Source organism: Microbacterium sp. NPDC058345 (assembly GCF_042723855.1).
In the GTDB taxonomy this organism is placed as follows: Bacteria; Actinomycetota; Actinomycetes; order Actinomycetales; family Microbacteriaceae; genus Microbacterium.
Genome location: NZ_JBHXIG010000001.1, coordinates 277,607 through 332,026, shown reverse-complemented (window position 1 = coordinate 332,026; position 54,420 = coordinate 277,607). Strand labels below are relative to the sequence as shown.

The following is a 54,420-nucleotide window of genomic DNA, read 5'->3' as shown; positions in this document are numbered from 1 at the left end:
TCGATCGCCAGGAACGCGTCGAGGGTCCTCTCCGCCCACTCACCGCCGAACATCGTGAACGGGTAGGTCGACGGCCCTGCCATCGGGTGGTTGCCGCCCGGCATCAGGAACACGGCACCGGGGGCGATCGCGGTGAACCGGCCGATCACCAGCCGCTGAGGCCCGTAGAGGTACTTGACATTGGCCTGCTCGAAGGGCGCTCGAACGCCCTCATCGTCGTAATAGGTGAAGTCGCCCACCTCGATGAGCGGCGAGCGGATCTCGTTCTTGAGGAAGGTGACGTTCGTGAGGTCGGCTCGGGTCGTCGGATGCTTCTCGTTCGGGTCGGGGATGCGGTGCATCGGTTCTCCTTCGTGGATGCGATGAGTTGCGCCGCGGGCACGGCCGCGGAGCGCGGGCGGCGCTCCGGACTCGTGCCCGCGAGCATCACTCGTGTGTCTGTCCGAGGGGCGTCACCCACTGCACGAGTTGGTAGACGACACCGTTGGGATCGCCCATCTGAAAGTAGCGCTCTCCCCACGGCTCCGTCTCGATCGGCGTGATGATCTGCACCCCCTGCTGCTGCAGACGGGCATACTCCGCGTCGATATTCCCGACGGTGAACACGACGAGCAGCCCGCTGGCGTGACCTGCCATCGTCTCAGGCTTGAACGTCGGCAGGCCGACGCGCAAGTAGATGAGGGTGACCCCGGCATCCGGGTGGGACAGCGAGCAGAATCCATCGGCTTCCATCGCGACCTGGAAACCGAGATGGGACTGGACCCACCTGGCCGAAGCCTCGACGTCGGCGACGTTGAGTGAGATGGCTGATCCGGTGATGTGCATGCAGATCCTTCCGCTGTTTCTACTACGTACGACGTATAATGTAACGCGTACAGCGAAAGAGTGCAAGGATGGAGACATGACCGCCAATCGCACCGGATCGGGGGAGCCCAGCGTCACCCTTCGTCTGTTGTGGGGTACTCCCGCTGAGACCGCTCCTCGCAAGGGTCCCGCTCGGTCGGTCGCGGTGCCGCAGATCGTGGACGCCGCACTCGCGCTCGCCGACGAGGACGGGCTGGCCGCCCTGACGATGCGCGCCGTGGCGCAGCGCGTCGGCATCTCGCCCATGTCGGTGTACACCTACGTGCCGGGCAAGCCCGAACTGCTCGACCTCATGGTCGATGCGCTCTACGCGCGGTCGGAACGCCGCGAATGGCGCGCGGAGTCGTGGCGCGAGCGGCTGACGGCGGTCGCGGAGGCGAATCGGACGCTGCTGACCGAGCATCCGTGGATGACCGAGGTCGCCGCGCTCAGCCGTCCGCCGCTCGGGCCCGGTCTGATGGCGAAGTACGAACACGAACTGGCAGCCTTCGACGACACGGGGCTTGCGGATGTCGACATCGATGCCTCGTTGACGTTCCTGCTGGGATTCGTCCAGTCACACTGTCGGGCCGCGCACGATGCTCATCGGGCGACCACGGACTCGGCGATGAGCGACGCCGACTGGTGGGCGGCGAATCAGCCGATTCTCGAGCATGCGCTCGACGCCGCGGCGTATCCGAGGGCGGTGCGAATCGGAGCGTCCGCGGGAGAGGCGCAGAACGCAGCCTGGAGCGAGACGCGGTCCTGGGAGTTCGGACTCGCGCGCGTCCTCGACGCGCTGGCGTTGCTCATCGAACCGCGCGCGCCCTTCGGGGTCGCGGAGCGCTGATCACGTGAACGCGCTCATGCCCGTGATGTCACGGCCCAGCAGCAGGGCCTGCACGCTCTCGGTGCCCTCGTAGGTGTGGATCGCCTCGATGTCGGCCATGTGCTGCATCACGCCGTTCTCGAGCAGGATCCCGTTGCCGCCAAGCAGATCGCGCGCCGTCGCGGCGACGCGCCGGGCCGCACGGGTGTTGTGGAACTTCGCCAGCGACGCCTGGGTCGGCCGCAGCTGACCCGACTGCTCGAGGTCGGCCAGCCGCCGGCAGTACAGCTGCATCGCCGTCAGGTCTTCGAGCATGTGCGTGAGACGCTCCTGCACCATCTGGAACTTCGCCAGCGGCTTGCCGAACTGCACGCGCTGCAGCGAGTACGACAGCGCCGCCTCGTAGCAGGCGGTCGCGTGCCCGAGTGCCGACCAGGCGACGCCCGACCGCGTCGAGTACAGCACGACCGACGCGTCCTTGAAGCTCTTCGCGCCCGGCAGCACGGCGTCGGCGGGCACGCGCACGTCGTCGAGGCGGATGTGCGCCTGATGGATGCCGCGCAGCGACGCCTTCCCCTCGATGACGGTGCCCTGATATCCGGGCTGCTCCTGCTCGACGAGGAAGCACCTCACCGCGCCATGGTCTTCGGCGCCCTCATCGTCGACCCGCGCCCAGACGAACGTGATGCCACCGGATGCGCCGTTGCCGATCCACTTCTTGGCTCCGCGCAGCACCCATCCGTCGGCATCCCGTCTGGCGCTCGTCTCGAGCGAGACCGAGTCCGAGCCGTGATCGGGTTCCGTGAGGGCGAAGGAGGCCAGCACCGAGACCTCGGCGACGGGCTTCAGCCAGCGTCGCTGCTGTTCCGGGCTGCCGAACAGAGCGAGCGTGCGCAGCGCGAGGCCGCCCTGCACGGCGAGGATCGTGCCGAGCGAGCCGTCCCCGCGCGAGATCTCCATGTTCACCAGGCCGGCGGCCAGCGGTGAGATGCGCGTCAGCTCGGGGTGGTCGATGCCGTCGACGACGAGGTCGTACTCGCCCAGCCTGCGGGCGGCCTCCAGCGGGTACTCGGCCCGGTCCCAGGCCGAGATCATCCGCGGGGCGACCTCGTCGACGTACTCCTTCGCACGGGTCCACACGGCACGGTCGGCATCCGGGATGTCTGCGAACACCCCGTAGTAGTCGCTGTCCAGCCGCGAGGTGACCCCGTAGCGCTCGACGCTCTCGCCGGGGAAGGATGCGCTGCTCATGGCGGCACTCTACTCCGAATGCGAACCGAGTCCCATATCGCCTGGGACTCGGTTTCACGTCTCGGTCAGCTCGGCCTGCACTCTCCTCGAGATCTCGGCGATCGGCATGCTCCGGGGGAAGACGGCGACGACCACGTCGTCGGACGCGGCCGGCGACGATTCGGGCAGCACGCCGTAGCGCCGGCGCACATCGTCGAGCGCGGTGCGCAGCGTGGACAGCGGCACGCGCTTGCCGCGCAGCAGCTGGCGCAGCACGTGATTGTGCACCGCCGTCACGAGTGCCGAGAACCCGACCGCGTCGACCGGTGCGATGCCGGGAAGCGCCTCGCGCAGGTACTCGTCGAAGAGACGCTCGTAGCGGAACACCGTCACGATCTCACGCTCACGCAGCACCGGCACGTCGCGCACGATCTGATACCGATGCCGTGCCATCTCGGGATCGCGGGCGAAGTACCCGAAGACTCGCTCCGACGCTTCGCACACCGCCGCCCACGGATCGTCGTGCGGCTCGTCGAGGAACGAGCGCAGCTCGTCGAGCAGCGTCTCGTGATCGGTGAACACCACGTCCTCCTTGCCGCCGAACTGGCGGAAGAAGGTCGACCGCGACACACCGGCCGCCTTGGCGATCTGCTCCACGGAGGTCTGCTCGAACCCATGCCGGGAGAACAGATCGAGGGCGGCCGCGACGACGGCGGTGCGGGCGCGGGACACGTCGGCGTGCTCGGTCATAGCAGAGAAGCCTAGCTGTCCGCCGTCCGGCGGCGGGCGGCTGTGACGGACAGGGGGAGGGGCCGTCAGCCCGCGGTGGTCAGCGGTAGTAGGCTGGTGAATCGGGTCGAATCTTATCGACACCCGACAGAACTGTCGCGTCCCAACCGCCGCAACCAGCGAAGGACAGCACGTGGATCTCTACGAGTACCAGGCACGAGACCTTTTCGAAAGCTACGGAGTGCCGGTTCTCGCCGGTATCGTCGCCGACACCCCTGAGGAGGTGAAGGCAGCGGCCGAGAAGATCGGTGGCGTGGTCGTCGTCAAGGCGCAGGTCAAGACCGGCGGACGCGGCAAGGCCGGCGGCGTCAAGGTCGCCAAGACCCCGGATGAGGCGTACGAGGCCGCGAAGGCGATCCTCGGTCTCGACATCAAGGGGCACGTCGTCAAGCGCGTGATGGTCGCCCAGGGCGCCCGCATCGCCGAGGAGTTCTACTTCTCGGTGCTGCTCGACCGCGCCAACCGTTCGTACCTGAGCCTGTGCTCGGTCGAGGGCGGCATGGAGATCGAGCAGCTCGCCGTCGAGAAGCCCGAGGCGCTCGCCCGCGTCGAGGTGAACCCGCTGACCGGCATCGACAAGGCCAAGGCGGTCGAGATCGCCCGCGAGGCGAACTTCCCCGAAGACCTCATCGAGAAGGTGTCGGACGTGTTCGTCAAGCTCTTCGAGGTGTACAAGGGCGAGGACGCCACCCTCGTCGAGGTGAACCCGCTCGTGCGCACCGAGGAGGGCGACATCATCGCCCTCGACGGCAAGGTGTCGCTCGACGACAACGGCAGCGAGGTGCGCCACCCCGAGCACGAAGAGCTCGAGGACAAGGCGGCCGCCGACCCGCTCGAGGCGAAGGCCAAGGCATCCGGCCTCAACTACGTCAAGCTCGACGGAGAGGTCGGCATCATCGGCAACGGCGCGGGTCTGGTCATGTCGACCCTCGACGTCGTCGCCTACGCCGGAGAGAACCACGGCGGCGTGAAGCCGGCGAACTTCCTCGACATCGGCGGCGGCGCGAACGCGCAGGTCATGGCCGGCGGCCTCGACGTCATCCTCGGCGACGAGCAGGTCAAGAGCGTGTTCGTGAACGTCTTCGGCGGCATCACGTCGTGCGTCGCGGTCGCCGAGGGCATCGTGAAGGCGCTCGAGATCCTCGGCGACTCGGCCACCAAGCCGCTCGTCGTGCGTCTCGACGGCAACCAGGTCGAAGAGGGCCGCGCGATCCTCGCCGAGGCGAACCACCCGCTGGTCACCCTCGCGGCAGGCATGGACGAGGGCGCCGACAAGGCCGCCGAGCTGGCGAACGCCTGAGCCCCGACTGAGACTGAAGGAACGAGAGAAATGTCGATCTACCTCAACAAGGACTCCAAGGTCATCGTCCAGGGCATCACCGGCGGCGAGGGCACCAAGCACACCGCGCTGATGCTGAAGGCGGGCACGAACATCGTCGGCGGCGTCAACGCCCGCAAGGCCGGCACCACCGTCACGCACGAGAAGCCGCACGAGGGCGAGGTCGAGCTGCCGGTCTTCGGGTCGGTCGCCGAGGCGATGGAGAAGACCGGCGCCGACGTGTCGGTCGCCTTCGTGCCGCCGAAGTTCGCCAAGGACGCGATGATCGAGGCCATCGACGCCGAGATCCCGCTGCTCGTGGTGATCACCGAGGGCATCCCCGTGGGCGACAGCGCCGAGGCCTGGGCCTACGCGAAGTCCAAGGGCAACAAGACCCGCATCATCGGGCCGAACTGCCCCGGCATCATCACCCCGGGCGAGGCGCTCGCCGGGATCACGCCGGCGAACATCACCGGCAAGGGACCGATCGGCCTCGTGTCGAAGTCGGGCACCCTGACCTACCAGATGATGTTCGAGCTGCGCGACCTGGGCTTCTCGACCGCGATCGGCATCGGCGGCGACCCGGTGATCGGCACGACGCACATCGACGCGCTCGCCGCGTTCGAGGCCGACCCCGACACCAAGGCCATCGTCATGATCGGTGAGATCGGCGGCGACGCCGAGGAGCGCGCGGCCGACTACATCAAGGAGAACGTCACGAAGCCCGTCGTCGGGTACGTCGCGGGCTTCACCGCCCCCGAGGGCAAGACCATGGGCCACGCCGGCGCCATCGTCTCGGGCTCGGCCGGCACCGCACAGGCCAAGAAGGAGGCCCTCGAGGCCGCCGGCGTCAAGGTCGGCAAGACCCCGAGCGAGACCGCCGCGCTGATGCGCGACCTCATCGCCGGGCTCTGATCCGCTAAGCTGTTCACGAAGGCCCCGGGCTCCACCCCGGGGCCTTCGTCATGTCCGGGAGCCGCCGGACCCTGAGGACAGAGGAGGGGCGGATGCTGTGCAGCATCCGCCCCTCCTGCGTGCAGGTCAGAGACCGGCGCCGAACAGCATCTCGATCGGCCCGCGCGCGAAGAAGATCAGGAAGCCGACGCCGACGACCCACAGCAGGGGGCTGATCCTGCGGGCCTGGCCGGAGAGCGCGTGGATGATCACCCAGCTCACGAAGCCCGCGCCGATGCCGTTCGCGATGGAGTAGGTCAGCGGCATCACCGTGACGGTGAGGAACACGGGAAGCAGCACCCGGAAGTCGCCGAAGTCGATGTGACGAATCTGCGCCATCATCATCGCGCCCACGATGATCAGGGCGGCGGCCGCGATCTCGGTCGGCACGATCGAGGTGAGCGGAGTGAGGAACATCGCGATCAGGAACACGATGCCGGTGACGACGTTCGCCAGGCCCGTGCGCGCGCCCTCGCCGATTCCGGAACCCGACTCGATGAACACGGTGCTCGACGACGACGAGGTGGCACCACCGGCGATCGCGCCGACGCCCTCGACGATCAGCGCCGACTTGATGCGCGGGAAGTCGCCGTTCTCATCGGCGAGGTCGGCCTCCTTGGCGAGCCCGGTCATGGTGCCCATCGCGTCGAAGAAGTTCGTGAAGAGCAGCGTGAAGACGATCATCACCAGGGCCACGGCGCCGACCTTGCTCAGGTCGAACGTGAAGTCGACCTGACCGACGAGGCCGAGGTCGGGCAGGCTCACGGGCGAGCCGTTCAGCGCCGGGACGGTCAGGCCCCAGCCACCGGGGTTCACCACGTTGCCCTCGGCGTCGAAGCCGCGAGCGCCGATGTGCCAGATGGCTTCGACGATGACCGCGAGCACGGTGCCGGTGATGAGGCCGATGAGCATCCCGCCCTTGACCCGCAGCGCGACGAGGATGCCGGTGAGCACGAGCGTGACGACGAACAGCAGGGTGGGCACCGTGGCGACGGAGCCGTTCACGCCCAGGCCGACCGGGGGAGAGGATGCGCCGGTCGCCGTGACGAAGCCGGAGTTGATGAAGCCGATGAAGGCGATGAACAGACCGATGCCGACCGTGATCGCGATCTTCAGCTGGAACGGCACAGCGTCGAAGATGGCCTTGCGCAGCCCGGTGGCGGCCAGCAGCACGATGATCGCACCGTTGATCATCACCAGCGCCATCGCCTCGGGCCAGGTGACCTGCCCGACCACGCTGAACGCCACGAAGGCGTTGATGCCCAGTCCCGCGGCGAAGGCGAACGGCAGGCGGGTGACCAGTCCGAACAGGATGGTCATCACGCCGGCGGTGAGTGCGGTCGCAGCCCCCACCTGACCGAAGTCGAGGACGTCGCCGGCGACGTCGGGCGTGCCGGACAGGATGATCGGGTTCAGGATCACGATGTAGGCCATCGTGACGAACGTCACCAGGCCTCCGCGGATCTCGGCGCCGAAGCTGGAGCCGCGCTTGGTGATCTCGAAGAAACGGTCGACCGCGTTCCGCGGCTCGGTGTCGGGTCGCGCTTCGCGCGCAGGGGCAGCAGGGCCAGTTGTCATCGGGGGAACCTCCGCAGAAAACCTATCGTGTCGTCCGGCGCCCGTGCGCGCCGATGCGCGTGGGCGCACGGGCGCGACCGGGTCGCCGTCGTAGGCTCGAAGCGTCATGCAACGCCTTCTCGTCGCGCTTCTCGCCGCCCTCGACGCCGCCATCGCCGCGGCGGTCGGTCTGGCGGCGCTGCTCGCGCCGCTGACGCTGCTGTGGGTGCTCGCCTTCGGACTGTCCGCCGACTGGGGTGCGCTCTGGCCGGTGAGCGGCACGCTCTGGCAGTTCGCCCACGGCGTGCCGCTCGAGGTGGTGCTGCCGCCGCAGCTGCTGTCGAACCTCGCGATCCCGGCGGATGCCGCCCGCTTCGGCCTTTCGGTGCCCCCGCTCGCCATCCTGCTGTTCACCCTGCTGTTCGCCGCGCGCTCCGGCAGACGTGCGGCGTCGTCAGGAGCCTGGACGGTCGGCGTCGCGGGCGGCACGGTGGCCTTCACCGCGATCTCGGTGCTGGTCGCCCTCACCGCCCGCTCCGACCTGCTGCGCGATGCGCTCTGGGCGGCGATCGTCGTTCCCGCGGCCGTCTACGCCGCCGGGCTGCTGGCCGGCGCCGTCCGGCACGCCTGGTCGGAGGGCGACGGCGGCATCGTCGACCGGGTGCACGACATCGTCGACGGATGGGGCGAGTGGGCGCCCGTGCCTGCGGAGTCCGTGCGCGGTGCGGCGGTGGTCGTCACGGCCCTCGCCGGATGCGGAGCGGTCGGCGTGGCCGTCATGACGCTGCTGCGTGGCGGAGAGGTCATCGCCCTCTTCGAGGCCGCGCGCGTCGACGCGCTCGGCGCCACCATGCTCACCCTCGGGCATCTCGCCTACCTGCCGACCTTCGTCGTGTGGTCGGTCAGCTGGCTCGCCGGCCCCGGCTTCGCGCTGGGTGCCGGCACCGCGGTGTCGCCGGCGGGCACGCAGCTGGGTGTCGTGCCCGGCATCCCTGTGCTCGGGCTCGTTCCCGAGAACGCCACCATCTGGATGCTGGTCTCGGTGCTGGTGCCGGTCGCCGCCGGTGCGCTGGCCGGCTGGATGATCCGCTCCAAGCTGGTGTGGGAGGGGCAGGGTGACGCCCTCTGGCCGCGCGCGGTCATCGTCGGCGGTGTCGCCGCGTTGTCGGCCGGCGTGGCAGCGATGGCCGCTGTCCTCGTCTCGGGATCCATCGGGCCGGGTCGCCTCGCCGAGGCGGGGCCGGCGCCGGGGCCGCTCGCCCTCGCGATCGGGATCGAGGTGCTGATCGGCTGCGGCATCCTGATGCTCGCCCCGCGCCATCGCGACGAGCTCGCCGAGGAGCGCACCGACCGCTGGCGCGCCGAGATGGCCGCGCTCGACGACTGACCGGCCCCACGCCGGTGCGTCTCGGACGGCGCACGCGCGCCGGTAGACTGGCTCGGTGCTGACGCTCGCCGTTCTCATCTCCGGTACCGGCTCCAACCTGCGAGCCCTGCTCGAGGCCGCCAGCCACAGCGATTTCCCCGCGCGCGTCGTCGTCGTGGGAGCCGACCGCGACGCCCCGGGGCTCGCCCACGCCGAGGAGTTCGGCATCCCGACCTTCACCGTGCCGTTCCACATGCACGAGAGCCGGGAGCACTGGGGCGAGGAGGTGGCACGTCAGCTCGACGTGTGGAGCCCGGACCTCATCGTGCTCAGCGGCCTGATGCGTCTGCTGCCGGCATCCGTCGTCACCCGCTACTCACCCCGCATCGTGAACACCCACCCCGCCTACCTGCCGGAGTTCCCCGGAGCGCACGGCGTCCGCGACGCGCTCGCCGCGGGCGTCACCGAGACCGGTGCCAGCGTGATCGTCGTCGACGACGGCGTCGACAGCGGACCCATCCTCGCTCAGGAGCGCATCCCGGTGCTTCCCGGCGACACCGAGCACAGCCTGCACGAGCGCATCAAGCCGGTCGAGCGCCGCCTGCTCATCGACGTCGTGCGCCGCATCGCCACCGGCGATCTCGTGCTCGCCCCCTGACCCCTCCCCACGAACGCCCGAACGAAGGAGCATCCCCATGGCCGGCCCTCGCCTGGACCCCTCGCTGTACCGCGACCGCGATCTCGTTCCGATCCGCCGCGCACTCGTCTCGGTGAGCGACAAGACCGGCCTGCTCGAGCTCGCGGCCGCCCTCGCCGACGCCGGCGTGGAGATCGTCTCCACCGGCTCCACCGCGGCCACGATCCGCGAGTCGGGCCACGAGGTCACCGACGTGGCCGCCGTCACCGGCGTGGCCGAGATGCTCGACGGGCGGGTCAAGACCCTGCACCCGAAGATCCACGGCGGCCTGCTCGCCGATCTGCGGCTCGAAGACCACGAGCGTCAGCTCGGCGAGCTCGACATCGAGCCGTTCGAACTCGTCGTGGTCAACCTCTACCCGTTCGTCGAGACCGTCGCCTCCGGCGCCGAGCCCGATGCGGTCGTCGAGCAGATCGACATCGGCGGCCCCGCGATGGTGCGCGCCGCCGCGAAGAACCATGCCAACGTCGCGATCGTCGTCTCACCGGAGTCGTATCCCGCGGTCATCGAGGCGGTCGCCGAAGGCGGCACGACCCTCACGCAGCGCCGCGAGCTCGCGGCACGGGCGTTCTCGCACACCGCGACGTACGACTCCGCGGTCGCGCAGTGGTTCGCCGAGGGCACGCTCGCCGACAGCGGCCATCTTCCGGCGCACCTGACCATCAAGGCCGAGCGCCTGGCCACGCTGCGCTACGGCGAGAACTCGCACCAGCGCGGCGCGATCTACACCCGCGCGGGCGGGCACGGCATCGCACAGGCCACGCAGCTGCAGGGCAAGGAGATGTCGTACAACAACTACGTCGACGCGGATGCCGCGCTGCGCGCCGCGTACGACATGGTGCTGCCGGCGGTGGCGATCATCAAGCACGCCAACCCGTGCGGCATCGCGACCACCGCCCCGAACGCCCTCGACCCGATCGCCAGCGCGCACCTGCGCGCGCACGAGTGCGACCCGGTGTCGGCATACGGCGGAGTGATCGCGGCGAACGGCACCGTCACGCTGAAGATGGCCGAGAACCTGAAGGACATCTTCACCGAGGTGATCGTCGCGCCCGACTTCGAGCCCGCGGCCCTCGCCGTCTTCAAGGCGAAGAAGAACCTGCGCCTGCTGAAGCTGCCCGTCGACTGGCAGCAGGAGCGCATGGACGTGCGCCTGGTCTCGGGCGGCCTGCTGCTGCAGGACGCCGACCGGTTCCCCGACGACATCGTCTCGGTGGCCAAGAACTGGGAACTCGTCTCGGGTGAGCGTCCCGACGACGCCGAGATGGAGAACCTCATCTTCGCGTGGAAGGCGTGCCGCGCGGTGAAGTCCAACGCCATCGTGCTCGCCAAGGGCAACGCGACCGTCGGTGTCGGCATGGGACAGGTGAACCGGGTCGACTCGTGCCGCCTCGCCGTGGAGCGGGCGGGCGATCGGGCAGCGGGCTCGGTCGCCGCATCCGACGCGTTCTTCCCGTTCGCCGACGGACCGCAGGTGCTCATCGACGCCGGCATCACGGCGATCGTGCAGCCCGGCGGGTCGGTGCGCGATGAGGAGGTCGTGGATGCGGCGCGCAAGGCCGGCGTGACGATGTTCTTCACCGGCGAGCGTCACTTCTTCCACTGATCCCCACGCGCCCCTCGGCACAGCGCTTCGCGCGCTCGACCCCGCACCTGTCACACTTTTCAGCGAATGGCACGTTGATCGGTGTGACAGTTGCTGAAAAGTGTGACGGTCGTGGGGGTGGGGGGCGCATGGCTGCCTGGGGAGGGCGATCGGGCAGCGGGGCACTGCGATGTCCGATTTCCGCCAGCTGGTGGGTTTCGGACGTGACAGAGTGGAGGCATGAACGCACCGACGATGACCTTCGATGAGCGGTACCGCGCCATCAGCGCGCGCGACACCCGCTTCGACGGCCAGTTCGTGACCGCGGTGCGCTCGACGGGGATCTACTGCCGGCCCAGCTGTCCGGCACGCACCCCCAAGCCGGTGAACGTCACGTTCTATCCGACCAGCGCCGCCGCGCACGAGGCCGGATACCGGGCATGCAAGCGCTGCCTGCCCGAGGCGGCGCCCGGGTCGCCGGACTGGGATGTGCGCGGCGACCTCGCCGCCCGCGCGATGCGCCTCATCGCCGACGGCGTCGTGGAGCGCGAGGGTGTCACCGGGCTCGCACAGCGACTCGGCTACTCGTCACGCCACCTCACCCGGCTGCTGGTCACCGAGCTCGGCGCGGGACCGCTCGCCCTGTCGCGCGCGCATCGTGCGCACACGGCCCGGATGCTGCTCGTCGGCACCGACCTGCCCATCGCCGATGTGGCGTTCTCGGCCGGCTTCGCCAGCATCCGCCAGTTCAACGACACCATCCGCGAGGTCTTCGATCTGGCACCGGGCGCGCTGCGCGCGCGCCGGCACTCCGCACGGGGTGACGTCGCGCAGGCGCCTGGGGCGATCGACCTGGTGCTGCCGCACCGAGATCCGATCGACACCGACGGGCTGTTCGCCTGGATGGCCGCGCGGGCGATCGCCGGCACGGAGCAGGCGGGGGAGCGCACCTTCGCCCGGCATCTTCGTCTCGATGGCGGGCCGGCGTGGTTCGAGCTGCGGCGCAGCGACGACGGCCGCATCCGGCTGCGGGCCCGCCTGACCAGGCTGGGCGACCTCTCACCGCTGGTCGCGCGCACCCGCCGGCTCTTCGACCTCGACGCCGATCCGCTCGCCGTCGACGAGGCGCTCGCCGCCCACCCCGAACTCGCCCCCCTGGTGGCGCGGGTGCCGGGCATCCGCGTGCCGGGCGCAGTCGACCCGCACGAGATGCTGATCCGCGCCATGATCGGCCAGCAGATCACCGTCGTCGCCGCCCGCACCGCGCTCACCGCCCTCACCGAGGCCCTCGGCGAGCGTGTCGGCGAGGGCCTCACCTCCGGCACGCTCTTCCCCACGATGACGGCCATCGCGGAGCGCGGGTCCGAGGTGCTGCGTGGTCCGGCAGCACGCATCCGTGCCGTCACCGGAGCCGCCGCAGCGCTCGCCGACGGCTCTCTGCGGCTGGGTGTCGGCGACGATGCGGCGACGCAGCGCGCCGCGCTGCTCGCCATGCCCGGTATCGGGCCCTGGACGGCCGATTACGTGCGGATGCGGGTCATCGGCGATCCCGATGTGCTGCTGCCGGGAGACGTCGCCATGCGCGCCGGAGCGGCGGCGGCCGGCATCCCGAGTGACCCCGCGGGCATCACCCGATGGGCCGCCCGCACCGCCCCCTGGCGCAGCTACCTCACCGCGCACCTGTGGCGCGCGGCACCGGTGCGCCCCGCCCGGCGCGCGGTGGCCACGACCGTAACCGAGAAGGAATCCACATGAACGCTCTCATCCAGACCATCGACACCCCCGACGGCGCCCTCACCATCCTCGCCGACAGTGACCAGCGGGTGCTGGCTTCAGGCTGGACCGCCGACCATGACACGATCCTCGCCCGCGTGCATCCGTCGCTGCGGCCGTCGGCCGTGCATGACGGAGACACGGATGCCGCCGCGGCCGCATCCGCGTACTACGCCGGCGATCTGTCGGCGATCGACGCCGTCACGGTGCACCAGGTCGGCACCGGGCTACAGCACGCCGGCTGGGAGGCGCTGCGCCGGATCGCGCCGGGACGGCCGCTGACGTACAGCGAGTTCGCCATCGCGCTCGGCAGCCCGCGGGCGGTGCGCGCGGCGGCTTCCATCTGCGCGCGCAACGCGCCGGCGCTGTTCGTGCCCTGCCATCGTGTGCTGCGGTCCGACGGCACTCTCGGCGGCTTCGCCTGGGGACTCGACGTGAAGCAGAGCCTGCTGGCACGGGAGGCGGCCGCCTTCGCGCCGGCCGCCTGATCCCGCCCGACGGCACCCGCCGACACCCCCACCCGCCGCCGTGCGGGTGGGGGTGCCGCCCGTCGGCTCGACTGCCGACAGCAGAAAGCCGGAATTCCTCTTGCCCTCAGCGGGTTCATAGCAATAGGCTCAAAGGCTGTCGCGCCGACCGGCCGACCAAGCCGAGCCCGAGGAGGACACCATGATCTCGACAGTCCCGACGTTCATCGCCCTCGGCTCGCGCGCGCCTCTCCTGCGCGATTAGACAGCGCGGAGCGCGCATCGTTCGCGCCCGCCGCCCGATCTCGGAGGCCCACGGCCTCCGACTCCTTCTTCGTCGTCCGCTCATCACGCCTGAGAGTCATGTCTGCCACGCAATCCTCGTCGTCCCTGTCCACCTTCGCCGCGCTGTGGCGACTGAAGCCCTTCGTCCGCCCCGTCGTCGGACGTCTCGTCGGCGGTGCGCTCAGCGCGCTCGGCGCGGCCGTCATCGCCCTGATGATCCCGATCGTGCTCGAACAGCTCGTGGCCGGCCCGCTGAAGTCGGGTGTGGTGGGGCTGATCGTCGCCGGCGCGCTCGCCGTGTTCGCGCTGGCGCTCGGCGAGGCCGCCATGGTGTGGCTGCGCCGCTGGTTCGTGCTGACTCCGGCGACCGAGGTCGAGTTCCAGATGCGCTCGCAGCTCTACTCGCGGCTGCAGTCGCTGCCGGTGGCTTTCCACGACCGCTGGCAGTCCGGTCAGCTGCTCAGCCGCATGATGCAGGACATCGGCCTCATCCGGCGCTGGCTGGCGTTCGGCCTGATCCTGCTCGTGGTGAACATCCTGACGATCATCATCGGCGCGGTGCTGCTGTTCCAGTGGCACTGGCTGCTGGGCGTGATCTTCCTCGTCACCGGCATCCCGATGTGGATCCAGGGGTACCTGTTCGAGAAGCGCTACGGCACGCTCGCCCGGCGCAGCCAGGATCAGGCGGGCGACCTCGCCACGAGTGTCGAGGAGAGCGTGCACGGCATCCGCGTGCTCAAGGCGTTCGGCCGGGGCAAGCACGCCCTCGGCCGATTCAGCCGTCAGGCCGAGACGCTGCGCGAGACCGAGCTCAGCAAGGCACGCGCCATCGCCGAGATCTGGTTCTGGCTCGACCTGATGCCTCAGATCGCGTTCGGGCTCAGCCTGATCTCGGGCATCTGGCTGATCTGGCAGGGTGCCATCGAACTGCCCCAGCTGTTCGCCTTCTTCGCGATGGCGACCGTGCTGCGCTGGCCGATCGAGTCGATCGGGTTCCTGTTCTCGTTCATGCTGGACGCCCGCACCGCCACCGACCGCGTGTTCGAGATCTTCGAGGCGACGAACACCATCACTGATCCCGAGACCCCGGTGCGGATCGACGAGCCGCGCGGTGAGCTCGCCTTCGAGGGCGCGCACTTCCGCTATCAGGATGCCGGTGCGTCGGAGCGTGACCTGCTCGACGGCATCGACCTGGTGCTGCGTCCGGGCGAGACGATGGCGCTGGTCGGGCTGACCGGATCGGGCAAGACCACCCTCACGACCCTGCCCGCGCGCCTGTACGACGTCACCGGCGGCCGCGTCACGCTCGACGGCGTCGACGTGCGCGACCTGGAGCTCTCCGAACTGCGCCGGCACGTCGCGATGGCCTTCGAGGACGCCACGCTCTTCTCGGCATCCGTGCGCGAGAACGTGCTGCTCGGCCGGGCCGACCTCGACATCCACAGTGACGAGGCCGAGCGCGTGCTGCGCGAGGCGCTCGACGTGGCGCAGGCCGGCTTCACCGAATCGCTGCCGGAGGGTGTCGAGACGATCATCGGCGAGGAGGGGCTGAGCCTCTCGGGCGGCCAGCGGCAGCGCCTCGCGCTCGCCCGCGCCGTCGCCGCGAACCCTCGGGTGCTCGTGCTCGACGATCCGCTGTCGGCGCTCGACGTCGACACCGAGGCGCTCGTCGAGGAAGCCCTGCGCCACGTGCTGGCCGACACCACGGCCCTGATCGTGGCGCATCGTCCGTCGACGGTCGCGCTGGCCGACCGGGTCGCGCTGCTGGAGAGAGGCCGCGTCACCGCCGTCGGCACGCACAGCGAGCTGCTGCGCAGCAGCAGGCACTACCGACACGTGATCTCCAGCCTCGAGGCCGAGGAGGCCGCGCGCACCGGCGCGATCCCGGTCATCACCGACGCGGTCGCCGAAGCGCATGCCGCGGCAGAGGCGGAGGCCGCCTTCACCGAAGCAGGAGCCGACGAGGAAGAGGAGGTGCAGGCATGACCATCATCGGCACTCAGGGCGAGGACCGCTCGAACTACACCAAGGAGGAGAGCCGCGCCATCCGCCAGCGATCGCTGCGGCTGCTCGGGTCGCTCATCGAACCGCTGCGGCTGCGGATCGTCATCGCGGCCGTCGTGCTCGTCGTCTCGACCGCACTGCAGGTGGCCGGGCCCATCCTGATCGGCATCGGACTCGACCGGGCCCTGCCCGTGCTGCTCGAGGACAGCGACTGGATGCCCGCGTTCATGATCACCACGATCTTCCTGATCGCCGGCATCAGCGCGGCCGCGCTCATCGGCCTGTACGTCGTGCTCGCCGCCCGCATCACCCAGGCGGTGCTGCTCGATCTACGCAAGCGCATCTTCCTGCACACCCAGCGCCTCAGCCTCGAGTTCCACGAGTCGTACACGTCGGGCCGCATCATCTCGCGCCAGACCAGCGACCTTGACTCGATCCGCGAACTGCTGGATGGGGGACTGAACAACCTCGTCTCCGGCGTGCTGTTCGGCCTGTTCACCTTCATCGCGCTCGCGATCGCCGACTGGCAGTCCGGCATCATCCTCGCGCTGGCCGGTGTGCCGCTGGTGCTGCTGATGCGGTGGTTCTACCGGCGTTCGCAGCTGGTCTACCGCGAATCACGGGTGATCAGCGCGAAGGTGATCGTGCAGTTCGTCGAGACGATGACCGGCATCCGCGCCGTGAAGTCGTTCCGCAAGGAACCGCGCAACGACGCGACCTTCCGCAAGGTCGCCGGCGACTACCGTGACGTCAACCGGCGCTCGATGGTGCTGTTCGGCACCTTCGAACCCGGGCTGATGGGTGTCGCGGCGCTCACGCTGGCACTCGTGGTGCTGTGGGGCGGCATCCGGGTGTCCGACGGTGCCCTCGGGGTCGGCGTGCTGCTGTCGACGGTGCTGTACGTGCGCAACTTCTTCGCGCCGATGCAGGAGATCGCGATGTTCCTGAACTCCTACCAGTCCGCCACGGCGGCGCTGGAGAAGGTGTCGGGCGTCCTCGAAGAGCAGCCGACCGTGCCCGACCCCGAGAAGCCGGTCGACCTGTGGGAGTCGCGCGGGGCGATCCGCTTCGACGAGGTCACCTTCGGGTACAACGGCGAGAAGACGATCCTGCCGAACTTCTCACTCGACATCCCCGCAGGCCAGACGATCGCGCTGGTCGGCACCACCGGCGCCGGCAAGTCGACGCTCGCGAAGCTCGTGTCGCGCTTCTACGACCCGACCGAGGGCACGGTCACGCTCGACGGCGTGGATCTGCGGATGCTGCATCCCAAGGATCTGCGCCGGGCGATCGTGATGGTGACGCAGGAGGCGTACCTGTTCAGCGGCACGGTGGCCGACAACATCGCGCTGGGCAAGCCCGATGCCACCCTCGACGAGATCAGGGCGGCCGCGCGGGCGGTCGGCGCCGACGAGTTCATCTCGTCGCTGCCCGACGGGTACAACACCGACGTCAACAAGCGCGGCGGCCGGGTGTCGGCGGGACAGCGTCAGCTGATCTCGTTCGCCCGCGCCTTCCTCGCCGACCCGGCGGTGCTGATCCTCGACGAGGCGACCGCGTCGCTCGACATCCCATCCGAGCGCCTCATCCAGGAGGCGCTGCAGACCCTGCTCGCCGACCGCACGGCGATCATCATCGCGCACCGCCTGTCGACGGTCGCGATCGCCGATCGCGTGCTGGTGATGGAGCACGGTCGGATCATCGAGGACGACACTCCTGACGCGCTCATCGGCGGAACGGGCAAGTTCGCCCAGCTGCATGCGGCGTGGCAGGAAACGCTCGTCTGACGCCCGGCATCCGGGAGGACGTGCCCGCGGAACGACCCGAGCGGTCGGCACCGCGCGGCACGTTCTTCTGTTCCCGGGTGGCTGCCGCATGGTTAGGTGGAAGGTGTGGATCAGATCTGGGCGGCCGCAGCCGAGCTGTGGTGGATCGCCCCCGCCGCGGGCGGTGCGGGAGCGATCGGCATCGCCGCGCTCCGGAGGCGTGCCGTGGTGAGCGGCAAGCGGCTCGGCTACGAGGCTGCGCGCCTCGAGCTGCGTCGCGCCCAGCAGGACGCCAGGGCCGCGGTCGACGCCGTGCGGGTCGCTCGGGCGGAGGTGGCGCGCGTGGTTGCCGAGCGGGCGGCGTCGAGAGCGGATGCCGGAGCGGTCGCCGCCGCGCGTCGCACCCTGCACGATCTGCAGCTGCAGTCGAAGGCCGCGGCCGCCAGGGTGAAGGCCGAACGGGCACGCCTGTCCGCCGAGCGCACCGCACTGACTGCCGGCGGCGAGCTGCCGCTCGACCGGCTCCGCTCGCGCCATGACGCTGTGCTGGCCCGGTGGATGGAGTACGAGACCGATCCGGCGAAGCTGCTGGCCTTCCCCGCGATGAGCGACGGACGCCATCCTGCGACATCGGCATTCCTCGCCGCGCTGCAGACGGCGCGCGAGCTGCGGCCGAGGGCGGATGCGGCGCGATTCACGGCATCCGAGTTCGCGGCCTATCGCGACGCCGTCGAGAAGCTGGAGCGCGCCTTCGACATCGCCGAGCGCGCCGTGCGCGGCGAGCCGCACCAGCCGGAGATGCCCGAGGCGCTGCGGGATGCCGCGCGCACCTTCATGGTGCGCACCACCGAGGTGCTGAACCGCACCACCGACATGCTCAGCGCGTGGAGCGATCGCGGACGCTCCGACGACCGCTCGGGTGACGAGACGCGCGACCAGCGCTGACCCGGCCTCGGACCGGCCCGGCGCACCGACGATATCAGGCGCGCCGCCGCACTTCCGGTGCCAGGTGCAATCCGCGGCTCATCGCGGCAGCCAGGGTTCGCTCGACGTGATCCCAGTCGTAGATCACCTGTGCGTAGGAGTAGCGCAGCACGGTGTACCCGCGCATCCGCAGTTCGGCGTCGTGAGCGAGATCGCGCGTGCGGTCAGCGGATGAGGAGTGGTGAGCCCAGCCGTCGATCTGCACGATCAGATGCGTGCCGATGAGGAAATCGACATCGTGTCCGGCGAGGCGCACCTGACATCGCAGCCTCACTCCCCAGCCACTCAGCCGCACATGGAAGACGGTCTCGAGTGAGGAGCCGGTTCCCGGGCGCACATGCTCCAGGCAGCGCATCGCGGAGGCGCTGCGCCATGGCACGCGGCGGAGCGAATCGAGCGAGATCGCTTCGACGCGAAGCGCCGACTCCCAGATCGCGACCGCTTGGTCCAGGGCGAAGCACTGCGCAGCATCCGCCAGCGCATCCTCGACCGAGGCCTCGAGGATGCGCGGCCGCGACGGTGCGAGCGGTTTCGACCAGTGCGCGTGGATACCCTCGGCGCGAACGGCGCCGTTCGCCGGAAGATGAAGGTGGAGCAGCCCGTCGGCATCCGGGGGAACCCACCAACCGCGCCGACGAGCGAGCGAGACGCACGTCAGCGCGCCACCCGACTCAGCGGCACCGACGAGCTCAGGCGCCGCGGAATCGAGCGCGATCCACTTCGCGCGGATGCGGCGCACGACGCCGGCGCGAATCGCAGCACGGACACGCGACGGGCCGTAACCGGCATCCGCGGCGTCCTCCCGGTGACCGATGCCGCGTCGCTCGCGCAGCCAGGAGAGCAGGCTCATCCCGCCAGCATCCGGGATGCAGGCAGCGGTCGGCGCCGAGAATGCGCGATCTGTGGAACGACCTCGCGGGATGTCGGTTGTGCAGGGCGAACGGCCGCGCAACTTTGAAGGATGGATGCAACTCTGAAGGATGCGGCATGCCACTGCATCCTTCAGAAGTGCATGCATCCTGAAAACGTGGGGGCGGCGGCCGGCGCGAAGCGGGCAGCGCATCGGCCGTCGGCTCGACCAGCGGCGACGGAGCCCCGGTGGGGGAGGGGATCCGGGACCCCGCCGCCGGTCTACGATGTGACTCGGATCGTGGCGACGACCTCGGCGTACTCGGTCTCGCCGACCGGTTCGAAGCCGACGCGTCGGAAGAACGCCTCGGGTCCGTCTGCGCCGGCCTCATAGATCACGTTCACGTGATCGACGCCGCGTGCGCGGGCCTCGTCGATCAGGGCGTTCACGGCGAAGCGGCCGATGCCGCGACGCTGATCGTCGGCATCGACGTTGATCCGCCACAGGACGTTGTGGAAGTGCTCGTCCGGCGTGTCCGCGCCGAAGCTCGCGCTGACGAAGCCGACGACCTCGTCGCCGTCGAGCACGACGCGCTGCCAGGAGGTCTGCGGGTTCACCGCGGTCGCGGCGATGCCGTAGGAGACCGGCGCGAGGAACTGCTCCTGCCCGGGCTTGAGCGACAGATTGTTGACGGCGACGATGGTCGCCGCAGAGAGTTCTTCCACGCGCAGTTCCGACATGGTCCCAGGCTAAACCCTCCGCGACGATCCGTGGCCGAAACAAGTCTCGGGTATCTTGGTATCGAGATAAACAGCCCTCGCGAACGGAGTTCCGGTGACCGACGACGCCATCATCTACACCTATACAGACGAGGCGCCGGCACTGGCGACCGCCTCCTTCCTGCCGATCATCAAGGCCTACACGGGTCAGGCGGGCATCGAGGTCGAGCTCCGCGACATCTCCCTGGCAGGCCGCATCCTCGCCGCCTTCCCGCAGAAGCTCACCCCCGAGCAGCAGGTCGGCGACGCGCTGGCCGAGCTCGGCGGGCTCGCCACGCTTCCCGAGGCGAACATCATCAAGCTGCCGAACATCTCGGCGTCCATTCCGCAGCTGAAGGCCGCCATCGCCGAGCTGCGGCAGCAGGGCTACGACATCCCGGAGTACCCGGATGAGCCGCAGTCCCTCGAGGAGAAGGACGTCCGCGCGCGCTACGACCGCATCAAGGGCTCTGCGGTCAACCCCGTGCTGCGCGAGGGCAACAGCGACCGCCGCGCGCCGCTCGCGGTGAAGAACTACGCCAAGAAGCACCCGCACCGCAACAAGCCGTTCGCCGAGGGCTCCAAGACGCGGGTCGCCACCATGGGCCACGACGACTTCAAGCACAACGAGCGCTCCTGGGTGGCCGCCCACGACGACGTGCTCACCTTCCGTCACACCGCGACCGACGGCACCGTCACGGTGCTGAAGGACGGCCTGAAGGTGCTGCCGCGCGAGATCGTCGACGCCACCTTCCTGTCGGCGAAGAACCTCGACGCCTTCCTCGCCGAGACGCTCGAAGCGGCGAAGGCCGACGAGGTGCTGTACTCGGTGCACCTCAAGGCCACGATGATGAAGGTCAGCGACCCGATCATCTTCGGTCACGTGGTGAAGGCGTTCTTCGCTGACGTCTTCGCCCGGTACGGCGACACGCTCGCCGAAGCGGGACTCAGCGCCAACGACGGCCTCGGGTCGATCCTTTCGGGGCTGGCCGGGGTCGCCGGCGGTGACGAGATCGCCGCGGCGTTCGACAAGGCCATGGCCGAGGGACCGCGCCTGTCGTACGTCAACTCCGACAAGGGGATCACCAACCTGCACGTGCCCAGCGACGTGATCGTCGACGCGTCGATGCCCGCCCTGGTGCGCAACGGCGGCAAGCTGTGGGGCGCCGACGGCGGCGAGGCCGACACCATCGCCGTCATCCCCGACTCGTCGTACGCGAGCGTCTACCAGGCCGTGATCGACGACGTCATCGCGAACGGTCCGCTCGACCCCGCGGCCATCGGCACCGTGCCCAACGTGGGCCTGATGGCTCAGGCGGCCGAGGAATACGGCAGCCACGACAAGACCTTCGAGATCGCCTCGGCGGGCACCGTGCAGGTGCTCGACGGCGAGGGGACGGTGCTCATCGAGCACGAAGTCGAGGCGGGCGACATCTGGCGCGCGACCCAGACCAAGCACATCCCGGTGATGGACTGGGTCAAGCTGGCCGTCACCCGCGCTCGCGCCACCGGCGCCCCTGCCGTGTTCTGGCTCGATGCGAACCGCTCGCACGACGCGCAGATCATCGCCAAGGTGCACCAGGGACTCGCCACGCTCGACACCAAGGGGCTGACGATCACGATCCTCGCCCCCGAGGAGGCGACGCGCTACACGCTGGCTCGCATGCGTCACGGTCTCGACACCATCTCGGTGACCGGCAACGTGCTGCGCGACTACCTGACCGACCTGTTCCCGATCCTCGAGGTCGGCACCAGCGCCAAGATGCTCTCGATCGTGCCGCTGCTGGCCGGCGGCGGCCTGTTCGAGACCGGCGCGGGCGGCTCGGCGCCGAAGCACGTGCAGCAGCTCGTCGGCGAGAACTACCTGCGGTGGGACTCGCTGGGCGAGTTCTTCGCCCTCGCCGCGTCGCTCGAGCACTTCGCCGACCGTGCCGGCAACGAGAAGGCGCGCGTCCTCGCCGAGACGCTGGATGCCGCGACCGGCACCTTCCTCGAGGAAGACCGTTCGCCTGGCCGTGCGCTGGGCACGATCGACAACCGCGGCAGCCACTTCTACCTCGCCCTCTACTGGGCGCAGGAGCTGGCGAAGCAGACGAAGGACGCCGATCTGGCCGCCGCCTTCACGCCGATCGCCGAATCACTCACCGCGAAGGAGCAGCAGATCGTCGAGGAGCTGAACGCCGTGCAGGGCTCGCCGGTCGACATCGGGGGCTACTACCGGCCGGATGCCGCCAAGGTCACCGAGGCGATGCGTCCGTCGGCCACGCTCAACGGCATCGTCGACGCGATCTGATCGAACGAAGAAGGAGGGCGGATGCTGCGAAGCATCCGCCCTCCGTCGTTCATGCCGGCGCTCAGCTGTGCACCCAGACCTCCAGGCCCACGGGTGCCCAGTCGTAGATCTGCTTCGCGAGCGACGGCGGCAGGTTCACGCAGCCGTGGCTCATGCGCTGACCGAAGTTGTTGTGCCAGTACGCGCCGTGGAATGCGATGTTCGGGGCGAACCAGGTGTTCCAGGGCACGTTCTCGGTGCAGTAGGCGGCGCCCTCGAAGCATCCCATGTCCTGCATGGCGGTGTGCGCGAAGACCTTGAAGCGTCCGGTCGGAGTGGGCGTCTCCCACAGACCGGAGGAGATCGCCCACGAGTCGACGAGCTTCTCGTTCTCGTAGAGGTACACCCGCTGGCTGCCCAGGTCGGTCTCGATGCGCCGGTACAGGTCGGTGGTCTCGAACGGGGTGGTGGTCACCGGCAGCTGGAATGCGGCGTCGCCACTCTCGAGTGCGGTGGCGTAGTCGTCGGCGGTGTCGGAGGTGTCGCCGAGCACACGGCCTTCCTTGCCCGCCGTGACCTCGCGCAGCACCGTGCCCTGGGAGTCGACGATGTTGGCGGCATTGACCACCTCGCGATCGACGAGCTTCGGCAGTGTGTCGACCACGGTCTGGATCGCGGCAGGATCGGCGCTCACCGTGAGCCGGCCGTCGACGGGGGTCACCGTCAGCCACTGAGCGGCGACGTCGGGGGCGACGGGCACGGTGCGCTCGTCGCCGACGTAGAAGCCGATCTCGGCGAGCATCCCGTTGAGCTGCTCGGTCGCAGCGGTGGCCTCGTCGGCCGTGATGTCGGCCACGGCCTCCGTCGCGTCGCCGGGGAAGGTGAAGTCGAAGTCGCCTTCCTGCGTGGCCGCGGTGAAGGCCGCCTCGAGGTCGGGCACCGAGATACCCGTGCCCGACTCGTCGGCGGTCATGACGTACTTCTTCGCGGCGGCGTCGTAGGCGACCGTCGCGTCGACAGGATCGACGTAGCTGTCCGGGACGGCGGCGCGCAGCGCGCGGTCGGCCGCATCCGGGTCGAGGGCGACGTCGACGAGGACGGGCTCGCCCATCCACGCGCCGACGTTCCACAGCGGGCGATCGGCGAAGGCCTGCTCGGCCAGCGCCGACGCGTCGACGCTCGCCCCGAGATCGGCCCCGCTGACGGTGGCGCCGCCGCCTGCCCCGGTGAGCTCGATGCGCGCCGAGGCCAGATGTCCGCTGATGGCCTCGGCGGCCATGCCGGGGGTCATCCCTCCGACGGCCACCCCGGCGATCGTCGTGCCGGGGGCGATGAGCACCATCGAGGCGCCACCCGCGGCGAGTGCGAGCGCGCCGAGGCCCAGGCCGACCCACAGGCCGGTGCGGCGTCGCTTCGGTGCCGGCTCCTGAGGGGCCCACTCCATCGGACGATCGCCGTCGGCGGGAGGCGCAGCCTCGGTGGGCATCTCGGACGAGAACACGCTGAGTGCACCCGTGTCCGGTCCGGAGATCACATCAGTCACGGACTCACCCCCCAATGATCAGCGTGACGTTCTGCGTTCATGGTACGGGACGGGTGATAACGACGGGGCAACGTCCTGCGCTGCCGGGCGCGGATGGAGTAACGTTTCGGTAACCCGCGCACCACGACGGCGTCCGGCCTTGCGCAGGGCGGGTTCGTAAGGTCTACTAACAAATATGACCCCACCGGAATCCGGCCCCGGGCGTGCGACCCTCCACGCCGCCGGTCGCGCGCATTCGTTCGGTGCGGGCAGGCGGCTCCGCTCGACCGGCAAGGTGCTGCCGGAACAGGCCCGCGCGCACAATCGTGCCCTCGTGCTGCAGACCCTCTATCACCGCGGGGCGATGAGTCGCGCCGATCTCTCACGGGAGACGGGACTCACCCGCGTGACCATCTCGGATCTCGTCGCCGAGTTCATCGCCGACGAGATCGTCGCCGAGATCGGGGTGCGCGAGGCGGCGGGGCCGGGCAAGCCGGCGATCCTCGTCGACATCGATCGCGCCGGGCACCACATCATCGGGGTGGACCTCTCGGGGGCGACCGCGTTCGAGGGGGCGGTGCTCGACCTCGACGGCCGGGTGCTGGAACGCCGGTCGGTGCCGCTGCCGGACAGCGCGGATGCCGAATCCGCTTACGACGCCGCTCTGCGTCTGGCCAGGATGCTGCTCGAGGCGGCCACACGGCCGGTGCTCGGCATCGGCATCGGCACCCCCGGCGTCGTCCACGCGGACGGCATGGTGCTGAGCGCCCCGAACCTGGGCTGGACGGACTTCCCGCTGGAGGGGCGCCTGCAGCACGAGCTGCAGCTGCCGGTACTGGTGCGCAACGATGCCAACGCGGCGGTGCTCGCCGAGTACACCTTCGGTGACGCGCCCGCCGACCTGATGCTCATCCGCATCGGCCGGGGTGTCGGCGCCGGACTCATCACCGGGGGAGAGCCGCTGATGGGCGGCCGCTTCGCGGCAGGCGAGATCGGGCACGTCGTGGTCGGCACCGACCCCGGACCGGAGTGCGCCTGCGGCAGGCACGGGTGTCTGGAGGCGTGGGTCAATCTGCCGCGGATCGAGCGCGCGATCGCCGATGCGCCGGACGAGCGCGACGAGACGCTGCGTCGGGCCGGCGAACGGCTCGGCATCGGCATCGCCCAGATCGTCGCCGCGCTCGACCTGTCGGAGGTGGTGCTCTCGGGCCACCGCGCGACGCTGTCCGCCGTCTTCGTGGACGCGGCGACGCGGACGCTGCACGAGCGCACCCTCGACGGGGTGTTCGAAGACGTGATCATCCGCTTCAGCACGCAGCGCGACATCGTGCTGCGCGGCGCCGCGGTGATGGTGCTCTCCGCACAGCTGGGAGTGTCGTGAGCACGCCCGGCAGCGGTCTGCGCATCGGCCTGGACGTCGGCGGCACGAAGATCGCCGGCGTCGCACTGACCCCGCACGGTGAGATCGTCGCCCGCACGCGCCGCGCGACGGGCTGGGGCGGGCAGGCGGTCGTGCAGGGGATCGTGACGGCGGCGCAGGAGCTCGCCGCACAGGCCGGCTCCTCCGCCGGCGGCATCCGATCGGTCGGCGTGGGCATTCCAGGCCTCGTGGACGCCGATGCCGGACGAGTGCTGCACGCCGTGAACCTCGGCGTCGAATCACTCGACGTCGGACCTCGGGTGAGCGAGCAGCTGGGTGTGCCGTGCCACGTCGAGAACGATGTCAAGGCGGCGGCACTGGGCGCGGCCGCACTGCGTGGCGGCGGCGACGAGCCGATGGCCTACCTGAACATCGGCACGGGCGTCGCGGCGGGCATCGTCATCGGCGGCCGCATCTGGCGCGGCGCACGCGGAACGGCGGGTGAGGTCGGTCACCTCGTCGTCGAACCGGGCGGGCGCGTCTGCGGATGCGGACAGCGCGGATGCATCGAGACCCTCTGCGGCGGCGGGGCCATCGCGCGGGCCTGGGGGCGCGCAGCAGACCTTCCCGTCAAGGACGTGCTCGACGCGGCGGATGCCGGAGACGAGGTGGCTGCGGCGCTCCGCGCCGACATCGCCCGCGGCGTGTCCGCGGCCGTGCGCGTGCTGGTGCTGACCGCAGACGTCGAGACCGTCGTGATCGGCGGGGGTCTCACCGCGCTCGCCGATCGCCTCGAACCCCGCATCCGTCAGGCGCTGCGCGACGACGCCCGGGAATCCGCGTTCCTGCGCTCGCTGCACCTCGATGAGAGAATCGAACTGCTTCCGGCCACGTCGCCGGTCTCGGCGATCGGAGCAGCCCTTCTCGGGCCGGACTCCTCGCCGCACACACCCCTCGACAAGGAGATCATCGTTCATGGCTGAAGTCGTCATCGTGAAGAGCAAGTCCGCGGCCGGTGCGCTGGTCGCCGACGAGATCGTGGCCCTGATCGACTCCAAGCCCGACACGGTTCTGGGCCTTGCCACCGGCTCGACGCCGCTGCCGGTGTACGAGGCGCTGCGCGAGCGTCTCGCCGGCCACGACGTCTCGCGGGTGCGCGGCTTCGCGCTCGACGAGTACGTCGGCCTCGACCCCGACCACCCCGAGAGCTACCGCTCGGTGATCACCCGAGAGGTCATCGAGCCGCTGGGGCTCGATCCCGACCGCATCCGGGTGCCCAACGGCGCCGTGCAGACCATCGAGCACGCCGGCGACGACTACGAGCAGGCGATCGACGCCGCCGGGGGCGTCGACCTGCAGATCCTCGGCATCGGCACCGACGGACACATCGGCTTCAACGAGCCGGGATCCTCGTTCGCCTCCAGCACGCGCGTGAAGACGCTCACGGAGCAGACTCGCGAGGACAACGCACGCTTCTTCGAATCGATCGACGACGTGCCGCGGCACTGCATCACCCAGGGGCTCGGGACGATCCTGCGCGCCCGCCACCTGGTGCTGCTCGCGTTCGGCGAGGGCAAGGCGGATGCCGTCGCCGCGGCGGTCGAGGGCCCCGTGAGCGCGATGCTCCCGGCGTCGGCGATCCAGCTGCACCCGCACGTGACGGTCGTGCTCGACGAGGCCGCCGCGTCGAAGCTGACGCTCGCCGACTACTACCGGTACACCTTCGCGAACAAGCCGGACTGGCAGGGGATCTGACCCAGGCATCGTCGAACCGCACGCTCATCCCGCCGAGCGAGCGACGCCCGTGCAGCACCTGGATGCTTTATGCAGCGGGCCGGAGGTCAGGCCCAGGCGATCGGCAGCAGGTGCTCCTCGCTGAGCGGGGCGAGCGGCACCGCGTTCCACTCGCCGCGCGCGAGCCAGCGCAGCTCGGCGAGCTCGGCCTGCACGGCGACGTCGGACGCCTTGGCGCGCATGGCGAACGCCGTGGCGATCACCCGGTGGCCCGGTTCGTTGGCCGCGGCCGAGATGAAGGTGCCGAGCGGTCGCAGCTGCGATTCGTCGACGCGCAGCGCGAGCTCCTCCTCGAGTTCGCGCACCAGGGTCTGCGCCGGCGTCTCACCGGGCTCGGGCTTGCCTCCGGGCTGCATGAAGCGCGTGGTGCCGTGCTTGCGTACCACCAGCGCCCGGCCGTCGGCGTCCACCACGACGGCGGCGCTGACGTGGATGTCAGGCATCGGCGAACACCTTGCCGGGGTTGAGGATGCCCTGCGGGTCGAAGAGCTGCACGATCTGCCGCTGCAGCTGCCATTGATCGTCACCCAGCTCGGCGGCGAGCCAGCGGCTCTTCAGCGTGCCGATGCCGTGCTCGCCGGTGAGCGTGCCGCCCAGGCGATTCCCGCGGCGTCCGTCGCCGGTCGCTATCTCGCCGACCAAGGCGTTCCGCAGACAGCGCTGAACACCTACGCGTCGCGCCGCGGGAATCATGAGGTGATGATGCGCGGATGCTTCTCGAACGTCCGGCTGCGCAATCTGCTGCTTCCGGGTGTGGAAGGCGGATTCACGCGAAACTTTCTGCGCGGTGGTGAGCAGCAGACTGTCTACGATGCCGCAGAGTCATACCGCACGGATCGGGTCCCCCTCGTGATCATCGGCGGAAAGGAGTACGGCACAGGGTCCTCGCGTGATTGGGCTGCGAAGGCACCAGCCCTGCTTGGCGTGCGAGTCGTACTCGCTGAATCCTTCGAGCGCATCCACCGGGCGAATCTCGTCGGAATGGGGGTGCTTCCCCTTGAGTTTCCCGCTGGCGTCAGCGCTCGCACCCTGGGTCTCACGGGCGCCGAGCACTTCGATATCCGGGGTCTCGCCACGCTCCATGCCGGATCAATGCCATCCCGCGTCACGGTTCGGGCCGATTCGATCGAGTTCGATGTCATCGTCCGACTCGACACGCCGCGAGAACACGAGTTGTTCCGGCACGGTGGTGTGATGAAGTACGTGCTGCGTCATCACTTGGGAGCGCGGGATAACGGATACTGAAGCCGATGCATCGTGGCGGCGAGGTCGTCGAGGACCGCGATCTCGGTCCTTCCGCTTGCGGCCGCGAGTTCGATGGCGAGCAGGCGTGCGACGGTCGCGAGACCGATGGCGGTGCCGGCCGGTCCATCCTCGCGTTGCAGTGCTTCGTCCAGCGCGGCTTCCGGATAGTCATCGGCCTCCGCCCAGGCGCGCACGACCCGCAGACCGGCGTGGATGTCGCGGTACTGCGCGTCGGATACCAAGAGCGCGCCGTTGATGCTCATCGCCACGTCCACCGGGTCAGGCGATCGAGGCTCGGTAGATCGTCTCGATCGATGCGTCGAGGGTGCGGTCGAACTCGTCGGGACTCTGTGCAGCGGTCAGCCCGTCCAGCAGGGCACGACTGAAGCTGGCGATGAGGCCCGGGTTGCGGGCCAGTCGCTCGTTGGCTTCGGCGCGGTGATATCCGCCGGAGAGCGCCACGACGCGAGCCACGTTCGGGTGTTCGATGAGTTCCCCGTAGAACCCGTCCACGCTGGGAATCGTCACCTTGACAGCGACCTTCTGGTCGCCCAGCCAGGTAAGTCGCTCGAGCAGCGCCGTGTTGAGCAGCCTTTCAGCGCGCTCCTTGTCATCCGCGCCGATGCTCACCTCGGGTTCGAGGATCGGAAGCAATCCTGCATCGAGCACCTCTTGGGCCAGCTCCACCTGCTGCTCGACGGCGCGGGCGATCCCCGCGTCGTCGGCAGAGTGGATCAACGATCGTTCCTTCGTGCCGAACACGCCTTGCGCGGCGGCGCGCGCGAGCGTTTCTGAAAGACCGGGGATGTCTCTCATGAGCTGCGCACCATCTCGTTCGTCCATCAACCCCTTGTCGATCTTGAGGAACGGAAGGATCCGCTTCTGTGACCACAGGTAGCCCGCCGCATCGTGGCCGTCGATCTGGCGGTCGAGGGTGCCCTCGAACAGGATGGCCCCGAGGACTCGGTCGGAGGTGAACACGGCGCTCGTGACGATTCGGCTGCGAGCGGCGTGGATGAGGTCGAACATCTCTCGCTCGCTCGAATACTGCGACTCGTCGACGCCGTAAAGCGCGAGGGCCTTCGGCGTGGAACCCCCCGACTGGTCCAGCGCGGCGATGAATCCCCGCCCGGTGACGAATCGCTGCATCTGTTCGGCATTGATCATGAGGTGCTCCATGGGGAAGTCGGCGTCGGGCAGAGTAGACGAGATAGTCCAATAATGACAGGCTGGGTTGAGCTCGGATCCAAGGGGTTGGCGATCACGCGGTACCGGGCCGGAGCTCAAAGCTCGAGCACGTGCTTGACGCCTCCGGAACGTCCGGCCGCGACCTCGTCTGCGATCGGAATTCCGTCCTGAACGGATGTGACCCGCACGTCGAGTCGCAGAGCCCCCGAGGCCGCGAGTGCGGCCAGGTCGTCGAGCGCGCGCCCGTCCGGCCGCACGTAGAGGTTGTTCGTGGTGATTCCTCGCGTCGGCTGCGGCGCATCCAGGGTGATCGAGGTGAGGCGCCCGCCGTCGGAGATCACGGTGAGGGCGGCTTCGGCGGTTCCCGTTGCGGCGATGAGAACAGCGTCGAAGCATCGATGCATCCGTCCCGCCCAGCCGTCGACATGAGTGTCGACGACCTCGCTGGCACCGAAAGCGCGCAGGCGATTCGCGTGATCCGGTCCGGCTCCGGCAACGACCTCGGCGCCACGGTGGTGCGCGAGCTGCACAGCGAGGGATGCCGTGGGGCCGGATGCTCCGACGACCAGCAGTCGCGTCCCGGCACCGACCTGAAGGTCGTCGAGTGACTGCAACGCCGTGAGTCCGGCAACCGGGAGCGCTGCGGCGGTCGCCGTCGGCAGGCCCGCCGGCACGAGCGCGACGCTTGTGGAGCGCACCAGGACCTTTTCCGCCCAGGTGCCGCTGCCACCAGGGAGGGGAGCCTCGTGGACCATCACGACGTCGCCGACACGGTATTCGGTCTCCCCGGGCCCGGTTTCGCTGATCTGGCCGACGCCTTCGACCCCCAGTGCCCCGGGCGGTTCGAGATCGACGTCCCATCCGCCGGTGTGCAGCAATGCGTCCCAAGGGCCGATGCCTGCGGCGATCACATCCATGGTGAGTTCACCGCGGCCGGGATGACGAGGGGCCGGCAGGCGCAGAATCTCCAACGGTCCACCAGGAACGCGTACTCCGAGTCCGATCATGACGCGCTCCTGTCGTGTCCTCGTCCGCCGCGCGGCAGCGGTGCCCGTGACAAGGCCGTACGAGTCGCTCACCGCCCCCCGTTCCCTGTCGAACACGGCGCCGACGTGCCCCTCGGGAATCTCCGCGCGGGTGGTCATGATGATCGTGTCGAGACAGCGGCCGAGGTGCGGGTTCATGAGCGTGGCGAGGTCCACAGGGTCCTGCTTCCTTTCGGTTAGGGGTGTGGGCGCCATGGCTGCTCGCCCATGACGCGGATGTGATGCAGTCAGAGGGTTCGCGTACGACTCGAGCCCGTGGCTTACTCGTCAGCTGAGACTTTCTGCGGCGACGCGCCCGCCGGTCGCCGCGACCGCGACCACGCGGACCAGGCGGAATCTGCCGATCACGGTAAGGACCACCCGCGTACCGACGCGTACAACTGACCGGGCCGGCACATCCTGTGCCGGCCGGCACATCCTGTGCCGAGTCCCCTTCAGATCAGGAGTCGAGATGTCCGACAATCAGTTCCTCAACGATGCGGTGAACAACAGTGCGGAGACCGCCGCGGATCGCGACGCGCTGGCCGGTATGGTCGCGGAGACCGCTGGCGGCAAGGCCGGCGATGCAGCCGGACCCAGCGACGGTTCGATCCTGAACTTCGCCCTCAACCTGGAGTACCTCGAGGCCGAGTTCTACCTCCGGGCGGCCACTGGCGAAGGACTCCCCAGTGACATGATCGGCGGCACAGGTGTCTACGGCGAGGTCACCGGTGGACGCAAGGTGAACTTCGAGAGCACCCTGGTTCGGAACATCGCGCGCGAGATCGCCTCTGACGAGAAGCAGCATGTCGCCTTCCTCCGCAGTGCGCTTGGCGAATCGGCGGCGGCCCGCCCGCGGATCTCGCTCGATGAGAGCTTCACGGCGGCCGCCACCGCGGCCGGCCTCATCCGGGCCGGTGAGGTGTTCGACGCCTTTGCGAACGAGCGCAACTTCCTCTTCGCCGCGTTCCTGTTCGAGGACGTCGGGGTCACGGCGTTCAAGGGCGCCGCGCCGTTCATCACGAACAAGACCTACCTCAACGCTGCCGCTGGTCTCCTCGCGACCGAGGCCTACCACGCAGGTATCGTGCGCGCGACGTTGTTCAGCGAGGGCCTCGCAGACGATTCGGTGTTCGACGCCATCAGCAAGGTCTCCGCGGTGCGCAACGCGGTCAGCGGCTCGGAAGACGACGATCAGGGTATCGGCACGGCCGTCGAAGCGAACCTCATCCCCACCGACGAGTTCGGGCGCACCTTCGGACGTACGCCACAGCAGATCCTCAACATCGTGTACCTGTCAGCTGACGCCGGCACATCGGGCGGCTTCTACCCCGACGGTCTCAACGGCGACATCACCGCCGGAACGGGTCTGGCCTGACGCGGCCGGGTGCGAACGAAGAAGGGCTGCTGACCATGGCATCGAACGACACGGGAGTCGCACACGTGAATGCAGACGTACTTCTGGTGCAGGAGCCAGATCGGAATCGATGGGCGGCCAAGGTCGGCGACAGAACAGTCGGTGCCCTCACGTACCAGTTCGCTGGCAATCGCTTCGTGCTCATATCGACTCACGTCGACACCGATCACCGCCACCAGGGGCTCGCGACAAGACTCGCGATCGACGCGCTCGACCACATCCAGACCACGGGCAAGAAGATCACGGTCATCTGTCCGTTCATCGGCGACGTCATCGCTCGTCACCCGGGCTACTTCGACCTCGTGGATCCCGTACATCCCGGCTCGGGTATCTCGGGAACTGCGCACGGTGCTTCCAGGAGCGACGTGTCTGCGGCGCCAACCGCCGAACGCGACGGTTCCGCGACCATGGAGGCCGACGGTGCGCGCGGCGATGGCGTCGCGCAGATCATGGTGCTGGGCGCGATCGCCTTTCGCGGTCCGCTGGCGATGGCCGGCGTCGCCGAAATGCTCCGAGAATGGGAAGTGCGCCGGTGGGCGACGTTCCCCGACGAGTCGATCGAACGTCAGATTCGCGTGCTCGCGGATTCCGGAGCCATCGAGCAGGAGGCCCAGAACTCGGGGGAGGTACGTCTGCGCTGTACACAGCAGGGGCGCGATCAGCTTCACCAGCTCCTGCTTCGACTGTTGACGGTGCAGTCCTTCGAGCCGTTCAACCTCTTGCCGCTGTTGTACTTCATCCGGGTCCTGACCCCCGCGGAGCTCGCCGATGGGCTGCGCCGTCGCATCCTGTCCATCGACGAGGTGCTCGCGTACGAGAGCTCGGTCATCTCCCGATCGACGCTCGACGGTGCAGATCACTCGTCCGAGATCGTTCGCCTGAACTGGCATCGTTACAACGCGGACCGAAGCTGGTCACTGGAGTTCATCGGCCGACTGTACGGAGCCGCGGACACCGGCGCCTCGGCACGGTGACCCGGTCGCATCCGGACCGCTCCCGTCGAGCAGTGCTCGCCGGACGATGACAGCCCAGCCGGCGACATCTCTTCGAGCTCTCCACTTCTATGTGAACCCGAAAGCCGGGGTGTCCAGGAGCGAGGACACCCCGGCCGGCTTCAGGATGGCGTCGCTGTGCGCTTGGGCAGCACCCAGTCGGGGCGCACGAAGTGGCAGGTGTAACCGTTCGGGTAGGTGATCAGATAATCCTGATGCTCCGGTTCGGCCTCCCAGAACGGGCCACTGGGCTCGATCGTCGTGACCGCCTTGCCCGGCCACAACCCGGAGGCGTCGACGTCGGCGATCGTGTCCCGGGCGACTTCTTCCTGCTCGGGGGTGAGCGGGAAGATCGCGGAACGGTAGCTGCTGCCGATGTCGTTGCCTTGCCGATTCATCGTGGAGGGGTCATGCACCTGGAAGAAGAAGGCGAGGATGTCCCGGTAAGTCGTCTGAGTCGGATCGAAGACGATCTCGACGGCCTCCGCGTGCCCGGGGTGATTCCGATACGTGGCATGGTCGTTCTCACCGCCCGTGTAGCCGACGCGCGTGTCCAGTACGCCCGGCTGGCGGCGGATGAGATCCTCCAACCCCCAGAAGCAGCCGCCCGCCAGTACTGCCGTCTCGGTGCCGGGGTCGTGAGTGATCTGTCCGGTGTCGTGAATTCCGCTGGTCATGATGCCTTCTCCGCAGTGATCGTCTTTTCGATGGTCTCGAAGAGGGGCGTGAATTCTCCGTACCCTTGTGCTTCCAGTTCGGAGACGGGGACGAATCGCAGCGCCGCCGAATTCATGCAGTACCGCTCCCCGCCACCGTTGGCTGGGCCGTCCGAGAAGACATGTCCGAGGTGGCTGTCGGCGCCAGACGAGCGAGCCTCGGTGCGGAGCATCCCGTACGACATATCCGTCTTGGTCACCACCGCATCCGCGACGATCGGCCTGGTGAAGCTGGGCCATCCAGTGCCGCTGTCGAACTTGTCGAGGGACGAGAACAACGGCTGTCCGGAAACGACATCGACGTAGATGCCGTCCTCGTGGTGATCCCAGTACTCGTTGCGGAATGCCGGTTCCGTCCGATCTTCTTGCGTGACGTGGAATTGATTCTCGGTGAGGCGGCTGACAGCCTCGGGGGTCTTGCGATACTTCTGCGACATGATTCTCTCCTTTGTTGTCGTCGCCGGGTGAGGCACTCTGTTCTCACAGATCTGAGGAGCGCATGTCGTGCTCTCGCACGGCAGTCGCGATCCCCTGGAGTATCCGCCCGCAGGAATCGCAGGCGACGACATGCGCCGCCGCGCGGGGGTGACGTGCGGGCGCATCGACCCCCAGACGAAGCAGGTCGACATAGACGTGCAGAACGGCCAACGTCCTGGCACATTCGGCGTCGAGCGGATTCGTGCCAGGACGTTGATCGAATTGCGTCCAGCGCTGGGTCATGCGCTCTGCTCTCCCGTCCGGTTGATCAATCCGTTGCCGGCCGGGCTTTCCCGTCCGCACAACCGTTAGCGGTGGGGCAACGGCGGAACTTACGTCGGGCGCGCGAGACGATGGCGGCTCGGGGCACATGCGACGGTGTCGTCCGGTGGTACGCGATCGTCGATCCGAAGGACGGCGGGCTGTGGACGACGACCATTCCCTGTTCGTCGGAGCGACGATCGGTACTGGACGCGAGGGTCCTATTTGCGGTAGGAAGGGAACACGCCGCGGACACGACAAGGGCAAGGCGACGGCGATGCGTCCACGGATCCAATGCAGCCGTCCGATCTACAGGAGCCGATGTGTCTGAGAACCATACGAAACCGCCCGTGAGCGCGCGCGAGGACGGTGATCGGATCGCTCCCGATGCCGTCGTCGAAGCTTTGACACGGGCGCCGTTCGCGTACACCGATGGAACCGCCCAGGTCTTCACGGCCGACGGACGTACGACATTCACCGAGCGGAACGGCGCGACGACCTCCGGCGAGTGGGGCGTGGACGAAAAGGGTCGGTTCTGGTCGTTCTGGCCACCGTCGTATCGTGCGGAGTACGACGTGTCGTGGGTCATCGATGAAGGCGAGACGGTCGGCGTCCGGTTCGTCGAGCTCGCTCGGGGCACGATCTCCGTCGGCCGATACGCGAGAGTGTGAAGGAGACACCATGGCTGTTTTCGGAGGTAGACGGCGTAATGATGATCCGGCTTTGCCGCCGGGGCAGCACTTGACCGAGTCGTTCCCCGTGCTCTCGGCCGGTCCCACGCCGTCGATAGCACCGCAGAACTGGGAGTTCTTCATCCACACGGAGACCGGGGACACTCGCAGATGGTCCTGGGAGCAGTTTCTGGCGCTGCCGTCGGAAGAGATCACGACGGACATCCACTGCGTCACCAGCTGGTCCAAGCTCGGCACCAGCTGGCGAGGCGTCTCACTGGACACACTGTTCGCGGACGTCGAGACCAGCTTCGACTTCGCAATGGCCCACTCCTATGGGGGATATACGACCAATCTCCCGCTCGAAGACATCCTCGAGGGGCAGGCATGGATCGCCTATGAGTACGATGGCGCTCCGCTCGATCCAGAGCATGGTGGGCCCGCGCGGTTGCTGGTTCCGCATCTGTATTTCTGGAAGAGTGCGAAATGGGTGCGTGGGCTGGTGATGCAGAGCGACGATAAGCCGGGCTTCTGGGAGCAGTACGGCTACCACCTGCACGGAGACCCGTGGCGGGAGGAACGCTACTCGTGAGCGGTGCCGACTTCGGCTGGCGACGTGGACGACTCGCGCTGGCCCGTTCGCTGACCGCGTCAGCCCGGAGCCTCACGTTCACCGTGCCGGGGTGGCCCGGTAACGATGCCGGCCAGCATGTCGACATCCGTCTCACCGCTCCCGACGGATATCAGGCCGTCCGCTCCTACTCTCTCGCCGCATCCGGTCAGGATGATCGGATCGAGATCGCCGTGGAACGCCTTCCCGATGGGGAGGTGTCGCCTTTTCTCGTTGACGAGCTCGATCTCGGTGATGTTGCGGAGCTACGCGGGCCGCTCGGCAGATGGTTCGTCTGGCGCCCCGATCAGGATCGGCCGGTGCAGCTGATCGCCGGCGGCTCCGGGGTCGTTCCTCTGGTCGCCATGATACGGGCGCACGCAGACGCACGCAGCACAGCACCGATGCAACTGCTGTACTCGCTGCGTTCTCTTGACGACGCGCTGTACCGGGACGAGCTGATCAGTGAGACTGCGCCCACGGTCACCACGTGGCACTACACGCGCACTGCGCCATCCGGATGGCCGAACCGACCAGGCCGGCTGACGGTCGATGACCTGCGGGTGAAAGCGATGCCGCCCGAGAGGAAGCCTCTCACCTATATCTGCGGGCCTACGGGGTTCGTGGAAGCGGCCGCCCGCATGCTGACAAGTCTCGGGCATGCGCCGGACGACATCCGCACCGAACGATTCGGAGGCAGCTGATGAGCCATCTCGACGGCAACGTGCTCGCGGGCGCGGCCGCTGACCTGTTCGCTTTCGACGCGACCGCCGCAAGCGGGCGATGCGCCGCCTGTGCGGATGTCGCAACGCTCGCTCAGGCGATGGTCTACGGCGGGACGATGGGTTTCGTGGTCCGCTGCCGCAACTGTGACGCGGTCCTCGTCGTCATCGTGGAGAGGCCGGGCCGGACGTATCTGGACATGCGCGGCCTGACCTGGATGCAGGTCGCCGGACCCGCCGCACGTCCTGCCGGCTGAACCGACCGAACGGCGGGACCGCACGGCTCCTCGCTGCTGCGGACGTTCTCATGAGAGGGGCAGCGCATGGACGATGTGCGCTTCATCAACACCCGATTCGATCCGGACCTGACCGGAATCCACGACATCGCCAGGCAGATGGCCGCGGCCGCCGGCTATACGGCGGAACTGACGGTGGATCGTGTTCTCGCTCAGTTGCTCAGGCTCCGTGTCGCACAGCTCAACCCGTGCTCGTACTGCCTCATCCTGCACACCAGGGTCGCACACGAGATCGGGCTGAGTGACGCCAAGATCGCGCACCTGACGAGTTGGCGAGAGAGCACGATGTTCACCCTGCAGGAAGCTGCGGCGCTCGCGTATGCGGAGGCGTTGACGACGTTCGACCAAAGGGCGTTCTCGCATGCGCACGCGCGGATGACAGAACTCTTCGATGCGAGGGGCATCGCGGAGATCGCGTCCGTGGTGATCAACATGAACGTCTGGACCAGGCTGAAGCTCGCCCAAGGTGCCGTGCCCGCCGATGCGGGCGGCGCCGGAGGAGATTGACGAGCATGGATCAGAAGACCTGTTCGCATCCGCTGGAATGTTCGCAAAGGTCGATGAGACGTTGAGTACCGGCGACAGGGCGGACCAGGCGGTTCCCGTCCAGCGATTGACGAGGCGCGGAGCGATCACACGAGTGCGAATCGTGGAGGCCGCGACGGAACTCATTCAGCTACAGGGAGCCGGTCGCACGACCCTCGATGAGGTCATCGCGGTCTCCGCCGTGAGCAAGTCCCAGCTGTATCGGCACTTCGAGGACAAGTCCGCCCTGGTGCGCGCTGTGATCGATCTCGTCGGCGACCAGACGATGGCAGTCGAGCGTGAGCGGCTCGGCAAGGTGGACAGCTTCGAGGGTCTTCAGCGGTGGCGAGACGCCATGCTCGCTGCCAACGCAGCGCGTCGCTGCCGCATCGGGTGCTCGCTCGGCGCGCTCGTCGTCGACGTATCCGATCAGGATGAGCTCGCGCGCCAGAAGCTCGATGACGTGTTCCGCGACTGGAGGGGGCTGTTCGAAGCACTCCTGCGGCGCTTCCGCGACCGCGGGTTGATTCCCGCGGATGCCGATATCGTCCGGATCGCCACCAGCTTCATCGCGGCCGTCCAGGGTGGCTACCTGCTGGCACGCACGGCGGGTGACATCACTCCGATGGCATCGGCCATCGACGTGTCTATCGAGTATCTCCGTCTGCTGGTTCGCCCACAACGTGCCGCGCCCTGACCGCTTCCGCACGTGAGGAAGCCATCGTCCGTGCTGCGGTTCGCAGGAACCGCAGCACGGTTTCCGGCGGAATCTCACACGGCCTCAGGATCGCTCCGTTCGACGTGATCCAGATATTGGCGCCGAGGGACTCCGCGGCGCCGAGCCGCTCGGCCTCCAACGAGATCACCTTCCCGCCGGCGCGGCTTCGCCGCGTCACAGCCCAGGGGTGATCATCGATGCTGGTGCGGGACCAGCCTTCCGGGATCGCGGCGATCAGCATCTCGAGCTCGGCGCCGGCGTGCGCATGGGTGAGTTCCGGTTCAGGTCGGTCTGGCGTCCCTGCCGGATCTTCGCCGGGGCGAGGATCCGTCACGCCGACGCAGCCTCAGGAGACTCGGGTTGAGCAGACGCGTGCGCCTGGGCGATGTGCGCATGGACGTCCTTCATGTCCAGGCCACGGATCGACTCGATGATCTGCGCGAGCGCGGGGGCCGAAAGCGCACCGGCCTGATTGAAGACGACGATCCCCTCGCGGAACGCCATCAGCGTCGGGATGGCAGTGATCCGCGCCATCGTCGCGACTCGCTGCGCGGCCTCGGTGTCGAGTTTGCCGTGGACGATGTCAGGGTTGGACACAGCAGACTGCTCGAAGATCGGGGCGAACTGTCGGCAGGGGCCGCACCACGTCGCCCAGAAATCCACGAGCACGATCTCGTTGCCTTTGATCGTGTCTTCGAAGTTCTCGTCGGTCAGTTCAATGGTGGTCATGGTGTCCTCCTCGTGGCATTGGGGTTCGGGTCAGTGCTGGCGGCGCGGCACCCCGGGCAGGCCGGTGTCGATGACGTCGGCATACTCGGGATGCTCGGCGACGAAGCGCGCCGCGAACGGACAGGTGATGGTGACGGTGTCGCCGTTCGCCCGGATCTCGTCGAAGATCCCGGCCAGCAGCGCCGCGGCGATACCCCGGCCGCGGAACTGGGGGAAGACCGAGGTGGCCAGCAGCGTGATGCGTTTCCCCGATCGCGTGTACACGGCACCCGCCGCGGTGGTGCCCTCCAGCATGCCCTCGAAGACTCCCGCGTCTCGATCGTCGGAGATCACCAGCCGGGATGCAGCAGCGTCCTCAGCCGGCTTGGTTTCCTGGGCGGCTTCTGCGGCATCGTCCTCGGTCAGGACGACCATCAGTGGGGTGTCGGTCATGACGTGCTCCTTGTCGCGATCGATGGTTCCAGCGGTCACGCGCCCGCGGTATCGAACGGTCATCACATGGTGAGCGACAGCTCGCTCCCCGGTCTTACGTCGGCGCGCGAAGGTCGCAGGTCGCGGTGGAGCCGGGGATGCCCGATCCCTCGAGGTAAGGCGAGGCGGCGTGAAGGCGCTAACCATGCACACTGACAGGAAGGCGGCATCATGTCCGGCAACGACGATGCGATCGAATACACCGCAGCAGACGAACTCGGGTTGCTGCCCGTGGAGGAAAGTCTCGACTCGGACGAGTTCGATGAAGGCGCGCTGGAAGATGAAGGCTATTCGCCGCTGGAATATCGCTCCGGCAACCTGTCCTGGGGTCTCACGGAGCGAGAAGCGCGCGGTCACGAGCCTCTCGCGAAACGGCTTGCTCGCGAGCTGCCGGACATCACGGATGACGACCCGGGTGACGGCCTCGGGGACGCATGGGACACCGACGGGGAACTCCTGGATGATCAGGTGGGGTCGGTGCGCGCCGGGCGATTGGTGTTGGCGGATACGAGCAGCCTCGATCCGCAGGCTGACTACTGGGCCAGGGACGTGGGCATCGATGGGGCCGCGGCGTCCGCTGAAGAGGCCGCGATCCACGTCGTCGTCGACGACGGTCGGTGACGTCCATGGCTCTGTTGCATGCGGGTGACCGCTTCCCTCAGATCGTCATGCGTGTGGCGGGCAGTGAGGACGTGACCGTGCCGGACGTGTTCGCCGGCACCTACGGGGTGGTGCTGTTCTCGCGCGGCGCCTCATGTCGACCGTGCGTCGAGCAACTGCGCGCGTTTCAACGGTCGCAAGGACGTTTCGAGAAGGCGGGGATCTCGGTGATCGTCCTGTCGACGGATGACGAAGCCACGACCGAAGCGCTCAGATCGAAGTACGGCCTTGCCTATGCCGTGGCGCACAGCGCTGACCCATCCGAGATCCGTGACCGCACCGATGCCTTCGTCACGCTTGAACCGCCGCAGCTGCAGTCCACGGGCTTCGTGATCGACCCGGAAGGGGACGTGGTCGTCAGCGTGTACTCCTGCGGCGCGATCGGACAGCTGCTGCCCGACGACATCCTCGAGCTCCTGCGGGATGCACAAGACGATCGAGACCGTGCGGCTCGGAAACCATAGACTGGACCAAGCCGTCCAGTGTGGAGTGTGGGCATGCGCACGCTTCGGAGTGTGAGGAGTGAACGATGAATGCAGCCTTCGCGGGAGTTCTCGCCGAGGAGGTGACCGCCCTTGCCGCGGTGACGGACAAGACGACATTCGACGGATGGCGACATCGTCTGATCGAAAGGGCGACGACCGCGGACTCCGCCTACGCGAAGGTCCTGCGGCCGGTGGGAGATCCACAAGAGCGCACGGCGTTCCTGCAGCGATGGCAGGATCTGATCGCGGCCACGCTCGCCCGCGTCGTGTACTCCGACCCCGAGACGTGCGCCGAGATCGACGCTCGTCAGCTGGCCGTCTCGATCCTCGCCGCCCTGTACGGAGGTTCGATCCTCAGCCGTCTCACGGATGACCCCGGTCCCCTCGAGATCTCCGTTGAGCTCGCGATCGCACCGCTGTTTCGGCATTCCGAGTCGGCAGCCGTCGGAGTGAAGAACAGGGCCGTCGGTACCATAGTGGGGTGATGACTTCCGTGCCTGCGTCCGCCGTGAAACGCCTGACGGCGCGTGGCGCCAAGACGCGCGCCAAGATCGTCGCGGCGGCGGCCGACCTGATGTACGTGCGCGGTGTCGGCACGACGACTCTCGACGAGGTGGTCGCAGCGAGCGGCGTCAGCAAGTCTCAGCTGTATCACCACTTCACAGGCAAGAGCATGCTCGTCCGCGCTGTCATCGAACTCACGGGTGAGCGGGTGCTGCAGCGCGAACGAGATGCGCTCAGTCACGTGTCGACGATGGCCGGGTTGAAGAGATGGCGCGACGCCCTCCTGCAGAACAACGCGCTCAGACACGGTGCGTACGGGTGCGCGCTCGGGTCGCTGGCTTCGGATGTGGCTGACCACGACGATGTCGCGCGCCAAACGCTGGCTCGGCTGTTCGGAGAGTGGCAGGACCTGCTCGAGGGAGTGTTGCAAAGGCTCAAGGACGGCGGCGCACTGTCAGCGGACGCCTCGGTGACACAGCTGGCGACAGGCTTGATGGGGGCCGTCCAGGGCGGATACCTGCTCGCGCAGACCGCTCACGATGTGGCCCCGATGAATACCTCGATCACCATGGCACTGGCGCACATCGAGAGTCTGTCCCCGCGATAGCGAAGCCGGCCTGGCGGCCACCTCGACGCAAAGGGCAATCCGAAGGAAATATCTGGACTTTTCGGTCCATATTTGAGATAAGATCAGAGTTGATCCTGGCGGAACTCGGATGCCACACGACGTCTCACTCAGCGCAGGGGAAAGACCGTCCCGCATGAGACGGCGTTGGCGACAAGGAGGTGCCAGATGAAAGCGATCGTGGTGACGGACGAGTCGGCCGGGACGGCCGGGATGGCCCTGGTCGAGCGGCCGGATCCTGTCGTGGGCGGCAACGATGCCCTCGTCGAGGTCCACGCCTCAGGATTCACTCCGGGGGAGCTCACGTGGCCCGGAACGTGGGTGGATCATCAGGGGCGCGACCGCACTCCGTCGATTCCCGGCCACGAGGTGGCCGGAATCGTCACGGCTCTCGGATACGGAACCCGAGGTCTGACGATCGGTCAGCGCGTGTTCGGGCTCACCGCGTGGGATCGAGATGGCACGCTCGCAGAGTCCGTGGTCGTCGAGTCCCGAAACCTCGCGCCCCTTCCCGGCGACGTCGACTTCACCGTGGGCGCGAGTCTTCCGATATCCGGCCTGACGGCATGGCAAGGGCTTTTCGTTCACGGGCGCTTCGAGTCTGGTCAGACGGTGCTGGTGCACGGAGCGGCGGGCGGTGTCGGGTCCGTCGTCACCCAGCTCGCAAAGGAGGCTGGTGCGTACGTCATCGCCACCGGCCGTGCTGCGGACCGGGCGATCGCGCTCGACTTCGGTGCCCAGGAGTTCCTCGATCTCGACAGCGATGCGCTGGAGGACGCCGGAGGCGTGGACTTGGTGTTCGATGTGATCGGCGGAGAGATCGGCAAGCGCTCGGCAGCCATCGTCCGCGCCGGCGGAATGCTCGTGAGCATCGCCGGTCCGCCTGAGGCGCATCCGAAGGAGGGCTTGGCGGTCGACTTCGTCGTCGAAGCAGACCGCGACCAGCTCGGCGAGATCGTCACTCGCGTTCGCGACGGGCGGCTGCGCACGAACATCGGTCACATCGCGAGCCTGGAGGAGGCGAGCGATGCGTTGAACCCAACGGGGCGCATCAAGGGCAAGACGATCATCCGGGTGCGACCGTGATGATCGCATCTCGCCCCGTCGCAGAGCGGTCAAGACCGGCCGCTGCCAGGTGGGCGTGGGATAAGCGCTCGCCGTATCACACCCATCGATAGGAACGAAGGAGAGGCATCATGTCCGACCCTGAACCGACGTCGGCCGGCTATCACCCGACCACCACGCACGCGGACTGGGGCGCCGGCCATCCACGGCTGCTGGTCGCGAGTGAGAACGACAGGTTCGTGCACGAGATCGACTGTGAGGTCACGCACGTCGGATCGGCAGAGGATGCCGATCTCCTCCTTCGCGACACCGATCCGCTGCACGCCAAGATCAAGCACGACCTCGGAGACGAGTACGTCCTCGAGATGGTCGGGAAAGGCGACTCGAGCCACGGTCCCGACGCCACCTTGCGAACCGGGGCGCAGTTCACCGCGGGACCCTGGCGGCTGGTGTACGCACGCGATGAGTTCGCCGATCACGGGCGGCCGTACGGTGGCCGCAACGGCGGTGAAGGCGCGCATCAGAAGCGTCAGAAAGAACGGCCGGACTACGCCCAGGCCCATCCCGTTACCTCCCTGGCGCGATGCGAACTGAAGAATCCCGACAACACGAGCAGCCCGAAGCAGGTCAGGGCGATACAACAGGCCGTCCTCGCCGATGCGAACGCTGATGCAGCCGGTGAACGTGCCGTCGATCTTCGGGTCGTCAACGATGAACGCGCTGGTATCTACGAGGCGCTCGTCGGTGACCGGGAAGTGGGAGGCGTCACCTACAACCTCGTCGGCGATGACCGCATCGCGCTCCTCGCTGTGTCGGTGTTTCCCGAGTTCCGCGGACAGGGCATCGCGACCGACCTGATCCGCGCCGCTCTTGACGACGTCCGTGCCAACCGCAAGACGATCACCAACTACTGTCCGGTCGTCGCCACCTTCATCGAGAGCCACGCGGACTATGCCGACGTCATCGACCGCGACCATCCCGGCATCTACCGCAGAGTGCAGGCCGCCACCGATCCGGAAAGCCCCGAGCAGAGAGCCCACTCATGACAGCCACCGTCGAAACCGAAGAGGCGAGTCGCAACAAGTCCAACTCTGCGCTGATCGCGGCATTGCACACCTCCGCACGCAGCGACATCGAATCCGATTTCGAGCTCGACATCATCAATGACCCTGAACGAGGACGCTGGATCGTCGCGCTCGGCGCCGACGCGATCGGTGAACTCACCTACCGATTCGTCGGTGGGAGGGTCGTGCTCCTGTCGACCTGGGTGAACCAGGCCTATCGCAATCGCCGAGTCGCGACGGAGCTCATCGCGCGCGTGCTCGACGAGATCCGCGGCACCGGCAAGAAGATCACGATCATCTGTCCGGTCGTCGGGGAGTTCATCGCCCGCAACCCGCAGTACCTCGACCTGATCGACAGGATGCACCCCGGTGCCGGCGCGTATCCGCCCTCTGATTCCGCGGCGCTGGACGGTGACGAACACCACCTTCGTGCCTTCGAACATGACGTCGTCTGACGGGGGCGGATCCATGGATGCGGATTCCGATGCGTGGCTGAGTGAGCTGCGAGACGTCGGCTCCCGACGCGACGCCGCGCTGTCTCGTCTGCACGCCATGCTGCTGAAGGTGTGCATGAAAGAGGCCTACCGTCGCGCGTCGTTGGTGCGCCTCGGGGGACCGGAGCTGGACGACGTCGCGCATCAGGCCGCAGACGACGCGCTGCTCGCGGTGCTGAGCAAGCTTGAGACGTTTCGCGGTGAGAGCCGGTTCACGACCTGGGTGTATCGCTTCGGTGTGATCGAAGTGGCGAACAAGGTCTCCCGTCACCCATCGAACAAGCCGCAGGTCTCCCTCGATGCTGAGGAATGGGACCGGCTCCCGGCCAACTTCGGTGATGACCCGCTCGCGATGACTCAGCACGCCGACCTGATCGCAGCGGTACGGCGGGCCGTCGACGAGAGCCTCACAGATCGTCAGCGCCGCTTCTTCGTCGCGTCTGTCGTCAATGGCATCTCCACAGACGTCCTCGCGGCGGAGACGGCCACGAGCCTGGGCGCGATCTATAAGATCATCTTCGACGCTCGACGTAAGATCCGCGACCACTTGACCGCTCATGGTTATCTGGACGCGGTGCCTCCGGGAGCTCGAGAAGGTCGTCGTACGGCGAAGATGGAGAAGGCATGACCGATTGGTGGCAGCAGTTCGAGCAGTTCCTCGCCACTGATCCCCGCGACGTTGGATGCGACGAAGCCATGGGCATCATGCATGTCTACGTCGATCTTCTCGCCGAGGGCTTGGACCCCATCGAGAGGTATCCCGGAATGGCAGCGCACCTGAAGGCCTGTGAACCATGCGCCGAAGACGTACGAGGCCTGCTCGCCGCGGTACAAGACGAAACGTAAGAACGCTCCTCCGCCCACTCGACAGCCCGCCCTAGCGCGATCGGCAGCGCGCGTCATAGCATCCGAGGGAATCGGTCCGTGACGGGAAGGCATTCCATGGTGCAGCACACGCTCGATCTGCCGGAGGTCGATCTGGTCTATGACCTGCACGGCCCGCTGCCGACCGTCGATGGGCGTCCGCCGCTGCTCATGATCGGTCAGCCGATGGACGCGAGCGGATTCCAGGCGCAGGTGAGGCTGCTCGAGGATCGCACCGTGGTGACCTACGACCCGCGGGGGCTCGGGCGGAGCGTCCGCAAGGACGGGCGCGTCACGAACGAGCCGGAGACTCAGGCCGAGGACGTGCACGCGCTCATCGAGGCGCTCGGAGCCGGCCCTGTGGACATGTTCGCCAGCAGTGGGGGCGCGGTGACCGCGCTCGCCCTGATCACCGCGCACCCCACGGATGTCGCGACCCTCGTCGCGCACGAGCCGCCGATCGACGCCGTGCTGCCCGACGCGGATGCCGTCCAGCGTGCCCGAGAGGCGTACACCCGGGTGTACCGCGAGAAGGGTTGGGGCGCCGGCATGGCGGCGTTCGTGGCGATGACCGCGTGGGAAGGCGAGATCACGGAGGAGTTCCTCGCCCAGCCCGCTCCCGACCCGGCGGCGTTCGGGATGCCGGCCGAGGACGACGGCGTACGCTCCGACCCGCTGCTGTCCGATGCGTCATGGGCCGTGCCCCTCTACCGGCCCGACCTGGAGGCGTTGAAGGCGGCACCGACTCGGATCGTGATCGCGGTCGGTGAGGAGTCGCTGAAGGTGTACACCGGTCGAACCGCGACCGCCCTGGCGGAGCAGCTCGGGCAGCAGGCGACCGTGTTCCCGAGTCACCACGGTGGGTTCATGGGCGGGGAGTTCGGCTACGCGGGTCAGCCCGAGGCCTTCGCCGCCAGACTCCGCGAGGTGCTGGAGAATCCGCGGTGATGAAGACCATCGGAGTGCTGGGCGGCATGAGCTGGGAGTCGTCGCTCGAGTGGTACCGGCTGGCGAACGAGCGCGTGCGCGATCAGCTCGGCGGACATCACTCCGCGCGCGTCCTGCTCGATTCACTCGACTTCGCCGAGATCGAAGCCCTTCAGGCGGCGGACGACTGGCCGGCGGCGGGAGCCCTGCTCGCGGAGCGCGCCGCCCGCCTCGAGTCCGCCGGTGCAGACCTGATCGTGCTCTGCACCAACACCATGCATCTCGTCGCCGACCGCATCGAGCAGGCGATCAGCATCCCCTTCCTGCACATCGCCGACACCACGGCGGATGCCGTGATCGGCTCTGGTCTGCGACGGGTCGGCCTGCTGGGCACGGCGTTCACGATGGAGCGTCCCTTCTACCGCGAGCGGCTGGAAGCGCGAGAGATCAGTGTGCTCACCCCCGATGCCGATGATCGCGCCGACGTTCACCGGGTGATCTACGACGAGCTCGTGCACGGGGTCATCCGGCCGGAGTCGCGGGAGCTCTACCGTCACGTCATCGAACGGCTCGTGGCGCGCGGGGCCGAGGGCATCATCCTCGGCTGCACGGAGATCGAGTTGCTCGTCTCGTCGGCCGACGCGCCGGTTCCGGTGTTCCCCACGACGGCGCTGCATGTGGATGCAGCGCTCCGGGCGGCCGGGGTGGGCGTGCCGGCCGCGTGAATCACCCGCGGGACGCACCCGTCGCCGCCGCGGGCGTACGCGGGTCAGCCCGCGAAGTACGTTCTGAGCCTGGTGAGCACCCGCTCGTACATCGACCGCACCGAGACGCGCTCGCCGCGCTCTGCGCTGATCACCCATTCGTCGAAGCTCAGGCGCAGCGTCGTTCCCATCGCGGTCAGGACGGTGCGCGCCTCGAACTCGCTGATCGCCGCATTCGCGGTGAGCACGAGCTCGAGCAGCACGCGCGCATGCTCGGCATCCGACGCGAGGGCGAGGGCGAGGAGACTCGGCTCCGCGATGACCAGTCGTCGCACCCTCAGGACGCGGGATTGACGGTCCGCGGGCTCGCGGTCGAAGTCGTCGAGCAGATCGAGATGCGCCTGTTCGATGGCGCTGATGACGTCGACGCCACGGGCGAGTGCATCGCGCACGCGCGCGACGAGGATGTCGAAACCATCATCGTCGGCGAAGAGCGCGTGCTCCTTGGTCTCGGCATAGCGGAAGAACGTTCGCGACGAGATGCCCGCCGCCTCGGCGATCTCGTCGGTCGTGGTGTGATGCAGGCCCTTCTGCTCGAACAGCTCGAGGGCGGCGGCCGCGAGCTCCCGCCGTGTCTCCCGGCGGCGACGTTCTCGCAGTCCCGGTGCGGGGGATGCCGCCGAACTCGGTGATCCTGTCACCACGCCATTCTCGCACTGTCTGCCGAAGTGACAGTTTCTGCCATATACTGAACGCGGCCCACCGGTGTGCCTGTCCTGCGACCCACGCACCCAGAACAGAAAGCACCTTCGTGACTCTCGAGAAGAACCCGGCCACCGCCCCCGTCCCGACGGGCAGCGCCCCGACGGACGCCGTCCTCCCCGCCCGCGCCGGTTCGGTCATCGCGCTCCTCGTCGCCTCGGCGTTCGTCGTCATCCTGAACGAGACGATCATGGGCGTCGCGCTGCCGCGACTCATGGTCGATCTCGACATCACCGCCGCGACGGCGCAGTGGCTGACCACCGGGTTCCTGCCGACGATGGCGATCGTCATCCCCCTGACCGGTTTCCTGCTGGCGAGGTTCCCGCTGCGCTCGCTCTTCATCACCGCGATGTCGCTGTTCGCGGCCGGCACGCTGATCGCGGCGGTGGCGCCCGGATTCGAGGTGCTGCTCGCCGGGCGCGTGGTGCAGGCCTCGGGCACGGCGATCATGATGCCGCTGCTGTTCACCACCGTGCTCAACGTCGTGCCCGCCACGCACCGTGGTCGCATGATGGGCGTCATCTCCATCGTCATCGCCGTCGCCCCTGCCGTGGGCCCGACCGTCTCCGGCGTGATCCTTGCCGCGCTCGACTGGCGCTGGATGTTCTGGCTGGTGCTGCCCATCGCGGTCATCGCGCTCGCACTCGGGGCGGTCTGGGTGCGCAACATCACCGAGACTCGGCACGCGCGCTTCGACGCTCTCTCCGTCGTGCTCTCCGCCCTCGGCTTCGGCGGGATCATCTTCGGGCTCAGCTCGATCGGCGAATCCGCGTCGGGTCACGCGCCCGTCCCCGTCTGGATCCCCCTCGTCGTCGGCGCCGCGTCGCTCGCGGTCTTCGTCATGCGGCAGCTGCACCTGCAGAAGACCGACTCCGCGCTGCTCGACCTGCGCACCTTCACCTCGGGCTCGTTCTCGCTGGCCGTGGTGCTGGTCGTCGTCGTGATGGCCGCCCTCTTCGGCTCGCTGATCCTGCTGCCGATCTACCTGCAGCAGGTCCTGCCGCTCGACACGCTCGCCGTCGGCCTGATGCTGCTGCCCGGCGGCATCCTGATGGGCGTCATCGCACCCATCGTCGGATCGCTGTTCGACCGATATGGCCCGCGGCCGCTGGTTCTTCCCGGTATGGTCGTCGCGGCCGGTGCCCTCTGGGGGATGGCCACGTTCGATGCGCACAGCTCGATCGGGTGGATCATCGCGGTGCACGTCGCGCTCAACCTCGGACTCGGCTTCGTCTTCACGCCGCTGCTCACCTCGGCGCTCGGCTCGCTGCCTCGGCATCTGTACTCGCACGGCAGCGCGATGACCAGCACCCTGCAGCAGGTCGCGGGCGCGGCAGGCACGGCGCTGTTCGTCACGCTGATGTCGGTCGGATCCGCCGAGGCGCTCGCCGCGGGCGCGGATGCCGTCACCGCAACCGGCGAAGGCGTGCACGCGGCGTTCCTGCTCGGCGCGTGCGTCGCCTCGGCCGCCGTCGTCCTGACGCTCTTCGTCCGGCGCCCGGCCGCCGCCGAGGAGCCGAACCCGACGCCTCACCACTGACGCCGCGCGCGCTCGCGGACCCCGTAAGCTCGACACTCATGGCAGCAGGCGCGACGATCCACACCTTCGATGTGAACCTGGCGGACGTCGACCGCGGTGTCTACCAGGAGTTCTCGTTGCGTGTCGCGCGGCATCCGTCCGAGACGGACGCCTACATGGTCACGCGCCTGCTCGCGTACTGCCTCGAGCTCGAGGAGGGCATCGCCTTCACGGCCGGCATCTCCTCGGTCGATGAGCCTGCGGTGCTGGTGCGCGACCTCACCGGTCGCGTCATCGCGTGGATCGAGGTGGGGGCTCCGGATGCCGCGAGGCTGCACTTCGGCAGCAAGCTCGCCGACCGCACCGTCGTCTACACGCACCGCGATCCCGCGAAGGTGACGCTGCAATGGGCGGGCAAGACGATCCACGAGGCCGGGCGGATCCCGCTGCGCAGCTTCGACGCCGGATTCATCGACGACGCGGCCGGCGCTCTCGCGCGACGCAACACCGTCAGCGTCTCGGTCACCGAGCGTCAGGTCTACCTCGAGATCAACGGCACGCACCTGAGTTCAGCGCTGCACGAGCAGGCCGTTCAGGGCTGAGGCCGACCAGCCCGCCGCCCGTCGGTTCGGCCCGCTCAGGCGTTCTCCGACCGCCCCGCCCACCAGCCGATGACATGGCCGATGTGCCGGTGCATGAGCCGCTCGGCATCCTCGCCCTCTCCCGCCTCGAGCAGGTCGAGCAGCTCGTGGTGCTCAGCGGCGGACTTCGACAGTTCTTCGGTGGCCAGCATCCCGGCCAGGCCCGGCATGCGGGTCTCGCGGCGCAGATGCGTGATCAGGCTGGTCAGCCGCGGGTTCCCGCTGAACGAGTTGACCGCCTCGTGGAACGCGCGGTCGGCCTCCAGATACGATGCGAGGTCGCCGCTCGCCGCTCCCTCGACGATGGCCTGCGCCCGCGCGCGCAGATCGGCGTAGGCGTCTGCCGGAATCGACCCGGCGAGGTCGCGCATGACCGGCGGCTCGAGCAGTCGTCGCACCGCGACGATGTTCTCCACGTCCTCGTCGCGCACCATCGTGACGCGGAAGCCCTTGTTGCGCACCGCCTCGACGAAGCCGAGCTTCTCGAGATTCAGCATGGCCTCGCGCACGGGTGTCGCCGATACGTTGAAACGCGCGGCGAGCGCCGGGGCCGAGAACAGCTCACCCGGGGGCATCTCGCCCGAGCGGATCGCGGCCTCGAGCGCCACCTCGACGCGCTCCCGAAGATTCATCACCGGCTGCAGCGGGGTGACGAGGGAGGGAAGAGTCATGAGCGTGAGCCGATCCGAAGAAAATCATCTGTGCAATGCGGCATGGCACTGTCCAATGACAGTACTCGACGATGCCCGTCCGTGACAGCGCCGCGCCGTCGCGCCTGTGAGTCGTTCAGTGTCCGTGTCCCTTCGCCGTGGACATGACGGATGCCATCCAGTGCTCCAGCCCCGCTGCGTCGATGGGCAGGCCCGAGCTGAGCACCTCATGCCCGTCGGCCGTGACGACGAGGTCGTCCTCGATGCGCACCCCGATGCCGCGCAGCTCGGGCGGTACCGTCTCATCCCAGGCGTGGAAATACAGGCCCGGCTCCACGGTCAAAGCCATCCCGGGGCGCATGGTCGTCTGGAAGTACTGCTCGTACGACGCCGCACCGCAGTCGTGCACATCGAGACCGAGGTGGTGGCCGACCCCGCACACGATGTAGCGGCGGTGCTGCTGGCCCGCCGCCGACAGGGCTTCATCGACCGACACCGGCAGCATCCCCCAGTCCGAGAGGCCGCGTGCCAGCACCTCCATGCACGCGGTGTGGAAGTCCCGCCAGTCCCGGCCCGGCGCCACGGCGGCCAGCCCGGCGCGGTGCGCCCGCTCCACCAGGTCGTGCACCTCGCGCTGCGCGGTGGTGAACCGGCCGCTCGCGGGAAGCGTGCGCGTGACGTCAGCGGTGTATCCGCTGCGGTTCTCCACGCCCATGTCCAGAAGCAGCAGCGCCTCGGGGTCGACCGCGCCTTCCGCGCGGACCCAATGCAGGATCGGCGCATTGGCGCCCGAGCCCACGATGCTCGCGTAGCCGGGGGCCTGACCGACCGTTCGCGCATGGCGGTCGAAGGTGCCCTGCAGCCAGCGCTCGCCGCCGAAGTCGACGGCCGTCGGGATCTCGCGGCGCACCGCGGCGAAGCCGTCGACCGTGTGCTGCACCGCGGAACGCAGTTCCGCCAGCTCCCATGCATCCTTCTCCATGCGCAGCGCCGACAGCGTGCGCGCGAGAGCGGCAGAGCGCACGCGGCCGCCGAGCTTCGCGCCGGTGCCCGCTCCGACGACCGGATGCCCCGCGATCAGCGCGCCGTCCGGCACCTCGAGTTCCTCGAGGGATCGCACGCGCAGACCGAGCGCGGCCGAGAGCTCCGCGGTGCCCGCGAGCGGTCCCACCCAGAGCTCGCCATGGGCGGGGTCGGCGTGAAACGCCGCCGCACCGGGACGCGCCGGCGGGGTGAGGTAGAGGGTCGCATCGTGACCGCCTCCGGCTGGAGTGAGCACGACCACACCGTCCTCCACGCCGATCCCGATCAGCCACAGGAAGTCGCTGTGCGCGCGGAAGTCGAAGAAGGAGTCGTTCAGCCGCGCCTGCGCGCGCCCGGCGAGGACGACCAGGGTCTCGCCGGGGATCGCCGACGAGAGCAGTTCACGATGACGGCGTGCCGCATCCGCCGCTCCCGGCTCGACGCGCGGGGTGCGGTCCGCCTCGCCCCAGCCGCCCCGCATCCATTCCACGAAGCCCGGCGACGTCGCCAGCGACGGCATCCGCGGGTCGTGCGCCGCGGCGCGCGCGTTGGGGATGCCGCCCTCCCAGTCGACGACGTGGACCACGTCCCCGTATCCACCCTGATGCCGATGCTCACTGCTCATGTCCCGACCTCCCGATCGTCATCGGCGCTCGCGCGGCGTGCCGCCGAGCCGCCTCTCCAGCGCGACGAACAGCCGCTCCGCGACGCCCTCCTGGGTGATGCCGTCGTGTTCGTGCTCATTGGTGACCCAGGCGTGCAGGCCGCCGACGCGTTTCGCGGTCTCCATCGATAGGCCGGCGTCGACGTACATGTCGTCGAAGTACACGACCGCCTCCACCGGCACGTCGCCGGCGGCGAGCCGCGTGGTGTCGTACAGGTCGATCGGCCACTCGCGCGCGGCCAGCAGCTCGACTCCTGCGCGGAATCCGCGCAGCGACCTGATCTCCTCGAACATCCAGGGGAAGACCATCTCGCCGGTGAACAGCAGCGGCCGCGCCGACTCGGCGAACTCCGGATGCCGATCGCGTTCGCGCTGCGCAGCCCAGCCGGTCGGCCCCGCCCCGTAGATGCTCTCCTGCAGGGTGATGAACAGGGGATTGCCGGCGAACCCGGTCGCGGCGCCGACGGAGGCGAGGAAGGTGTCGCTGAGCCTGGTCTCCGCGCGGTCCGCGAATGCCTCGTCGAACAGCCAGTGCACGCGGTCGAAGCCCGGGCCCATGCCGAAGTCCAGCCCGAGCGCCTGAAGCCGGTGCACGGTCAGGCGGTCGCCGTCCGGCAGCCGCACATCCTCCGCCTGCAGAAGGTCCGCGACCCGATCGATGCGCGCCGCGAGATGCGGGGTGCGGTCGCGGAACAGCCGGTTCTTCTCGGCCACGCGCGGGAAGGTGCGCCGGTATACCTCTTCGGCATCCGGGTCGAGCGAGGCCAGCCCACCGGCCACCACCGAGGCGACGAGGGCCTGCGGAGCGGTGGACAGGTAGTGCAGCGTCAGGAAGCCGCCGTAGCTCTGACCGATCGTCCACCACTGCCGTCCGCCGTAGTGCACGGCGCGGAGGGCCTCGAAGTCGCGCACGATGGAATCCGCGCGATGCAGCGAGAGGCGCCGGGCGGCCTCCTCGGCGGGAAGGGCCGCGAACTGCGCGCCAGAGAGGGGCGTGGAGCGTCCCGTGCCGCGCTGATCCGGGACGATCAGCCGAAATCGCGACAGCGCCGCGGCGACCCAGTCGCCCCGGCCCAGCGGACGGATGCCCTTGCCCCCTGGGCCGCCCTGCAGGTGCAGCAGCAGCGGCAGATCGTCGTTCCTGCGCTCGGCGGCGACGAACTCGCGCGCGTAGACGTCGATGGTCTCGCCATCCGGGTCGTTCCAGTCCAGGGGAACCGTGGTCCAGACGTCGCGAGCGACGATCTCCGTGCCGACGAAGTATTCGAAGTCATCGGTCATGCGTGCTGACCCGCCTTTCCGTTCAGCGCGCGCGGGTGCGCACGCGGGAGTCCAGGAGAGCGTAGAACAGGTCGACGATGAGGTTGGAGAGCACGACGAACAGTCCGCCCAGCAGCACGATGGCGATCACCACCGGCCGGTCCTGCCTGGCCACGCTCGTGACGGCGAGAGCGCCGACGCCCTGCAGGCCGAAGACCTGCTCGATCACGATCACGCCGCCCAGCAGCAGCCCGATGTCGATGCCCAGCTGCGTGACCAGCGGTGGCATGGCGCTGCGGAACGCGTGCACGTAGATCACGCGGCGCTCGGTCAGGCCCTTGGCGCGCGCGGTGCGCACGTAGTCCTCGCCGAGCACGTCGAGCATCTGCCCTCGCGTGAGCCGCGCGTAGACGGCCGCGGTGACCATGGCCAGCGTCACCCAGGGCAGCACGAGGTGCCACGCCCACTGCAGCGGATCGACGGTGAGCGGCACGTACCCCGACGGCGGGAAGAGGTTCACCCCGAACCGGGTCGGAAGGAAGTACAGCGTGTAGAGCGCGATCATGCCGAGCACGAAGGTCGGGAAGCTGATGCCGACCAGCGCGAAACCCTGACCCAGCCGGTCGCGTGCGCTGCCGGGGCGCTTGGCCGAGGCGATGCCGATCGGGATGCCGATCGCGAGCCACACCACGACCGCGCCGAACACCAGCGACATGGTGGCCGGGATGCGGGCGAGCACCAGGTCGGCCACCGGAAGGCTCGACCGGTAGGAGTATCCGAGATCGCCCTGCAGCAGGTTGCCGAGGAAGAGGAGGTACTGCTCCCAGATCGGCTTGTCGAGCCCGAGATTCGTGCGGATCTGCGCCATCAGCTCTTCGGTGGCCTTGTCGCCGGCGATGATGCGGGCCGGGTCGGACGGTGTCACGTAGAACAGCACGAAGATGAAGATGCTGAGCATGAACAGCACGAGAAGGCCGAAGCCGATGCGCGAGAGGATGTAGCGGATCATGCGCGGGCTCCCTTCGTCGAGGACGGGTCGAGGGCGTCGCGGAGGCCGTCGCCGAGCAGGTTGAAGGTGAGGGTGAGCGTCAGCAGGGCGAGGCCGGGGACGAGCACCATCCACGGCGCCACCATGTACATCGACCCGTTGGCGGCGTCGGCGAGCATGTTGCCCCAGCTCGGCGTCGGCGGCACGACGCCCAGCCCCAGGAACGAGAGCGTCGCCTCGAAGACGATCGCGGCGGGGATCATCAGCGTCGTGTAGACGACGATGGGCACGACGAGGTTGGGCATCACGTCGCGGAACATGGTCGCGATACTGGACTGTCCGAGCGAGCGGGCGGTCTCGATGAACTCGCGCTCGCGCAGGGCGAGCACCTGTCCGCGGATGACGCGGGCGAGACCCGCCCAGCTGAAGAACACGATGACCCAGATCGACAGCTG

60 protein-coding genes and 2 pseudogenes (2 of these 62 only partly in view) are annotated in these 54,420 nt (G+C 68.4%); 38 read left to right on the top strand and 24 right to left on the bottom strand.

Going from position 1 to position 54,420, the window contains the following annotated elements; genetic code table 11:
• Positions 1–341, bottom strand: partial view of a CatB-related O-acetyltransferase gene (locus tag ACFWH5_RS01750; protein ID WP_378831079.1) — the 5' portion only. Its footprint begins 301 nt before the window's first position; 341 of the gene's 642 nt are visible here — the first part of the coding sequence; the start codon lies at positions 339–341; the stop codon falls past the left edge of the window.
• A gap of 85 nt (positions 342–426) precedes the next feature.
• Entirely contained in the window at positions 427–825 is a 399-nt protein-coding gene (locus ACFWH5_RS01745) for a VOC family protein (RefSeq protein WP_378831077.1), read from the bottom strand.
• Between the two features lie 76 nt (positions 826–901).
• Here ACFWH5_RS01745 and ACFWH5_RS01740 point away from each other — a divergent pair, with 76 nt between their 5' ends.
• Entirely contained in the window at positions 902–1,693 is a 792-nt protein-coding gene (locus tag ACFWH5_RS01740; RefSeq protein ID WP_378831074.1) for a TetR/AcrR family transcriptional regulator, read from the top strand.
• Here ACFWH5_RS01740 and ACFWH5_RS01735 read toward each other — a convergent pair whose 3' ends face one another.
• Positions 1,694–2,923 (bottom strand): acyl-CoA dehydrogenase family protein, encoded by a 1,230-nt coding sequence (locus ACFWH5_RS01735; RefSeq protein WP_378831072.1) that lies wholly within the window; start codon positions 2,921–2,923, stop codon positions 1,694–1,696.
• Between the two features lie 54 nt (positions 2,924–2,977).
• Positions 2,978–3,652: a TetR/AcrR family transcriptional regulator gene (locus tag ACFWH5_RS01730; protein ID WP_378831070.1), complete on the bottom strand. Its 675-nt coding sequence runs from the start codon at positions 3,650–3,652 to the stop codon at positions 2,978–2,980.
• Positions 3,653–3,824: 172 nt separating this feature from the next.
• On the opposite strand from ACFWH5_RS01730, the gene sucC reads away from it, so the two are divergent.
• Both sucC and sucD read left to right on the top strand, forming a co-directional pair.
• Positions 3,825–4,991: an ADP-forming succinate--CoA ligase subunit beta gene (gene sucC, locus ACFWH5_RS01725; RefSeq protein WP_378831068.1), complete on the top strand. Its 1,167-nt coding sequence runs from the start codon at positions 3,825–3,827 to the stop codon at positions 4,989–4,991.
• Between the two features lie 30 nt (positions 4,992–5,021).
• Positions 5,022–5,924 (top strand): succinate--CoA ligase subunit alpha, encoded by a 903-nt coding sequence (sucD, locus tag ACFWH5_RS01720; protein WP_378831066.1) that lies wholly within the window; start codon positions 5,022–5,024, stop codon positions 5,922–5,924.
• Positions 5,925–6,050: 126 nt separating this feature from the next.
• Here sucD and ACFWH5_RS01715 read toward each other — a convergent pair whose 3' ends face one another.
• Complete coding sequence (locus ACFWH5_RS01715) at positions 6,051–7,541, bottom strand: NCS2 family permease (RefSeq protein ID WP_378831063.1); 1,491 nt, start codon at positions 7,539–7,541, stop codon at positions 6,051–6,053.
• A 106-nt stretch (positions 7,542–7,647) separates the two neighbouring features.
• On the opposite strand from ACFWH5_RS01715, the gene ACFWH5_RS01710 reads away from it, so the two are divergent.
• The 8 genes from ACFWH5_RS01710 to ACFWH5_RS01675 all read left to right on the top strand — a co-directional run bounded on the left by ACFWH5_RS01710 (position 7,648) and on the right by ACFWH5_RS01675 (position 18,408).
• Positions 7,648–8,907, top strand: coding sequence for a DUF6350 family protein (locus ACFWH5_RS01710; protein ID WP_378831060.1), 1,260 nt, complete (start codon positions 7,648–7,650; stop codon positions 8,905–8,907).
• A gap of 55 nt (positions 8,908–8,962) precedes the next feature.
• Complete coding sequence (gene purN / locus ACFWH5_RS01705) at positions 8,963–9,544, top strand: phosphoribosylglycinamide formyltransferase (RefSeq protein WP_378831058.1); 582 nt, start codon at positions 8,963–8,965, stop codon at positions 9,542–9,544.
• A gap of 37 nt (positions 9,545–9,581) precedes the next feature.
• Positions 9,582–11,189 carry a bifunctional phosphoribosylaminoimidazolecarboxamide formyltransferase/IMP cyclohydrolase gene (gene purH / locus ACFWH5_RS01700; RefSeq protein ID WP_378831055.1) on the top strand — a complete coding sequence of 536 codons (1,608 nt, stop codon included), beginning with the start codon at positions 9,582–9,584 and terminating at the stop codon, positions 11,187–11,189.
• A 219-nt stretch (positions 11,190–11,408) separates the two neighbouring features.
• A complete protein-coding gene (locus ACFWH5_RS01695) occupies positions 11,409–12,923 on the top strand; it encodes a DNA-3-methyladenine glycosylase 2 family protein (protein WP_378831053.1) in 1,515 nt (504 codons plus the stop codon).
• A complete protein-coding gene (locus ACFWH5_RS01690) occupies positions 12,920–13,429 on the top strand; it encodes a methylated-DNA--[protein]-cysteine S-methyltransferase (protein WP_378831051.1) in 510 nt (169 codons plus the stop codon). The genes ACFWH5_RS01695 and ACFWH5_RS01690 overlap by 4 nt, the downstream gene beginning before the upstream one ends.
• 342 nt (positions 13,430–13,771) lie before the next feature.
• Positions 13,772–15,679 (top strand): ABC transporter ATP-binding protein, encoded by a 1,908-nt coding sequence (locus tag ACFWH5_RS01685; RefSeq protein ID WP_378831049.1) that lies wholly within the window; start codon positions 13,772–13,774, stop codon positions 15,677–15,679.
• The gene (locus ACFWH5_RS01680; protein ID WP_378831047.1) at positions 15,676–17,484 is read left to right on the top strand and encodes an ABC transporter ATP-binding protein; all 1,809 of its coding nucleotides are present in this window, start codon (positions 15,676–15,678) and stop codon (positions 17,482–17,484) included. The genes ACFWH5_RS01685 and ACFWH5_RS01680 overlap by 4 nt, the downstream gene beginning before the upstream one ends.
• 105 nt (positions 17,485–17,589) lie before the next feature.
• Positions 17,590–18,408, top strand: a complete 819-nt coding sequence (locus tag ACFWH5_RS01675; RefSeq protein WP_378831045.1) for a hypothetical protein — start codon at positions 17,590–17,592, stop codon at positions 18,406–18,408.
• Positions 18,409–18,442: 34 nt separating this feature from the next.
• Here ACFWH5_RS01675 and ACFWH5_RS01670 read toward each other — a convergent pair whose 3' ends face one another.
• Positions 18,443–19,297: an endonuclease domain-containing protein gene (locus ACFWH5_RS01670; RefSeq protein ID WP_378831043.1), complete on the bottom strand. Its 855-nt coding sequence runs from the start codon at positions 19,295–19,297 to the stop codon at positions 18,443–18,445.
• A gap of 281 nt (positions 19,298–19,578) precedes the next feature.
• Positions 19,579–20,037 (bottom strand): GNAT family N-acetyltransferase, encoded by a 459-nt coding sequence (locus ACFWH5_RS01665; RefSeq protein WP_378831041.1) that lies wholly within the window; start codon positions 20,035–20,037, stop codon positions 19,579–19,581.
• A gap of 94 nt (positions 20,038–20,131) precedes the next feature.
• Between ACFWH5_RS01665 and ACFWH5_RS01660 the strand changes: the two genes are divergently transcribed.
• Positions 20,132–22,348: an NADP-dependent isocitrate dehydrogenase gene (locus tag ACFWH5_RS01660; RefSeq protein ID WP_378831039.1), complete on the top strand. Its 2,217-nt coding sequence runs from the start codon at positions 20,132–20,134 to the stop codon at positions 22,346–22,348.
• Between the two features lie 61 nt (positions 22,349–22,409).
• Here the strand turns inward: ACFWH5_RS01660 and ACFWH5_RS01655 are convergent, their stop codons facing one another.
• Positions 22,410–23,870, bottom strand: a complete 1,461-nt coding sequence (locus tag ACFWH5_RS01655; RefSeq protein ID WP_378831037.1) for a L,D-transpeptidase family protein — start codon at positions 23,868–23,870, stop codon at positions 22,410–22,412.
• 175 nt (positions 23,871–24,045) lie between these two features.
• Between ACFWH5_RS01655 and ACFWH5_RS01650 the strand changes: the two genes are divergently transcribed.
• Genes ACFWH5_RS01650 through nagB form a run of 3 tightly spaced genes read left to right on the top strand, consistent with a single transcriptional unit; the run spans position 24,046 to position 26,964 of the window.
• Positions 24,046–25,230, top strand: a complete 1,185-nt coding sequence (locus ACFWH5_RS01650) for an ROK family protein (protein ID WP_378831035.1) — start codon at positions 24,046–24,048, stop codon at positions 25,228–25,230.
• Complete coding sequence (locus tag ACFWH5_RS01645) at positions 25,227–26,192, top strand: ROK family protein (RefSeq protein WP_378831032.1); 966 nt, start codon at positions 25,227–25,229, stop codon at positions 26,190–26,192. Before ACFWH5_RS01650 ends, ACFWH5_RS01645 begins: the two co-directional genes overlap by 4 nt.
• A complete protein-coding gene (gene nagB, locus ACFWH5_RS01640; RefSeq protein WP_378831030.1) occupies positions 26,185–26,964 on the top strand; it encodes a glucosamine-6-phosphate deaminase in 780 nt (259 codons plus the stop codon). Before ACFWH5_RS01645 ends, nagB begins: the two co-directional genes overlap by 8 nt.
• Before the next feature lie 86 nt (positions 26,965–27,050).
• Here nagB and ACFWH5_RS01635 read toward each other — a convergent pair whose 3' ends face one another.
• Positions 27,051–27,446 carry an NUDIX domain-containing protein gene (locus ACFWH5_RS01635; protein ID WP_378831027.1) on the bottom strand — a complete coding sequence of 132 codons (396 nt, stop codon included), beginning with the start codon at positions 27,444–27,446 and terminating at the stop codon, positions 27,051–27,053.
• A pseudogene (locus ACFWH5_RS01630) lies at positions 27,439–27,648 on the bottom strand (FAD-binding oxidoreductase); the annotation flags it as partial. The pseudogene ACFWH5_RS01630 and the gene ACFWH5_RS01635, both read right to left, overlap by 8 nt.
• Here ACFWH5_RS01630 and ACFWH5_RS01625 point away from each other — a divergent pair.
• The gene (locus tag ACFWH5_RS01625; RefSeq protein WP_378831024.1) at positions 27,574–28,248 is read left to right on the top strand and encodes a hypothetical protein; all 675 of its coding nucleotides are present in this window, start codon (positions 27,574–27,576) and stop codon (positions 28,246–28,248) included. The pseudogene ACFWH5_RS01630 and the gene ACFWH5_RS01625 sit on opposite strands and share 75 nt — an antisense overlap.
• Here ACFWH5_RS01625 and ACFWH5_RS01620 read toward each other — a convergent pair.
• The 3 genes from ACFWH5_RS01620 to ACFWH5_RS01610 form a co-directional block, all read right to left on the bottom strand.
• Positions 28,218–28,511 carry a hypothetical protein gene (locus tag ACFWH5_RS01620; protein ID WP_378831022.1) on the bottom strand — a complete coding sequence of 98 codons (294 nt, stop codon included), beginning with the start codon at positions 28,509–28,511 and terminating at the stop codon, positions 28,218–28,220. The genes ACFWH5_RS01625 and ACFWH5_RS01620 overlap by 31 nt on opposite strands.
• A gap of 16 nt (positions 28,512–28,527) precedes the next feature.
• The gene (locus tag ACFWH5_RS01615; protein ID WP_378831020.1) at positions 28,528–29,427 is read right to left on the bottom strand and encodes a fructose bisphosphate aldolase; all 900 of its coding nucleotides are present in this window, start codon (positions 29,425–29,427) and stop codon (positions 28,528–28,530) included.
• Between the two features lie 104 nt (positions 29,428–29,531).
• Positions 29,532–30,638 carry an alcohol dehydrogenase catalytic domain-containing protein gene (locus ACFWH5_RS01610; protein ID WP_378831018.1) on the bottom strand — a complete coding sequence of 369 codons (1,107 nt, stop codon included), beginning with the start codon at positions 30,636–30,638 and terminating at the stop codon, positions 29,532–29,534.
• Positions 30,639–30,933: 295 nt separating this feature from the next.
• On the opposite strand from ACFWH5_RS01610, the gene ACFWH5_RS01605 reads away from it, so the two are divergent.
• Positions 30,934–31,839 (top strand): ferritin-like domain-containing protein, encoded by a 906-nt coding sequence (locus ACFWH5_RS01605; RefSeq protein WP_378831016.1) that lies wholly within the window; start codon positions 30,934–30,936, stop codon positions 31,837–31,839.
• A 35-nt stretch (positions 31,840–31,874) separates the two neighbouring features.
• Positions 31,875–32,852 (top strand): GNAT family N-acetyltransferase, encoded by a 978-nt coding sequence (locus ACFWH5_RS01600; RefSeq protein ID WP_378831014.1) that lies wholly within the window; start codon positions 31,875–31,877, stop codon positions 32,850–32,852.
• A gap of 140 nt (positions 32,853–32,992) precedes the next feature.
• On the opposite strand, the gene msrA is transcribed toward ACFWH5_RS01600, so the two are convergent.
• From msrA to ACFWH5_RS01585, 3 genes are read right to left on the bottom strand one after another with little or no spacing between them, the layout of a single operon-like run.
• Positions 32,993–33,547 (bottom strand): peptide-methionine (S)-S-oxide reductase MsrA, encoded by a 555-nt coding sequence (msrA, locus tag ACFWH5_RS01595; protein WP_378831011.1) that lies wholly within the window; start codon positions 33,545–33,547, stop codon positions 32,993–32,995.
• A complete protein-coding gene (msrB, locus tag ACFWH5_RS01590; RefSeq protein WP_378831009.1) occupies positions 33,544–34,023 on the bottom strand; it encodes a peptide-methionine (R)-S-oxide reductase MsrB in 480 nt (159 codons plus the stop codon). The genes msrA and msrB overlap by 4 nt, the downstream gene beginning before the upstream one ends.
• 43 nt (positions 34,024–34,066) lie before the next feature.
• Positions 34,067–34,306, bottom strand: coding sequence for a hypothetical protein (locus ACFWH5_RS01585; RefSeq protein WP_378831006.1), 240 nt, complete (start codon positions 34,304–34,306; stop codon positions 34,067–34,069).
• Between the two features lie 368 nt (positions 34,307–34,674).
• Between ACFWH5_RS01585 and ACFWH5_RS01580 the strand changes: the two genes are divergently transcribed.
• The 7 genes and pseudogenes from ACFWH5_RS01580 to ACFWH5_RS01550 all read left to right on the top strand — a co-directional run bounded on the left by ACFWH5_RS01580 (position 34,675) and on the right by ACFWH5_RS01550 (position 37,845).
• A complete protein-coding gene (locus ACFWH5_RS01580; protein ID WP_378831004.1) occupies positions 34,675–34,995 on the top strand; it encodes a hypothetical protein in 321 nt (106 codons plus the stop codon).
• Positions 34,996–35,005: 10 nt separating this feature from the next.
• Positions 35,006–35,587, top strand: a complete 582-nt coding sequence (locus tag ACFWH5_RS01575; protein ID WP_378831002.1) for a sulfite oxidase-like oxidoreductase — start codon at positions 35,006–35,008, stop codon at positions 35,585–35,587.
• Positions 35,563–36,309 carry an FAD-binding oxidoreductase gene (locus ACFWH5_RS01570; RefSeq protein WP_378831000.1) on the top strand — a complete coding sequence of 249 codons (747 nt, stop codon included), beginning with the start codon at positions 35,563–35,565 and terminating at the stop codon, positions 36,307–36,309. The genes ACFWH5_RS01575 and ACFWH5_RS01570 overlap by 25 nt, the downstream gene beginning before the upstream one ends.
• Entirely contained in the window at positions 36,309–36,584 is a 276-nt protein-coding gene (locus ACFWH5_RS01565; RefSeq protein WP_378830997.1) for a DUF6510 family protein, read from the top strand. Before ACFWH5_RS01570 ends, ACFWH5_RS01565 begins: the two co-directional genes overlap by 1 nt.
• Before the next feature lie 66 nt (positions 36,585–36,650).
• A complete protein-coding gene (locus ACFWH5_RS01560; protein ID WP_378830995.1) occupies positions 36,651–37,130 on the top strand; it encodes a carboxymuconolactone decarboxylase family protein in 480 nt (159 codons plus the stop codon).
• Positions 37,105–37,398, top strand: a pseudogene (locus ACFWH5_RS01555) (TetR/AcrR family transcriptional regulator); the annotation flags it as partial. The gene ACFWH5_RS01560 and the pseudogene ACFWH5_RS01555, both read left to right, overlap by 26 nt.
• A 9-nt stretch (positions 37,399–37,407) precedes the next feature.
• Positions 37,408–37,845 carry a TetR family transcriptional regulator C-terminal domain-containing protein gene (locus ACFWH5_RS01550; protein ID WP_378833500.1) on the top strand — a complete coding sequence of 146 codons (438 nt, stop codon included), beginning with the start codon at positions 37,408–37,410 and terminating at the stop codon, positions 37,843–37,845.
• Between the two features lie 351 nt (positions 37,846–38,196).
• Here the strand turns inward: ACFWH5_RS01550 and trxA are convergent, their stop codons facing one another.
• Together trxA and ACFWH5_RS01540 are read right to left on the bottom strand one after the other, a co-directional pair.
• A complete protein-coding gene (trxA, locus tag ACFWH5_RS01545) occupies positions 38,197–38,595 on the bottom strand; it encodes a thioredoxin (RefSeq protein WP_378830992.1) in 399 nt (132 codons plus the stop codon).
• 30 nt (positions 38,596–38,625) lie between these two features.
• Positions 38,626–39,027 (bottom strand): GNAT family N-acetyltransferase, encoded by a 402-nt coding sequence (locus ACFWH5_RS01540; protein ID WP_378830990.1) that lies wholly within the window; start codon positions 39,025–39,027, stop codon positions 38,626–38,628.
• A 210-nt stretch (positions 39,028–39,237) separates the two neighbouring features.
• Between ACFWH5_RS01540 and ACFWH5_RS01535 the strand changes: the two genes are divergently transcribed.
• The 11 genes from ACFWH5_RS01535 to ACFWH5_RS01485 all read left to right on the top strand — a co-directional run bounded on the left by ACFWH5_RS01535 (position 39,238) and on the right by ACFWH5_RS01485 (position 46,479).
• Positions 39,238–39,687, top strand: a complete 450-nt coding sequence (locus ACFWH5_RS01535; protein WP_378830988.1) for a DUF5709 domain-containing protein — start codon at positions 39,238–39,240, stop codon at positions 39,685–39,687.
• 5 nt (positions 39,688–39,692) lie between these two features.
• A complete protein-coding gene (locus ACFWH5_RS01530; RefSeq protein WP_378830985.1) occupies positions 39,693–40,190 on the top strand; it encodes a redoxin domain-containing protein in 498 nt (165 codons plus the stop codon).
• 65 nt (positions 40,191–40,255) lie between these two features.
• A complete protein-coding gene (locus ACFWH5_RS01525; protein WP_378830983.1) occupies positions 40,256–40,696 on the top strand; it encodes a hypothetical protein in 441 nt (146 codons plus the stop codon).
• The gene (locus tag ACFWH5_RS01520; RefSeq protein WP_378830980.1) at positions 40,696–41,322 is read left to right on the top strand and encodes a TetR/AcrR family transcriptional regulator; all 627 of its coding nucleotides are present in this window, start codon (positions 40,696–40,698) and stop codon (positions 41,320–41,322) included. Before ACFWH5_RS01525 ends, ACFWH5_RS01520 begins: the two co-directional genes overlap by 1 nt.
• 186 nt (positions 41,323–41,508) lie before the next feature.
• A complete protein-coding gene (locus ACFWH5_RS01515; protein ID WP_378830978.1) occupies positions 41,509–42,426 on the top strand; it encodes an NADP-dependent oxidoreductase in 918 nt (305 codons plus the stop codon).
• A gap of 218 nt (positions 42,427–42,644) precedes the next feature.
• Positions 42,645–43,451 (top strand): GNAT family N-acetyltransferase, encoded by an 807-nt coding sequence (locus ACFWH5_RS01510; protein WP_378830975.1) that lies wholly within the window; start codon positions 42,645–42,647, stop codon positions 43,449–43,451.
• Positions 43,448–43,924: a GNAT family N-acetyltransferase gene (locus ACFWH5_RS01505; RefSeq protein ID WP_378830973.1), complete on the top strand. Its 477-nt coding sequence runs from the start codon at positions 43,448–43,450 to the stop codon at positions 43,922–43,924. The genes ACFWH5_RS01510 and ACFWH5_RS01505 overlap by 4 nt, the downstream gene beginning before the upstream one ends.
• A complete protein-coding gene (locus ACFWH5_RS01500) occupies positions 43,881–44,591 on the top strand; it encodes an RNA polymerase sigma factor (protein WP_378830971.1) in 711 nt (236 codons plus the stop codon). Before ACFWH5_RS01505 ends, ACFWH5_RS01500 begins: the two co-directional genes overlap by 44 nt.
• Positions 44,588–44,809, top strand: coding sequence for a hypothetical protein (locus tag ACFWH5_RS01495; RefSeq protein ID WP_378830969.1), 222 nt, complete (start codon positions 44,588–44,590; stop codon positions 44,807–44,809). The genes ACFWH5_RS01500 and ACFWH5_RS01495 overlap by 4 nt, the downstream gene beginning before the upstream one ends.
• 96 nt (positions 44,810–44,905) lie before the next feature.
• Entirely contained in the window at positions 44,906–45,775 is an 870-nt protein-coding gene (locus tag ACFWH5_RS01490) for an alpha/beta fold hydrolase (RefSeq protein WP_378830967.1), read from the top strand.
• A complete protein-coding gene (locus ACFWH5_RS01485) occupies positions 45,775–46,479 on the top strand; it encodes an aspartate/glutamate racemase family protein (protein WP_378830964.1) in 705 nt (234 codons plus the stop codon). Before ACFWH5_RS01490 ends, ACFWH5_RS01485 begins: the two co-directional genes overlap by 1 nt.
• Positions 46,480–46,523: 44 nt before the next feature.
• On the opposite strand, the gene ACFWH5_RS01480 is transcribed toward ACFWH5_RS01485, so the two are convergent.
• Entirely contained in the window at positions 46,524–47,159 is a 636-nt protein-coding gene (locus ACFWH5_RS01480) for a TetR family transcriptional regulator (protein WP_378830962.1), read from the bottom strand.
• 110 nt (positions 47,160–47,269) lie between these two features.
• On the opposite strand from ACFWH5_RS01480, the gene ACFWH5_RS01475 reads away from it, so the two are divergent.
• Positions 47,270–48,760 carry a DHA2 family efflux MFS transporter permease subunit gene (locus ACFWH5_RS01475; RefSeq protein ID WP_378830960.1) on the top strand — a complete coding sequence of 497 codons (1,491 nt, stop codon included), beginning with the start codon at positions 47,270–47,272 and terminating at the stop codon, positions 48,758–48,760.
• A 38-nt stretch (positions 48,761–48,798) separates the two neighbouring features.
• The gene (locus ACFWH5_RS01470; RefSeq protein ID WP_378830957.1) at positions 48,799–49,341 is read left to right on the top strand and encodes a YaeQ family protein; all 543 of its coding nucleotides are present in this window, start codon (positions 48,799–48,801) and stop codon (positions 49,339–49,341) included.
• Between the two features lie 35 nt (positions 49,342–49,376).
• On the opposite strand, the gene ACFWH5_RS01465 is transcribed toward ACFWH5_RS01470, so the two are convergent.
• The 5 genes from ACFWH5_RS01465 to ACFWH5_RS01445 all read right to left on the bottom strand — a co-directional run.
• Positions 49,377–50,051: a GntR family transcriptional regulator gene (locus ACFWH5_RS01465; protein WP_378830955.1), complete on the bottom strand. Its 675-nt coding sequence runs from the start codon at positions 50,049–50,051 to the stop codon at positions 49,377–49,379.
• 115 nt (positions 50,052–50,166) lie between these two features.
• Entirely contained in the window at positions 50,167–51,678 is a 1,512-nt protein-coding gene (locus ACFWH5_RS01460; RefSeq protein WP_378830951.1) for an aminopeptidase P family protein, read from the bottom strand.
• A gap of 18 nt (positions 51,679–51,696) precedes the next feature.
• Positions 51,697–52,998 (bottom strand): alpha/beta fold hydrolase, encoded by a 1,302-nt coding sequence (locus ACFWH5_RS01455; protein ID WP_378830948.1) that lies wholly within the window; start codon positions 52,996–52,998, stop codon positions 51,697–51,699.
• A 22-nt stretch (positions 52,999–53,020) separates the two neighbouring features.
• Positions 53,021–53,986, bottom strand: coding sequence for an ABC transporter permease (locus ACFWH5_RS01450; protein ID WP_378830946.1), 966 nt, complete (start codon positions 53,984–53,986; stop codon positions 53,021–53,023).
• A protein-coding gene (locus tag ACFWH5_RS01445; RefSeq protein WP_378830944.1) for an ABC transporter permease crosses the window boundary here: on the bottom strand, positions 53,983–54,420 show its 3' end. The gene runs 522 nt beyond the window's last position; the window shows 438 of its 960 coding nt (coding positions 523–960); its start codon lies beyond the right edge, outside the window; the stop codon is at positions 53,983–53,985. The genes ACFWH5_RS01450 and ACFWH5_RS01445 overlap by 4 nt, the downstream gene beginning before the upstream one ends.

Coding starts and splice junctions, on each gene's coding strand:
- ACFWH5_RS01745 (WP_378831077.1), bottom strand. CDS start 825: ATGCACATCACCGGATCAGCCATCTCACTCAACGTCGCCGACGTCGAG.
- ACFWH5_RS01740 (WP_378831074.1), top strand. CDS start 902: ATGACCGCCAATCGCACCGGATCGGGGGAGCCCAGCGTCACCCTTCGT.
- ACFWH5_RS01735 (WP_378831072.1), bottom strand. CDS start 2,923: ATGAGCAGCGCATCCTTCCCCGGCGAGAGCGTCGAGCGCTACGGGGTC.
- ACFWH5_RS01730 (WP_378831070.1), bottom strand. CDS start 3,652: ATGACCGAGCACGCCGACGTGTCCCGCGCCCGCACCGCCGTCGTCGCG.
- sucD (WP_378831066.1), top strand. CDS start 5,022: ATGTCGATCTACCTCAACAAGGACTCCAAGGTCATCGTCCAGGGCATC.
- ACFWH5_RS01715 (WP_378831063.1), bottom strand. CDS start 7,541: ATGACAACTGGCCCTGCTGCCCCTGCGCGCGAAGCGCGACCCGACACC.
- ACFWH5_RS01710 (WP_378831060.1), top strand. CDS start 7,648: ATGCAACGCCTTCTCGTCGCGCTTCTCGCCGCCCTCGACGCCGCCATC.
- purH (WP_378831055.1), top strand. CDS start 9,582: ATGGCCGGCCCTCGCCTGGACCCCTCGCTGTACCGCGACCGCGATCTC.
- ACFWH5_RS01695 (WP_378831053.1), top strand. CDS start 11,409: ATGAACGCACCGACGATGACCTTCGATGAGCGGTACCGCGCCATCAGC.
- ACFWH5_RS01690 (WP_378831051.1), top strand. CDS start 12,920: ATGAACGCTCTCATCCAGACCATCGACACCCCCGACGGCGCCCTCACC.
- ACFWH5_RS01685 (WP_378831049.1), top strand. CDS start 13,772: ATGTCTGCCACGCAATCCTCGTCGTCCCTGTCCACCTTCGCCGCGCTG.
- ACFWH5_RS01680 (WP_378831047.1), top strand. CDS start 15,676: ATGACCATCATCGGCACTCAGGGCGAGGACCGCTCGAACTACACCAAG.
- ACFWH5_RS01670 (WP_378831043.1), bottom strand. CDS start 19,297: ATGAGCCTGCTCTCCTGGCTGCGCGAGCGACGCGGCATCGGTCACCGG.
- ACFWH5_RS01665 (WP_378831041.1), bottom strand. CDS start 20,037: ATGTCGGAACTGCGCGTGGAAGAACTCTCTGCGGCGACCATCGTCGCC.
- ACFWH5_RS01650 (WP_378831035.1), top strand. CDS start 24,046: ATGACCCCACCGGAATCCGGCCCCGGGCGTGCGACCCTCCACGCCGCC.
- nagB (WP_378831030.1), top strand. CDS start 26,185: ATGGCTGAAGTCGTCATCGTGAAGAGCAAGTCCGCGGCCGGTGCGCTG.
- ACFWH5_RS01635 (WP_378831027.1), bottom strand. CDS start 27,446: ATGCCTGACATCCACGTCAGCGCCGCCGTCGTGGTGGACGCCGACGGC.
- ACFWH5_RS01620 (WP_378831022.1), bottom strand. CDS start 28,511: ATGAGCATCAACGGCGCGCTCTTGGTATCCGACGCGCAGTACCGCGAC.
- ACFWH5_RS01615 (WP_378831020.1), bottom strand. CDS start 29,427: ATGGAGCACCTCATGATCAATGCCGAACAGATGCAGCGATTCGTCACC.
- ACFWH5_RS01605 (WP_378831016.1), top strand. CDS start 30,934: ATGTCCGACAATCAGTTCCTCAACGATGCGGTGAACAACAGTGCGGAG.
- ACFWH5_RS01600 (WP_378831014.1), top strand. CDS start 31,875: ATGGCATCGAACGACACGGGAGTCGCACACGTGAATGCAGACGTACTT.
- msrA (WP_378831011.1), bottom strand. CDS start 33,547: ATGACCAGCGGAATTCACGACACCGGACAGATCACTCACGACCCCGGC.
- msrB (WP_378831009.1), bottom strand. CDS start 34,023: ATGTCGCAGAAGTATCGCAAGACCCCCGAGGCTGTCAGCCGCCTCACC.
- ACFWH5_RS01585 (WP_378831006.1), bottom strand. CDS start 34,306: ATGACCCAGCGCTGGACGCAATTCGATCAACGTCCTGGCACGAATCCG.
- ACFWH5_RS01575 (WP_378831002.1), top strand. CDS start 35,006: ATGGCTGTTTTCGGAGGTAGACGGCGTAATGATGATCCGGCTTTGCCG.
- ACFWH5_RS01565 (WP_378830997.1), top strand. CDS start 36,309: ATGAGCCATCTCGACGGCAACGTGCTCGCGGGCGCGGCCGCTGACCTG.
- ACFWH5_RS01560 (WP_378830995.1), top strand. CDS start 36,651: ATGGACGATGTGCGCTTCATCAACACCCGATTCGATCCGGACCTGACC.
- trxA (WP_378830992.1), bottom strand. CDS start 38,595: ATGACCACCATTGAACTGACCGACGAGAACTTCGAAGACACGATCAAA.
- ACFWH5_RS01540 (WP_378830990.1), bottom strand. CDS start 39,027: ATGACCGACACCCCACTGATGGTCGTCCTGACCGAGGACGATGCCGCA.
- ACFWH5_RS01535 (WP_378830988.1), top strand. CDS start 39,238: ATGTCCGGCAACGACGATGCGATCGAATACACCGCAGCAGACGAACTC.
- ACFWH5_RS01530 (WP_378830985.1), top strand. CDS start 39,693: ATGGCTCTGTTGCATGCGGGTGACCGCTTCCCTCAGATCGTCATGCGT.
- ACFWH5_RS01525 (WP_378830983.1), top strand. CDS start 40,256: ATGAATGCAGCCTTCGCGGGAGTTCTCGCCGAGGAGGTGACCGCCCTT.
- ACFWH5_RS01520 (WP_378830980.1), top strand. CDS start 40,696: ATGACTTCCGTGCCTGCGTCCGCCGTGAAACGCCTGACGGCGCGTGGC.
- ACFWH5_RS01515 (WP_378830978.1), top strand. CDS start 41,509: ATGAAAGCGATCGTGGTGACGGACGAGTCGGCCGGGACGGCCGGGATG.
- ACFWH5_RS01505 (WP_378830973.1), top strand. CDS start 43,448: ATGACAGCCACCGTCGAAACCGAAGAGGCGAGTCGCAACAAGTCCAAC.
- ACFWH5_RS01495 (WP_378830969.1), top strand. CDS start 44,588: ATGACCGATTGGTGGCAGCAGTTCGAGCAGTTCCTCGCCACTGATCCC.
- ACFWH5_RS01490 (WP_378830967.1), top strand. CDS start 44,906: ATGGTGCAGCACACGCTCGATCTGCCGGAGGTCGATCTGGTCTATGAC.
- ACFWH5_RS01485 (WP_378830964.1), top strand. CDS start 45,775: ATGAAGACCATCGGAGTGCTGGGCGGCATGAGCTGGGAGTCGTCGCTC.
- ACFWH5_RS01470 (WP_378830957.1), top strand. CDS start 48,799: ATGGCAGCAGGCGCGACGATCCACACCTTCGATGTGAACCTGGCGGAC.
- ACFWH5_RS01465 (WP_378830955.1), bottom strand. CDS start 50,051: ATGACTCTTCCCTCCCTCGTCACCCCGCTGCAGCCGGTGATGAATCTT.
- ACFWH5_RS01460 (WP_378830951.1), bottom strand. CDS start 51,678: ATGAGCAGTGAGCATCGGCATCAGGGTGGATACGGGGACGTGGTCCAC.
- ACFWH5_RS01455 (WP_378830948.1), bottom strand. CDS start 52,998: ATGACCGATGACTTCGAATACTTCGTCGGCACGGAGATCGTCGCTCGC.
- ACFWH5_RS01450 (WP_378830946.1), bottom strand. CDS start 53,986: ATGATCCGCTACATCCTCTCGCGCATCGGCTTCGGCCTTCTCGTGCTG.